Here is a 56,953-nt window from a genome sequence, read left to right on the forward strand (position 1 = left end):
CTTGCTGCGGCGCCACAGAATGTCATGCGCCGTGGTCGCCCACTCTTCGCTGCACAGGTAATCGACTTCACGGGTGTAGAGCCCGCCACCCAGGTGTTCGCCCATGTCGGCGAGGGTTTCCACGCCTTCGAGCATGCGCCAGGTGCGGCTGCCGTAGGTGGTCGACCAGCGGCGGGCGATCTCGGTCGGGACGAAGTCGAACTTGTCGCGGATCAGCGCGCTCAAGGCCTGTGGGGTGGTCATGTCTTCACCGCCGGGCAGGGTGGCGGTGGCCGTCCAGCTTCGGCGCATTTGGGTGAAGAATGGCAGCAGTTGCGCCATCGCCGACTCGGCGAGTTTGCGGTAGGTGGTCAGCTTGCCGCCGAATACCGACAGCAGCGGTGCTTCTTCACCGCCACCCGACAGTGCCAAGGTGTAATCGCGGGTCACCGCCGACGGGTTGTCCGATTCGTCGTTGCACAGCGGACGTACGCCCGAGTAGCTGTGCTGGATGTCGTCACGGCTGATCTGCTTCTTGAAGTGGGCGTTGACCACTTTCAACAGGTATTCGGTTTCGCCATCGGTGATCGCCACTTTGGCCGGATCGCCGGTGTACTCACGGTCGGTGGTACCGATCAGGGTGAAGTGGTTCAGGTACGGAATGGTGAAGACGATGCGCTGATCTTCGTTTTGCAGAATGTGCGCGTTTTCACCTTCGTACAGTTTCGGCACGATGATGTGGCTGCCCTGAATCAGACGGATGCCGTAGGGCGATTCCATCTTCAAGTCGTCACGAATGAACTTGGCGACCCATGGGCCAGCAGCGTTCACCAGCGCCTTGGCGGTGATCGAAAACAGGCTGCCGTCGGCACGCTCCAGATTCAGATGCCACAGGCCCTTGGCACGGCGGGCGCTGACGCAACGGGTCTGGGTGTGCACGTGGGCGCCTTTTTCACGGGCGGCCATGGCGTTGAGTACAACGAGCCGGGCGTCATCGACCCAGCAATCGGAGTATTCGAAGCCCTTGGTGATTTCGCTTTTCAGCGCGCTGTCGGCGCCGAATTTCAAACTTTTCGAGCCTGGCAGTTTTTCGCGCTTGCCGAGGTTGTCATACAGGAACAGACCGGCACGGATCATCCACGCCGGACGCAGGTGCGGACGGTGCGGCAACACAAAGCGCATCGGCTTGACGATGTGCGGCGCCTTGGCCAGCAGCACTTCGCGCTCGGCCAGTGCTTCGCGCACCAGACGGAATTCGTAATGTTCGAGGTAGCGCAGGCCACCGTGGATCAGCTTGCTGCTGGCTGACGAGGTGTGGCTGGCCAGGTCATCCTTTTCGCAAAGGAACACCGAGAGACCGCGACCGGCGGCATCCGCTGCGATCCCCACCCCATTGATCCCGCCGCCGATGACGGCAACGTCGTAGATCTCGGAGATAGGGGGCGTACGCAAGGTAGATGTGGACATCGGCTGGCCTCGGGCTCTTTTGATTTTCTGTTTGGAAATTGAACATAAATGTTCATTTGCGAAAATGGTAGCCCATAAACAGGCGCACAGCCAGTCGCCTTCGATTGAAAAAACTCATCGAAGGACAAGGAAAGGAAAATTTTCGAACATGAGATTCGCGTAATGACGCGAGAAGTGTGCTGTTTGAGTGATCGCTTTCGCGAGCAGGCTCGCTCCCACAGTTAAAAGCGTATTCCAAGGTGGGAGCGAGCCGGCTCCGGGCGGCGATCCGACGAAGGCGTCGGTGCAGCCAATGAATATATGAAGGGTTAAACGACTTCCAGACGAATCTTGTGCTGACTCAACAACTGCGCCAGCGCCGGCACCGGCTGCTGATCGGTGACCAGGCAATCGATCAGGCTGATCGGCCCCAAACGAATCATCGCGTTACGCCCGAACTTGCTCGAGTCCGCCGCCAGAATCACCTGCCGCGCATTGGCAATGATCGCCTGGGAAACGCGCACTTCCTGATAATCGAAGTCGAGCAGGCTGCCGTCCTCGTCGATACCACTGATGCCGACCAGGGCAAAATCGACCTTGAACTGGTTGATGAAATCTACACTCGCCTGACCCACCACACCGCCATCACGGCGCACGTTACCGCCAGTCAGCAGCACATCGAAATCATCCTTGGCACTGAGCATCGACGCTACGTGCAGGTTGTTGGTGATGATCTTCAGGTGGTTGTGATTGAGCAGGGCGCGGGCGATGGATTCGGTGGTGGTACCGATGTTGATGAACAGCGAGGCGTGATCGGGGATCTGGGCGGCGATGGCTTCACCGATGCGTTGTTTTTCATCGCGCATCTGATCGGCGCGCATCGCATAGGCGGTGTTTTCAACGCTGGAATCATAGGCGGCGCCGCCATGGTAACGGCGGAGCAAATTGGCTTCCGCGAGCTGATTGATGTCGCGGCGGATGGTTTGCGGGGTAACAACGAACAGCGTGGCCATTTCCTCGATGCTCACATAGCCGCGTTCGCGGACCAGCTCGAGGATTTGCTGCTGACGGGGAGGCAGATTCATGGGGCTTCCTTTGGGCTGCCGTGCAAAATTTGCCCATGATGCCGCAGGAATCCGCTCCCGACCAGTTAGTTGCCTTTCAGTCTCTGAAGGTTGGCTTATTCAGCGTCTTCACGCGCCCAGTCACGGGTACGGCTGACGGCTTTTTTCCAGCCTTTGTACAGCTTCTCTTTCTCGACTTCGTCCAGGCTCGGTTCGAACTCGCGCTCGATCACCGCTTTACCGCGCAGTTCTTCCAGGCTGCCCCAGAAGCCGCACGCCAGACCGGCCAGGTAAGCCGCGCCAAGTGCCGTGGTTTCGCGCATTTGCGGGCGCTCGACCTGAGTGCCGAGGATGTCGGCCTGGAACTGCATGAGGAAGTTGTTCGCCACTGCGCCGCCGTCCACGCGCAGGGCCTTGAGGCGTTCGCCGGAGTCCTGTTGCATGGCGTCGAGCACGTCGCGGGTCTGGTAGGCGATCGACTCCAGCGCGGCGCGGATGATGTGATCCACGCGCACGCCGCGAGTCAGGCCGAACAGCGCGCCACGGGCATACGGGTCCCAGTACGGAGCGCCTAAACCTGTGAAGGCCGGCACCAGGTACACGCCGTTGCTGTCCTTGACCTTGTTGGCGAAGTATTCGGTGTCGTGGGCGTCGTTGATGATTTTCAGCTCGTCACGCAGCCACTGCACGGTCGAACCGCCGTTGAACACCGCACCTTCGAGCGCGTAAGCGACTTCGCCGCGCGGGCCGCAAGCGATGGTGGTGAGCATGCCGTGCTTGGATTTCACCGCTTTGTCGCCGGTGTTCATCAGCAGGAAGCAACCGGTGCCGTAGGTGTTTTTCGCCTGGCCCGGCTCGACGCACATCTGACCGAACAGTGCCGCTTGCTGGTCGCCGGCGATACCGCCGATGGCGATGCCGCTCTTGGTGCGACCGTAGATTTCCGAGGAGGCTTTGACTTGCGGGAGCATTTCGCGCGGGATGTCGAGGATCTCGAGCATCTTCGAATCCCACTCAAGCGAATGGATGTTGAAGAGCATGGTGCGCGAGGCGTTGGTGTAGTCGGTGACGTGCACCTTGCCGCCGGTGAATTTCCAGATCAGCCAGCTATCGACGGTGCCGAACAGCAGTTCGCCGTTGCGCGCACGCTCGCGACTGCCTTCGACGTTGTCGAGGATCCACTTCAATTTGGTGCCGGAGAAATACGGGTCGGTGACCAGGCCGGTGGTGTCGCGGATGTATTCTTCGTGGCCATCACGCTTGAGTTGCTGGCAGATCTCGGTGCTGCGGCGGCACTGCCAGACGATGGCGTTGTACACAGGGCGGCCGGTGGTCTTGTCCCAGACCACGGTGGTTTCACGCTGGTTGGTGATGCCGATGGCGGCCACCTGATCGTGATGCAGGCCGGCCTGGGCCAGCGCTTCAACCATCACCGCGCTCTGGGTGGCGAAGATTTCCATCGGGTCGTGTTCAACCCAACCGGCTTGCGGATAGTGCTGAGCGAATTCGCGCTGCGCAGTGCAGACCACGTTCGCGTCGCGGTCGAAAATGATCGCGCGGGAGCTGGTCGTACCCTGATCAAGGGCAATGATGTAGTTCTTATTCTGAATGTCGGTCATGTCGATTGCCTTGGACGAAATAAGGGTGAGTGGGCCGGGGCGCAGGTTCTAACGGGCAGGAACCTGCGCCGACTGTTTCAAGAAGTTCTTGGTTTGCCGTCAATGGCCGGTTCTGCATCCTTTGTAGCAGGTGTGACGCCGGTCAGGTGACGGGCAATGAGCCCGCGATACCCGGCAGCACCGAGGCAGGCACCGACAATCGGTGCAAAAATCGGAATCAGGAAATACGGAATATCGCGGCCGCCAGTGAAGGAAATTTCACCCCAACCGGCGAAGAAAGTCATTAGCTTTGGACCGAAGTCACGTGCCGGGTTCATCGCAAAACCGGTCAGCGGGCCCATCGAGCTGCCGATTACCGCGATCAGCAAACCGATCAGCAGCGGCGCCATCGGGCCTTTCGGCAGGCCATTGTTGTCGTCGGTCAGGGCCATGATCACGCCCATCAGGATCGCGGTGATGATCATCTCGACGAGGAACGCCTGAGCGGTGGACAGCACCGGGTTCGGGAAGGTGGAGAACACCGACGCCAGTTCAAGGCTGGCTGCCGAACCACGAACCATTTGGTGAGTTTGTTCGAAATCGAAGAACAGGTTGCTGTACAGCGTGTAAACCAACAGTGCACCGCAGAAGGCGCCGGCGATTTGCGCGAGGATATAGAACGGCAGTTTGCGCTTTTCGAAGTCGGCGAAGATCGTCAGGGCGATGCTCACGGCAGGGTTCAGATGCGCACCGGAAACGCCGGCGGTGAGGTAGATCGCCATGCTGACGCCGACGCCCCAGATGATGCTGATTTCCCACAGACCGAAGCTGGCGCCGGCGACCTTGAGCGCGGCGACGCAGCCGGTGCCGAAAAAGATCAGCAGTGCAGTACCCAGAAACTCGGCCATGCATTGGCCCGAGAGCGTTGGTTGCTGTAAAGCAGTTGTCATTGAAAACCTCGATTTTTGTTGTTGTCTGGCGCTCTGCCAACAGGGCAAGGCGCGATTTTCACCAGGGCAGGATCCCCATCCTGATCCCGGTTTACTGCTGGGTGCTGCGATAACCACAATTCTTACATTATTCAGATTCGAAAAAATATAGACAAGAAACAAACCTGTCAAAGGTCGAAAGTGAACCGTCGGTCACAATAAAACTATTGGCGCGGTGAATGATCCTCGGCGAACGACGATTTTCGTCCCGCCGACCTGTCTGCAAGCCACGGGAAACGCGGCGTTGGAATAGAGCCTTTTGTGATCTGATCGCCTAGAATCCTGCGCAGGATTTTTCTGTTACTGCCGAGCCTGGAGCTGCCATGACCCCTGCGTTGAACTTGTTGAAAAAAGTTCGTGCCGAACATCGCGTGCACAGTTACGAACATGACCCGAAGGCCGCGTCCTATGGGCTGGAGGCTGCAGAAAAACTGGCACTTGCGCCGGCTCAGGTGTTCAAGACGCTGCTGGCGGCCAGTGAAAAGGGTGAATTGTTGGTGGCGGTGGTGCCGGTCGTCGGAAGTCTCGATCTCAAAGGTCTGGCGCATGCGGCTGGCGTGAAAAAAGTCGAGATGGCTGATCCGGCGGCTGCTCAGCGCTCCACCGGTTATCTGTTGGGCGGCATCAGCCCTTTGGGCCAGAAGAAGCGCTTGCGCACGTTCATCGATAACTCGGCCCAGGCTTTTGCGACTATTTATGTCAGTGCCGGTCGGCGTGGACTGGAAGTCGAGCTGGCGCCGGCGGTGCTCGCTGAGCACACCCAGGCCAGATTCGCCGACATCGGTCGCGCGTAAGAAAAGCCTGCACTGTATGAAGAAAATTGGCCGATTCTGTCACTGGCGCTGATCCGGCCCGCGCTGCATGCTCTGCCGACGGACTTAGGGAGAAGGTTATGCAGCTCGAGTTTTATCAGGTCGACGCATTCAGTGATCGACCGTTCAGTGGCAATCCCGCGATGGTCTATCGGCTCGATGCATGGCTGGCGGACGAGTTGATGCAGAAAATCGCCGCCGAACACAATCTGGCGGAAACCGCATTTCTGGTGCGTGAAGGTCAGGCCTGGCATATCCGCTGGTTCACGCCGACCACGGAAGTACCGTTGTGCGGCCACGCCACGCTGGCCAGTGCCTACGTGTTGTTCGACATTTACAAGGAAAGCACTGAACGTCTGGATTTCGTCTGCAAGTCCGGGCCGCTGAGTGTCAGTCGAGAGGATGGCCGCTTGTGGCTGGACTTCCCGTCGATGGTGCCATCAGAGATCGGCGTGACCCTGGATGTCGAGCGTGCGCTGGGTGTCGAAGCGGTGGATGTGCTGGGTTCAAATGAACTGTTCGTGGTGCTGGAGTCTGAACAAGCGGTGCTCGACTGTAAGCCGGATATGGTCGCACTGGCCAAGCTGCCGTGGCTGGGAGCGATCGTTACCGCGCGCGGCAACCAGCATGATTTCGTGTCGCGCTACTTCGCTCCGGCCATCGGCATCAATGAAGATCCGGTGACCGGTTCGACCCATTGCAGCCTGATTCCGTATTGGTCGAAGCGCCTGGGCAAATCCAGCCTGACCGCTTGCCAGCGTTCGGCGCGGGGCGGGGAGTTGTTCTGTCGGCTGGAGGGCGAGCGGGTGAAGATTGGCGGGCATGCAACGCTGGTAGCCAGCGGCACCCTGTTATTGGGATAAACCCAAAACCAACTGTGGGAGCGGGCTTGCTCGCGAAGGCGTTGTATCAGTCACCATTATCGTTGACTGACACAACGCCTTCGCAAGCAAGCCCGCTCCCACAGTACTGATCCAGGACCGATCAGAGGACTGTGTTGTAGCGGCGCACGCCGTTTTCTACTGCCGGAATCTGCGCCGCAGTGCTGCCCGAAGCCTGGAACAACACCAAATGCTCGGCTGCAACACGAATCCCCACCTCTGCGCCAACCTGATGATCAGCATGACTCGGGAATATCGACTCCAGCTGCGCACCCGTCGGCAATTGCAGGCGATACAGTGTCGATGCCCCCAGGAACGTCTTGCCCACAATCCGCGCCTTCAACGCACTGTCCGGCGCATAAACGATGTCATCCGGACGCAGCAACACATCCACCGCACCGCCAATCGGCCAGGTGTAGGCACGATTGCCGCGCAGTTCACCCAGTTCGGTCTGCACCGATTCCGGACTGTTCAGTTGGCCGCGAATGAAATAACCCTGACCGATGAAGCTGGCCACAAACGGCGTCGCCGGTTCGTGATAGAGGTTGTAGGGCGTGTCCCACTGTTCCAGTCGACCTTCCTTGAAGACGCCCACGTGATCGCTCACGGCGAAGGCTTCTTCCTGGTCGTGAGTCACCAGAATCGCACTGGTGCCACGGGCCTTGAGGATGTCACGCACTTCGTGGCTGAGCTTGCGGCGCAATTCGCCATCGAGGTTGGAGAACGGTTCATCGAGCAACAGCAGTTGCGGCTCCGGTGCCAAGGCGCGGGCGAGGGCGACGCGCTGTTGCTGGCCGCCGGACAATTCGTGCGGGAAACGCTTGCCGAGGTTCTTCAGGTTGACCAGTTCCAGCAGCTCTTCGGTCACGCGATCCTTTTGCGGGTGCTTGCGGATGCCGAAGGCGATGTTGTCCGCGACGCTCAGGTGCGGGAACAGCGCGTAGTCCTGGAACACCATGCCGATCCGGCGTTTCTCCGGCGCCAAGGTGAAACCGGCGCTGGAAATGGTCTCGCCACCCAAGGTGATTTCGCCTTCGTGCACCGGTTCGAAACCGGCAATCGCGCGCAGGGTGGTGGTCTTGCCGCAACCGGACGAGCCGAGCAGGCAGCCGATGTCACCGGCATTGAGGTGCAGATTGAGGTTCTGCACCACGCGTTGGTCTTGATAGCCGCAAGCGAGGTTGCGCAGGTTCAGCAGTAATTCATGGCTCATGCGTGGTGATATGCCGGTTCGACGAGGAACTCGAGCAGGGCCTTCTGTGCGTGGAGACGGTTTTCTGCCTGATCCCAGGCGACGGAGCGCGGGTCATCAAGCAGGTCGAGGCTGATTTCTTCGCCACGGTGCGCTGGCAGACAGTGCATGAACAGCACGTCCTCGGCGGCGAGATCGAGCAGGGCGCGGTTGACCTGAAACGGTGCGAACAACTTCAGGCGCTTGGCAGTTTCCTCTTCCTGGCCCATGGAGGTCCAGACGTCGGTACTGACCAGGTGCGCGCCACGCACGGCGTCCTGCGGATCGCGGACGATGGTCACGCGATCGCCGGCCTTGGCGACGAATTCAGGGTTCGGCTCGTAGCCTTCGGGGCAGGCGATGCGCAACTGGAAGTCGAACTGGATCGCCGCTTCTATATAGCTGTTGCACATGTTGTTGCCGTCGCCGATCCAGGCCACGGTCTTGCCCTGGATCGAGCCACGGTGTTCGAGGAACGTCTGCATGTCGGCCAGCAACTGGCACGGGTGCAGGTCATCGGACAGGCCGTTGATCACCGGTACGCGCGAGTTGGCGGCGAATTCAGTCAGGGTGCTGTGGGCAAAGGTACGGATCATCACCGCGTCGAGCATGCTCGACATGACGATGGCGCAGTCGCCGATCGGCTCGCCACGGCCCAGTTGGGTGTCGCGCGGCGAAAGGAAGATCGCCTGGCCGCCGAGCTGGATCATGCCGGCTTCGAAGGAGATCCGTGTGCGGGTCGAGGATTTCTCGAAGATCATCCCCAGCACGCGGTTTTTCAGAGGCTCGAACAGTACGCCGCGGTTACGCAGGTCCTTGAGCTCAACGCCTCGACGGATCACGCTGACCAGCTCTTCGGGCGTGCAATCCATCAGGGAGAGAAAGTGCCTTGCGCTCATCATTGACTACCTTTTGCTACAAACCGCAGATGCTCAAAGCCTTGTTTATCGGAACAACGGGCGAGACCTGCGGCGTAAGCCGCACGGGGCGACGAAATAGGGGAAGGCGCGATATTGACACTAAATGTCGCGTTTTTCCAATAGGCTACTTTTTTTGCGGGATTCTGAGGGCGGACTGAACGTATCAGTTACGCATTTGAAGCCGGGTTCAGTAGAGCAGCGAGCCTCTTTGTACACTGGCCTCGCAGGGCTTGGCAATCCGGCGTGGCGGGGATGGCGCCGGGCTGGTCGGTTTTCGACCAGAGCGCGATGCGACCACTTGGTCGGGTGCTCGGGCTGAAACATTTGCTAAAGCAAAGTGCTGGGTTATAACTACCTTTCGAGCGACGCAGGAAGCCCTCCGCATGGAATCGAAAGAACAACTGTTAATGGAATTGCTGGGCCACACGGCTCGCTCTCTGACCCATCTCACCGCCTCGGTCACCTCAATGTCGTTCGAACTGCTGCGCAGCGAAGACGAAGTGGTCAAGGCCGCCAGCCGCCAGATGATCGACCGCATGGCGACCATCAGCGCCGGCCTCGACGAGCACTGGCGCCTGATCGGCGAACTCACCGGCGTGCACGTCGCCCACGAGCAGATCGAAACCATTCAGGAAATCCAGTTGCAGGCGCCGCCGCAACTGCCGTCCAACTGATCGTGGCGGGTTATCGGGACGCCTGATAGCCGTCGATTCACAAGACGAACGTCGCTGGCGCTGCACTGGCACACGGGCCATAGTTTTGTTCCCGCAGGCATTACCGTTGCCTGCCCAGAACAAGACAGAGACTGGCCATGACCAAGACTCTCCATCACCGTGCCTGCCACCTGTGCGAAGCCATCTGCGGCCTGACCATCGAGACCACCGAAACCGATGGCGATGTGGCGATCACTTCGATCAAGGGCGATGCCCTCGACACGTTCAGCCGTGGCCACATCTGTCCCAAGGCTGTGGCTTTGCAAGACATTCAGAATGATCCGGATCGCCTGCGCCAGCCGATGCGTCGGGTTGGCAGCGAATGGCTGCCGATCGCGTGGGACGAGGCATTTGCCTTGGTGGCGGAAAAACTGGCGGCGATTCAGGAGCGTCATGGGCAGAACGCCGTGGCGGTCTATCAAGGCAACCCGAGCGTGCATAACTACGGGCTGATGACCCACAGCAATTACTTCCTCGGCTTGCTGAAGACGCGCAATCGCTTTTCGGCGACCTCGGTCGATCAGTTGCCGCATCACTTGAGCAGTTACCTGATGTACGGCCATGGCCTGTTGCTGCCGATTCCGGACATCGACCACACCCATTTCATGCTGATCCTCGGCGGCAATCCTCTGGCCTCCAACGGCAGCATCATGACCGTGCCTGACGTCGAGAAGCGCCTGAAAGCCATTCAGGCCCGGGGCGGCAAAGTCGTGGTGGTCGATCCACGGCGCAGCGAAACGGCGGCGATGGCCGATCAGCATCTGTTCGTGCGCCCCGGTGGCGATGCGGCGTTACTGTTTGGGCTGCTCAACACGCTGTTTAGCGAAGGACTGACGCGCGACAGTCACTTGCCGATCGAGGGGCTGGACGAAGTGCGCGCAGCAGTGGCGACGTTTACTGCCGAGGCGATGAGTCCGCTATGTGCCGTTCCCGCTGAACAGATACGTCAGTTGGCCCGCGACTTTGCCGCGGCGCCGAGTGCGGTTTGTTATGGGCGAATGGGCGTGTCGACGCAGGCATTCGGCACGCTTTGCCATTGGGTCGTGCAGTTGATCAATCTGGTTACCGGCAACCTCGACCGTGTGGGGGGGCACTGTGCACCGAGCCGGCGGTGGATTTGGTGGCGTCGACTTCGGGAGGGCACTTCAATAAGTGGCAGAGCCGTGTTTCCGGGCGTCCCGAGTACGGCGGCGAGTTGCCAGTTGCGGCGCTGGCCGAAGAGATGCTCACTGGCGGCGAAGGCCAGATCCGCGCGCTGATCACCGTAGCCGGCAACCCGGTGTTGTCGACCCCGAACGGGCGGCAATTGGAACAGGCGCTGGACGGTCTGGAGTTCATGGTCAGTATTGACTTGTACATCAACGAAACCACGCGTTATGCCGACCTGATCCTGCCGTCGACCTCGGCGCTGGAGAACGATCATTACGACACCACGTTCAACCTGTTCGCGGTGCGCAACGTCACTCGCTTCAATCGCGCGATCCTCGCCAAACCCGAGGGCGCTTTGCATGACTGGGAGATCTTTGTGGGCCTGGCCAAGGCCTTTGCCGAGAAGACCGGCAAGGAACTGAAGCCAACCATGCCGCCAGCGAAGATGATCGACATGGGCCTGCGCTTGGGCATGTACGGTGACGCCGCCGAGCAAAAACTGTCACTGGCAACGCTGTTCGATCATCCCCACGGCGTTGATCTGGGCGCGTTGAAACCGAATCTGGCGAAGCGTTTGAAAACACCTGATCAGCGCGTGCAAGCTGCGCCGCCGGAGATCCTTGCTGATCTCGCACGCTTCGCCGCCTTGCAGGCACCGGCTGCTGATGAATTGCTGATGATTGGCCGCCGCCATGTGCGCAGCAACAATTCGTGGATGCACAACTATCATCGACTGGTGAAGGGCAAGCCGCGTCATCAATTGCTGATGCACCCGGATGATCTCGCCAGTCGCGGCCTCAATGACGGTCAGTTGGTGCGCGTCAGTTCGCGGGTCGGACAGATCGAAGTGGAAGTGCTCGGCAGTCTGGACATGATGAAGGGCGTGGTCAGCCTGCCGCACGGTTGGGGCCATGCGCGGCCGGGTGTGCAGATGACGATTGCCAGCGGCCAGCCGGGGTCGAGTGCCAACGACTTGACCGATGAATGTCAGCTCGATGAGTTGTCCGGCAATGCGGCGCTCAATGGCGTGCCGGTGAAGGTAGCGGCGGCTTGAGCATGTCTGTCGGGGAGACCGAGCATGGCGCTCGGGATTCCGTTACAATGCGCCACCGTGCCGACCCATGAGTCGGAAAGTTCAGCCGAGGTGCTCCATGGATATCATCGAAACGATTAAAGAGCAGATTGCCAACAACACCATTCTGCTTTACATGAAAGGCTCGCCGAATGCCCCACAGTGTGGCTTCTCCGCGAAAGCTGCGCAGGCTGTGATGGCGTGTGGCGAAAAGTTTGCGTACGTGGACATCCTGCAGAACCCGGAAATCCGCGCCAACCTGCCAAAGTACGCCAACTGGCCGACTTTCCCACAACTGTGGGTCGGTGGTGAGCTGGTCGGCGGCAGCGACATCATGACTGAGATGTCGGCAGACGGTTCGCTGCAAAGCACCATCAAGGCGGCTGTTGAAGCGGCTGCTGCGAACAAGTCCGAAGCCTGACCGGCTTGTAGGGAAGCAAGCTTCTTTGCTTCCTCGCAGGTTCATTCGACAACGCTTCCCCTGTAGGAGCTGTCGAGTGAAACGAGGCTGCGATCTTTTGATCTCCAGCCAATAAAAAGCCCCGCACCTCGAAAGAGGGCGGGGCTTTTTAATGTCTTGAATCTGGCGAGTGTTAAATCACTCTTCGCCCATCTGCGACTGCAGGTAGTTCTCAAGACCGACTTTACCGATCAGGCCCAGTTGGGTTTCCAGCCAGTCGATATGTTCTTCTTCGGATTCGAGGATATCTTCGAGCAGTTCACAGCTGCCAAAGTCGCCAACGGTTTCGCAGTGGGCGATCGCGGCTTTCAGGTCGGCGTGGCCGGTCTTCTCGATGCGCAGATCGCATTCCAGCATTTCCTGGGTGTGCTCGCCGATGTGCAGCTTGCCCAGGTCCTGGACGTTCGGCAGGCCTTCAAGGAACAGGATGCGCTTGATCAGCTTGTCCGCGTGCTTCATCTCGTCGATGGATTCTTTGTATTCGTGCTTGCCCAGCTTGTTCAGGCCCCAATCTTCATACATGCGCGCATGCAGGAAGTACTGATTGATCGCGACCAGCTCATTGGCAAGGATCTTGTTGAGATGCTGGATGACTGTAATGTCGCCTTTCATGATCGGAGTCCTGCCCTGTAATAGCTGTATATAAGGCGGAGTTTGAGCTTCGTATTTATAAGTGTCAAACCTAAGTTATTGAATAATATATGAAAATTAATCGGAATAAGAATGTTTGTGTTCCGCGTCTGGAGCCTAAGCGCTTGATTTACAGGCATAAAAAAACCGGACATAAGTCCGGTTCTTTGAAATAGGGGTAATTACGCAGCAGTAAATTCTACCGGATAAGGAATCGCGGCCTGGGCGGTTTGCAGCTTGGTCAGGGTTTCGCGAACCACTTCCTTGGCAAGGCAGGCACATTTGCCGCACTGGCTGGCGACGCCGGTGGCCTGGCGGACTTCTTTATAGCTGCAGCAACCTTCATAGATCGCTTCGCGGATCTGTCCGTCGGTGACGCCAGTGCAGAGACAAACATACATAAGTGAGAACCGTCGCTGGTTGTGACTCAATTGCGATGGATCTTAATGTTAACGAGAATGATTGTCAAAGTGCTTTCGGAAAGGTTTTGCCGAGATGAGTGAGGGACTGACGAGCGGTAATGACTGGCCATCTGCCTGGCCCCGTAAATGCAGCACTGCTATCCGCTTACTTTAAAAAACCGTTAAGGACAGGCCAAAAACGCAGTGTATGATGGTCGGCCCTTGCGAAGGGGGGTCGTGTCACAGGGCTGTCGTCCGAGGATGGCAGGCTGGCCGGACCCTGAACTTCAAGTTTTTACACCAGGAGATATCAATGAGCGTACTCGTAGGCAAACAAGCCCCTGACTTCACCGTCCCGGCCGTACTCGGCAATGGCGAGATCGTTGACAGCTTCACCCTGTCCTCGGCCATCAAAGGCAAATACGGCCTGGTGTTCTTCTACCCACTGGACTTCACCTTCGTCTGCCCGTCCGAGCTGATCGCTCTGGACAACCGCATGGCCGACTTCAAGGCGCGCAACGTTGAAGTGATCGCGGTGTCGATCGACTCGCACTTCACCCACAACGCCTGGCGCAACACTCCAGTGAACAATGGCGGCATCGGTCAGGTGAAATACACCATGGCTGCCGACATGAAGCACGACATCGCCAAGGCCTACGACGTTGAGTCCGAAGGCGGCGTAGCTTTCCGTGGCGCGTTCCTGATCGACGACAAAGGCGTTGTCCGCTCGCAGATCATCAACGACCTGCCACTGGGCCGTAACATGGAAGAGCTGATCCGTCTGGTCGACGCTCTGCAATTCCACGAAGAGCACGGCGAAGTCTGCCCTGCCAACTGGAAAAAAGGCGACAAAGGCATGAACGCTTCGCCAGAAGGCGTTGCGGCCTACCTGACCGAGAACGCTGCAGCCCTGTAAGGCGCAACGTCGAGGTACAAAAAAACCGGCCCACGTGGCCGGTTTTTTTATGCGCGGTTGAAACGGCGACAATCAGTCGTTGAAATCTTCCCAGCCGCCCATCTGCTTCCAGCGATTGACGATGCCGCAGAACAGCTCAGCGGTTTTTTCGGTGTCGTAACGCGCCGAATGCGCCTCACGGCCGTCGAAATCGATGTCTGCTGCCTGACAGGCTTTCGCCAGGACGGTTTGGCCATAAGCCAGACCGGCCAGGGTCGCGGTATCGAAACTGGAGAACGGGTGGAACGGATTGCGCTTCATGTCCAGTCGCGCAACGGCAGCATTGAGGAAGCCGAGGTCGAAGCTGCTGTTGTGGCCGACCAGAATCGCACGCTTGCAGCCGTTGGCCTTAAGCGCCTTGCGGATGCCACGGAAGATGTCGGTCAGCGCCGTTTCTTCGCTGACGGCCATGCGCAGCGGGTGATCGAGCTTGATGCCGGTGAACTCCAGCGCCGCCGCTTCGATGTTGGCGCCTTCGAAAGGCTCAACGCGGAAGAAGTAGGTGTGATCCGGGTAAACGAAACCCTTTTCATCCATGGCGATGGTGGTCGCGGCAATCTCCAGCAATGCATCGGTGGCCGAGTTGAAGCCACCGGTTTCTACGTCGACGACAACCGGCAGGTAACCGCGAAAACGCGCTGCCATCGGATGACGGGAACCGCCGCCGCCACCTTGACCTTCCAGTTCGTCGTCGAAATGGTCTTCACTCACGCGTGTTCCTCCAGCAGGCGCCAGCGCAGTTTTTCACCGGCGCGCAGCGGGATAACGGTCAGCTCGCCAAATGGCAGGCTGGTTGGGGCGGTCCATTCTTCGCGAACCAGGGTGATGCGATCGGTGTTCGCCGGCAGGCCATAGAAGCGTGGGCCGTTGAGGCTGGCGAAGGCTTCGAGCTTGTCCAGCGCATTACGCTGTTCGAATGCTTCGGCATACAGTTCGATGGCGGCGTACGCGGTGTAGCAGCCGGCGCAGCCGCAAGCGGCTTCCTTGGCGTGCTGGGCGTGCGGTGCCGAATCGGTACCGAGGAAGAACTTCGCGCTGCCGCTGGTGGCGGCATCGAGCAGGGCTTCCTGGTGCGTATTGCGCTTGAGGATCGGCAGGCAATAGAAGTGCGGCCGAATCCCGCCAACCAGCATGTGGTTGCGGTTGTAGAGCAGGTGATGCGCGGTGATGGTCGCGCCAACGTTGGCCGAAGCCTCGTTGACGAACTGCACGGCATCGCCGGTGGTGATGTGTTCGAACACGACTTTCAAGGTCGGGAAACGCTCGACCACACGACGCATGTGTTCATCGATGAAAATCTTTTCGCGGTCGAAGACATCGACGTCGCCACGAGTGACTTCGCCGTGGATCAGCAGCGGCATACCGACTTCGGCCATGGCTTCCAGCGCCGGGAAAATCTTGTCGATGCTGGTAACCCCGGAGTCGGAGTTGGTGGTGGCGCCAGCCGGGTACAGCTTGGCGGCGTGCACGAAACCGCTGGCCTTGGCCTCACGAATTTCTTCGGGCTGGGTGCGGTCGGTGAGGTACAGCACCATCAGCGGCTCGAAACGACTGCCGGCCGGGCGGGCAGCGAGAATCCGCTGGCGATAGCCGTCGGCTTCAGCGGCGTTGCGCACCGGAGGTACCAGGTTGGGCATGATGATGGCGCGACCAAACGTGCGCGCAACATCGGCAACGGTATTGGTCAACACGGCACCATCGCGAAGATGAATGTGCCAGTCGTCGGGACGCAGCAGGGTCAGGCGGTCGGACATGAGGGGATTCCAGGCGGGTCAAACTGAGGCGAATGCTACCGGAAAAGACTCTTGCAGGCACTCGCTATCAAGTTTTGCAGGAACCTTCCGATATCCCGTAGGTATGCCGTAAACATAGTGTGAATCGGTCTTTGTGTTTCAGAAGCCAATGGAGCCTCCCGTGCGCCAGCGATATTTAGCCTTGCTCAGTGTGTTTGCCAGCTTTCCCGCCATGGCGCTCACGTACCAGACCCGCCTGGAGAATATTGAGTGGACGGTCGCCGGCGACAAGTTCGAATGTCGTCTGACACAGCCGATCACTGATTTCGGCTCGGGGGAGTTCGTGCGCAAGGCAGGCGAGCAGGCGGTATTTCGTCTGAACGCCTATAACGCCATGCTGGGCGGTGGGGCGGCGACGTTGCTCGCGGCAGCCGCGCCGTGGCAGCCGGGACGCGGTGACATCAATCTGGGCACCGTCAGACTGGGCAGTGGTAACGTGTTGTTCAACAGCTCTCAGTCCCAGGCCGGAGGTCTGATCAGCGGCCTGATGGATGGTCGCAGCCCGGTGGTGCGCCGTGCTTCGGGCGATGGACGCGTGTCGGAAGTGCGTTTGTTGCCGGTCAAGTTCAGCAAGGCGTTTAACGACTATCAGACCTGTGTGGCGAAATTGCTGCCGCAGAATTTTGACCAGATCAAGCAGTCGCAGATCGGTTTCCCCGGCGAGGGCGTTGATCTGGACTCCGCCGCCAAGGCCAAACTGCAAGTGATGCTCGAATTCATGAAGGCCGATCCGACGGTCAATCACATCGAACTCGACGGCCATTCCGATAACAGCGGCAATCGCCTGACCAACCGTGAATTGTCGCGCCGCCGGGCACTGGCGGTGGTCGACTTCTTCAAGGCCAATGGCATCGCCGAATCGCAGATCACAGTACGTTTTCACGGTGAACAATACCCATTGGTTCCGAACACCAATGCGGCCAACCGGGCGAAGAACCGTCGGGTTGCGGTGAAGCTTGCACGCGTGGCGCCGACCACCGCTCCAGCGCCTCAGGCGAGCACCCCTGCCAGCACCGCAGCAACTTCCTGACCCGCCGGTCATCGTCGCGCTCTCGACAGATTCTGTCGCTTTGTCGTCTTAAGCTGTCGCGCCTCTGTAAATTATCGCGTTTGGGCGGTAGACTCCTCGGCTTTCCGTAGAACCCCGTGGAGTGATGGCATGGCGGACGTAAACAAGGTCGTTCTGGCGTATTCCGGCGGCCTGGACACTTCGGTGATCCTCAAGTGGCTGCAGGATACTTATAACTGTGAAGTGGTGACGTTCACCGCTGACCTGGGTCAAGGCGAAGAGGTCGAGCCGGCTCGCGCCAAGGCGCAGGCCATGGGCGTCAAAGAAATCTACATCGACGACCTGCGCGAAGAATTCGTGCGTGACTTCGTGTTCCCGATGTTCCGCGCCAACACCGTTTACGAAGGCGAGTACCTGCTGGGTACTTCCATCGCGCGTCCGCTGATCGCCAAACGTCTGATCGAAATCGCCAACGAAACCGGCGCTGACGCCATTTCCCATGGTGCCACCGGCAAGGGCAATGACCAGGTACGTTTCGAACTGGGTGCCTACGCGCTCAAGCCAGGCGTGAAGGTGATTGCTCCATGGCGTGAGTGGGACCTGCTGTCCCGCGAGAAGCTGATGGACTACGCCGAGAAGCACGCGATTCCGATCGAGCGCCACGGCAAGAAGAAATCCCCGTACTCGATGGATGCCAACCTGCTGCACATCTCCTATGAAGGCGGCGTGCTGGAAGACACCTGGACCGAGCACGAAGAAGACATGTGGCGTTGGACCGTCTCCCCGGAGAACGCGCCTGACAAACCGCAATACCTGGAACTGACCTACCGCAACGGCGACATCGTTGCGCTGGACGGTGTCGAAATGACTCCGGCCACCGTGCTGGCGACGCTGAACAAGATCGGTGGCGAACACGGTATCGGTCGTCTGGACATCGTTGAAAACCGTTACGTCGGCATGAAGTCCCGTGGCTGCTACGAAACCCCGGGCGGCACTATCATGCTGCGCGCTCACCGCGCCATTGAGTCGATCACCCTGGATCGCGAAGTCGCTCACCTCAAAGACGAGTTGATGCCCAAATACGCCAGCCTGATCTACACCGGCTACTGGTGGAGCCCTGAGCGTCTGATGCTGCAGCAGATGATCGATGCTTCGCAGGTCAACGTGAACGGTGTGGTTCGCTTGAAACTGTATAAAGGCAACGTCATCGTCACCGGCCGCAAGTCCGACGATTCGCTGTTCGACGCCAACATCGCGACCTTCGAAGAAGACGGCGGTGCTTACAACCAGGCCGACGCGGCGGGCTTCATCAAGCTCAACGCGCTGCGCATGCGCATTGCTGCCAACAAGGGCCGCAAACTGTTCTGAGTCCTTCAGACGCGCAATAAAATGGCGACCTTGTGTAGAGCAAGGTCGCCATTGTGCAAAATCTTCTCCTTGCGGCTTCTGATAGCCGTCCCTTCTCAGCCGCTCGCGCTTTTATACCTGTTCGTTGGTCAAAAACTTTCCAATACGCAGACGTTCTGCGAGCTGGTGTTGTAAATAATACAAAACGTCAAATTTGCGCTTTTCTTCGAATGTTTATTGTTCCGCAGTATGTTTTCCTTGAGTAAAAAATCCGACACGTCATTGGAAAGAAATACGATAAGTCGAGAGTGTTGCTTGTTGCTCTGTCGGATTTTTTCCAGAACGGTGGCGAAATCGGTTTGCGTACCCATCTGGCGCGCATCAATGATGTCCAGATTGGAGGTTGATCCAGACAGTTGAATGTTGTGTCGTACAAACAACTTATTCCGGTTTGACGGTGGGTCTGAAGTGTTATCGGTACGTTGTGAGTTCTTGCTCGGTGCCGATGCCTCTTCACAGAACAGGACGGAGATCGAGACACCCGTAACGGGTCGCAAGAGCGACTCTTGCACTGCACAGTTGCGCTTATTGTCACGGTCCTTTTTTTCGAGGTTTTTCAGGAACGCCTTGTCATCGCTGAAATCAGAAGGCGAGTAGAGTGAACGGTAATTAAAGTTAAGGGTGAGAAAGAAAAGAAACAACAAGTAGAACGGAAAGCTGATCAGAAACCATAAATAAGTTTGCCGATCCTCACCATCCAGGAAGGGCAGCGAGATGGCGGCCGAGGTTTCCGAGATGAGTGCGAAGATGGCAATGATGGTCATTGGGTTAGTGATTTTTTTGGGTATCTTCAATATATTTTTTCTCATGGGTTTACTGCTTCTAAAAATGGGCAGGTGTGCTTTTTAAGTATTGTAGGTAACTAACGCTATGGGCTTCGTAACAAGGTCTTGGCAGTTAATATAAGTGCTGCCAGATCAATGTTTGATCATTGTTGGGATTTAGTGTGTGAGCGGGTTTGTTTTTGTCGAATAACAGCGGAATGTTATTGTGGATATCGCCAGCAAGTAACAGCGTCTGACCCGGATTTAGAGCGTTTATGGCCGTAGGAGCGTTGCGCAAGCGCCTATTGAAGAGGTTGCATATAGTCACAAAATCGCGCAGGGATTAAACCGATCGCCGGGGTCTGAAGGCAGTCTGTGTTTGGTGGTGGTCGGTTTTTTGTGGGAATAATCCTCAATGCTTGTAGGGAATGTCTCTCGCTGCAAGTGCTCGCTAACCTTGGCATGCCATCGATCAGTTGAGTCGGCTATTGTGCCTGTTCTAAAAATTCGAACAGCGAAACTGGACTTGCCCATGAATAAAGTGCTGATCGTGGATGATCACCCCGTCATTCGTCTTGCTGTGCGTATGCTGATGGAACGTCATGGCTACGAAGTTATTGCAGAAACGGATAATGGCGTGGATGCGTTACAACTGGCTCGCGAACAAATGCCGGATATTGTCATTCTGGATATTGGAATACCGAAACTTGATGGTCTGGAAGTTATTGCGCGTTTGGCGTCGACCGCGATGCCGATGAAGGTTCTGGTGCTGACGTCTCAGGCACCGGGTCATTTTTCAATGCGCTGCATGCAGTCCGGGGCGGCGGGATATGTGTGCAAACAACAGGATTTGACCGAGCTGCTCAGCGCCATCAAGGCGGTACTGTCCGGCTACAGTTATTTTCCCAATCAGGCCCTGCATACCGTACGTACCAGTCTGGGCAATGCCAGCGAAGCGGATATGGTGGACCGTCTTTCCGGGCGTGAAATGATGGTCTTGCAGCAATTGGCCCGGGGAAAGACCAACAAGGAAATTGCCGATGGCATGTTTCTCAGCAACAAGACGGTCAGCACCTATAAAACCCGTTTGTTACTCAAACTCAATGCACGCTCTCTGGTGGACCTGATCGAGTTGGCGCAACGTAATGGTCTGGTCTGAGCTGGTTTTGCGCTGATGGGGTCATGGGCCGATCAAACCAGCTAGCCGCAGAAAGTGAAAAGCCTCCGTTTCGGGAGGCTTTCAAGTATCAGAGATCAAAATCGTAATCGGCCAATTGCTTTTGCAGTCGGCGCTCCTCAAGCATGTTATCGATAGTGCGGCGCTTGTTTAGATTGGTTTTAGCGACTTCGACCACCGGTTCGGCATCAGGCTCTGCGGCAACGAAGTCGTCTTCTACATCCAGTGTTTCTTTGTCAGTACTCATACAAGGTTGACTCCCGGCTAATACTGCCTTTGGCGCTCCTTATATCGGTAATGCAGCGACGGGTAAAAAAGATTTTTTCAATCGATCAGTTAATAAATCCAATAGCGGGTCAATCGTCCGACGTTTTGGCCTTGTACTCGCACAAGTCTTCGATCCGACAGCTACCACAGCGTGGCTTGCGCGCCAGACACACATAACGTCCGTGAAGAATCAGCCAATGGTGGGAGTCGAGCAGAAATTGCTTGGGGACAAACTTCATCAGCTTGTTTTCTACCTCAACCACGTTTTTGCCGGGCGCAATGCCAGTGCGGTTGCTGACGCGGAAAATATGCGTGTCGACGGCCATGGTCAGTTGACGGAACGCCGTATTGAGCACCACGTTCGCGGTTTTTCGGCCTACGCCGGGCAGGGCTTCGAGCTCCTCGCGGGTCTGCGGCACCTCACCGCCATGTCGTTCGACCAGCAAACGGCAGGTCTCGATGACGTTCTTGGCCTTGCTGTTGTAGAGCCCGATGGTCTTGATGTATTCGGACAGACCTTCGACACCCAACGCATGGATCGCCGCAGGGGTATTGGCCATCGGGAACAACTTCGCCGTCGCCTTGTTGACGCCGACATCAGTCGACTGCGCCGACAGAATCACGGCGATCAGCAGTTCGAACGGCGAGGAATAAGCCAGCTCGGTTTTCGGCTCCGGATTGTCTTCATGCAGTCGGCGAAAGATCTCAAGACGTTTTGCGGCATTCATGGGCGATGCGTTTCCTTGGAAATTGAGTTCGTGCGAGTCCACGCCTGACGGGCCGCGAGCAGCAGACCCAGGACGATGAAGGCGCCGGGAACCAGAGTGACCAGATGCAGGCCCTCACTGAATAAAACAAGTCCTTGCCCGTGTTCGAAAAGTCCTCGACCGAGGCTGCCCCGGCCTGCGAGTTCACGCAGCGCGGCGAGTATCAACATCAATCCACCAAACACAAGGCCGAGCTTGAGACGACGAGGCAGCGTCTGGCTGAAGAATCCATTGTGTTCCAGCACCACACACTGCAAGGCAATCAGACCGGCATAGAGCCCGAAAGCCTGATGCCATGGCAACATCCAGCGTTGCGCGAAAATCTCGGCACAACTGGTCAAGGTCGCCGCGAGCAGAACGCTGGCCAGCCCTGCACTTGCTCCCGTCAGACGCTGCCGCAGGGGGGCATGCACAGGCCGTAAGCCACCACGACACTGGCAAACATCAAGACTGCTCCCGACGCGCCAGCCAGCGAACCGGTCGTGCCCAGCACCAGCGCGAGCATCAATGCGTTCGCCGGGTGCGTTGTCCGGTTCATTGTTCGCTCCCCAGCAGTACTGCACGATGTTCGTCGAAGTAGCGCAGGGCATCATGGATCGCATTGACCGCCGCGCGAGACGTGATGGTCGCCCCGGCTAGTTGATCAAATTGCCCTTGATCCTTTTTCAACGCCCAACCTGAAGCCGTCGGCTCGTTGCTCGATTTGCCGGTAAATGCCTGGAGCCAGGTATTCGGCCAATCGCCCAGATGCCCGCCGAGCGCCGGGGTTTCTGATTGTTTGAGGGTTTTCACTCCGAGCATTTTTCCGTTGGCATCAATCGCGATCAGCAGTTCAATGCTGCCGGCATAGCCTTCGGTCTGGCTACGCAGTAGCACTGCAATCGTTCGCCCCGCCTTGGTCGCGCGATAGCCGCCGCTCAGGTTGCTATGGCTCAAGGCCGTGTCGGCCAATGCCAGCGGCTGTGCCAGCGGTTGGTTGTCGTAAGTCTCGGGCGCGAGGACATCGAGCAGTTTGCGACTGTCGAGCAGCCGTTGCCCGGCGGCAATCTGCGGCGCATTGCTGTGTTGTACCAGATACGTCGTACCGATGCCGAGCACGGCCAACAGCAGCAGGGTGAGTGCGTTGGTCGTGCGGTTCATGGGCGCACCTGGGCCGGGCGGCCAGCGGCAAAGCGCTCCAGTGCCGGCACGCAGAGATTCATCAGCAGTACGGCAAACGCGACACCGTCCGGGTAACCGCCCCAGGTGCGGATCAGATAAGTCAGCACCCCGACTCCGACGCCAAACAACAGGCGAGCGAGTGCGCTTTTTGCGCCGGATATCGGTTCAGTGATGATGAAAAACGCGCCGAGCATGGTCGCCCCGCTCAGCAGATGAAACAGTGGCGAGCCGTGAGAATCGGAGCCAGAGCCATTCCAGAACAGCAAGCTGACCACAAACAGGCTGGCGAGCATGCCGACCGGCGCGTGCCAGGCGAACACCCGCCGTTGCAGCAGAAACAGACCACCGACGAGAAACGCCAGGTTCACCCACTCCGCACCACGCCCGCCGAATCGCCCGAACGCCGGGTTGGCGGCGAAGAGTTCGTCGATGGTCAGGCTTTTATTGATGCGCAGGCTGTCCAGCGCGGTTGCCTGAACCCAGGCGTCCGGCGCCTGACCTGGGTTGAACACCTGCTGCACGGCATCGAGCAGCGCCATGCCGTGGGCCGGCCAGTGGGTCATGGGTTGCGGGAACATGACGATGGCCATGGCAAAACCGAGCATGGCCGGGTTGAACGGGTTTTTGCCAACGCCGCCGTAAAGGTGTTTGCCAAACAACAGGCCCGAGGCCATCGCGGTCACTGTCAGCCACCACGGGCAATAAGGCGGCAGGGCGGCGGCCAGCAGTGTCGCGCTGACCAGTGCACTGCCGTCGCTCAGCGTTGGCAACAAGGGTTGTCGACGCAAGCGTGTGATGCCTGCCTCGACGATCAATGCGGTGCTGACGGCGAGGATCAGGTTGATCAACACGCCCCAACCGAAAAACCAGAACAACGCCAATAAGCCCGGCAGCATGGCGAGCAACACCATTTTCATCGCCTGTTGCAGGCGCTCGTCAGGTGTCTCAAGGGGCGACATGGTCTTGCACCTGGCGCTCGGCGTCTTGCAGGCGGGCGCGGGCCTTGTCGAGAATTTCGCTTGGCGTGTCGCCGCTACGTTCGAGTTTGCTCAGGTCGGCGCGGGCGTAGGCCAATTCGGTTTTCAACTGGCGCAGTTGGCTGTCGATAGGGCGCTTTTCCACGCGCACGAGGTCCGGCGCGGGCTGATCGCTTGAGGATTCGGCGGCGTGCAGAGCTTGCTCTGCGTCACGCAGGGCTTGTTCCAGTGTGGCGATCTGCTCCGTCGGCGCTTCGGCGGTCTGGACCTTTTTCAGTTCGGCGCGGCGCATGGCCAGCTGGATTTTCGCCCGCTTCAGATCAGCGTCCTTCGCCGGGGCTGGTGCTGACGCGAGCGGAACGGCAGGTGCGGTGCTTTCAAGGTTCGCCAACGCCTGTTCAGCCGCTTCGAATTGTTGCTGCAAAACGATCAGTTGCGACTGTTGCTCAAACGTCGGCGGATGGCCGAAGGCTTTCAGCGATTTGTGCAATTGCGCGCGGCTCATCGCCACGTCGATCTTGGCTTTTTTCAGCGCGGCGTCAGCGGTGGCGATTTTCTGCGCGCGCACGCGTTCAAGGGCAGCTTGCACCGGGTCGGTGGCCGTGACTTCGGCTTGCACGGTTTTTTTCGCCCGCGCCTCGCGCTCAGCCTGTTTCTGCTGTTCCTCCCGTTGCAGGCGGGCGTTGCGTCGCTCGAAGCGCTGGCGTGCATGATCGCGTTTGGCGGCGCGGGCGCGTTGGTCTTCGAGGCTGAAGGCGAGGCCACCGACCACTGGCAGCGTGCCGAGCGGCAGTGGATGCATTTCGATGCAGTCCACCGGGCACGGCGCCACGCACAGATCGCAACCGGTGCATTCGTCGATGATCACCGTGTGCATCAGTTTGGCGGCGCCAACGATCGCGTCGATCGGGCAGGCCTGAATGCACTTGGTGCAACCGATGCATTCGGCTTCGCGGATGTACGCCACTTGCGGCGGTGCCGTGCCGCGACTGACGTCCAGTTCCAGCACCGGCACTTTCAACAGTTCGGCCAGCGCCGCGACCGTTTCGTCGCCGCCCGGCGGGCATTTGTTGATCGGCTCGCCGTCAACGATGCCTTGCGCGTAGGGTTTGCATCCGGGGTGGCCGCACTTGCCGCATTGGGTCTGCGGCAGCAGGGCATCGATGCGTTGAATCAGACTCATGTTTTGATCAGTCCACTGAATCCGAGAAAAATCACTGCCATCAGTCCGGCGCTGATCAGATCGATCGGCAATCCGCGAAAGGGCAGGGGAATATCGTTGTCGGCGCTGCGTTCGCGCAAATCACTGAACAGGCTCAGCACCAGCCAGAAACCCAGCCCGGCACCGAAACTCAGCGCTGTCGCCTGCAACAGGCCCTGATCGTTCTGCGCATTGATCAGCGCCAGGCCGAGCACGCCGGCATTGCTCAGCAGTAACGGCCACAATCCATCGAATGGCCAGTCGGGCAGTCCGCGCGCCAGCCATTTCAGGATCGGCGCGATCAGCAGCACGCTCAGCGGCAGAAACACGAACAGGCGCAGGGCTTCAAGTTGCAGCGGCACCAACAGCCAGTGCCAGGCGGCGTAACTGAGCACGCCGACCACCGCCATCAGGCACAACGTCGCCAGACCCAGCGCATGCACTTGGCGGCGATTGCCTGCCAGCAGCGGATCGACACCCAGCGGCCAGTGCAACACGAAGTTGTTGAGCAGCGCAGCACTGAAAAGCGTAAGCACGAGTTCGGTCATTGTTCTGCCGGTGAAACGGGCGGATGTCTCATAAGGTTAGGCATTATCCGGCCGCCATGGAGGGTGGGCCAGATATGAAAAATCCCACCGGCATGCGGGGCACGTCGGTGGGATCGATTTACTGAACAGTCTTACTTGATGCGTTGACCGGGCTTGGCGCCGCTGTCCGGGCTCAACAGGTAGATTTCTTTACCGCCGGGGCCGGCCGCCATCACCATGCCTTCGGAGATGCCGAACTTCATTTTCCGTGGCTTGAGGTTGGCGATCATCATGGTCAGGCGACCGTCGAGTTTGGACGGATCCGGGTAGGCGCTCTTGATCCCGGAGAACACGTTGCGTTGCTCGTCACCGATGTCCAGGGTCAGGCGCAGAAGTTTGTCGGCGCCTTCCACGTGTTCAGCCTTGACGATCAGCGCGACGCGCAGGTCGACGGCAGCAAAGGTGTCGAAGTCGATTTCCGCCGACAGCGGATCCTTGGCCAGTTCACCGTTGCCAGCAGGGGCAGCGGCACCGGTGTCGGTCTGGCTGGCGGTCAGGTCTTCTTTGGAGGCGTCGCTCATGGCTTGTACTTTTACCGGGTCGATGCGGGTCATCAGCGGCTTGAATTCATTGAGCTGATGGTTGGCCAGCAGGGTGGTGTGGTCGTTCCAGGTCAGCGGCGCGACGTTGAGGAACGCCTCTGCATCGGCGGCCAGCAGCGGCAGCACCGGTTTGAGGAAGATCACCAGTTGGCGGAACAGGTTGATGCCGGTGGCGCAGATCGCCTGGACTTCATCCTGCTTGCCTTCCTGCTTGTTCAACGACCATGGCGCCTTGTCGGCGATCCACGCGTTGGCGCGGTCGGCCAGGGCCATGGTTTCACGCATGGCACGGGCAAAATCGCGGGCTTCATAGGCGTCGGCAATGCTTGGCGCTGCGGCCAGGAATGCTTCAGTCAGCTCTGGCGCGGCATTGTTGTCGATCAACAGACCGGCGTTGCCTTTCTGAATGAAGCCGGCGCAACGGCTGGCGATGTTGACCACTTTGCCGACCAGGTCGGAGTTGACCTTCTGCACGAAGTCTTCGAGGTTCAGGTCGAGGTCATCGACGCCACGGCCCAGCTTGGCCGCGTAGTAGTAACGCAGGTATTCCGGTGACAGGTGATCCAGGTAAGTACGGGCCTTGATGAACGTGCCGCGAGACTTGGACATTTTTTGCCCGTTGACGGTCAGGTAACCGTGCACGTTGATCCCGGTCGGCTTGCGGAAACCGGCGCCTTCGAGCATCGCCGGCCAGAACAGGGCGTGGAAGTTGACGATGTCCTTGCCGATGAAGTGGTACAGCTCGGCGGTGGAATCCTTGCCCCAGAACGCGTCGAAATCCAGCGCAGGCGTGCGGTCGCAAAGGTTCTTGAAGCTGGCCATGTAACCGATCGGCGCATCCAGCCACACGTAGAAATACTTGCCCGGCTCGCCCGGGATCTCGAAGCCGAAGTATGGCGCATCGCGGGAGATGTCCCACTGCTGCAAGCCAGCGTCCAGCCACTCGGCGATCTTGTTGGCTACGGCGTCTTGCAGGGTGCCGCTGCGGGTCCATGCCTGCAGCATTTCCTGGAAGTCCGGGAGCTTGAAGAAGAAGTGCTGGGAATCCTTGAGCACCGGGGTGGCGCCGGAGATGGCCGACTTCGGATCCTTCAGGTCGGTTGGTGCGTAGGTCGCACCGCATTTTTCGCAGTTGTCGCCGTACTGGTCTTCGGTGCCGCATTTCGGGCAGGTGCCCTTGATGAAGCGGTCGGCCAGGAACATTTTCTTTTCCGGGTCGAAATACTGGGTGATCGAGCGCTGGGCAATGTGCCCGGCGTCACGCAGCTTGAGGTAGATCTGGCTCGACAGCTCACGGTTTTCTTCGGCGTGAGTGGAGTGGAAGTTGTCGAAATCAACCAGGAACTCGGCAAAGTCGGCGCTGTGTTCAGCCTGCACGTTGGCGATCAGTTGTTCCGGGGTGATGCCTTCCTTTTCCGCGCGCAGCATGATCGCCGAACCGTGGGCGTCGTCGGCGCAGACATAGATGCATTGATTGCCGCGATGCTTCTGGAAGCGCACCCACATATCGGTCTGGATATATTCCAGCATATGGCCAAGGTGGATCGAACCGTTGGCGTAGGGCAGGGCGCTGGTGACGAGGATCTTGCGTGGTTCGGACATGTGGGGCTTCGCTACTTGATGAAACGGAGGTCGGCCACTATAAAGCGCTGGCGCATATTTTTCACCCTGTGCACCTGTTTCATTGGATGAGCAGACAGAAAAGATCGCGGCCTTCGGCAGCGCCTGCAGATGTATGCCGATCTGCTGTAGGCGCTGCCGAAGGCTGCGATCTTTTCAGGTACGATACTCGCCATCTTTTCCCAGTCTTGTTATCGGAGTTGCCCATGAGTGCCGTCACTCGCGCAGCGGTGGAAGCCGTCCTCAGCCAATACACCGACCCTTACCTGAACCAGGACCCGGTCAGCGCCGGTTGCGTGAAAAACATCGAGATCGTCGGTGACCGCGTCAATGTTCAGCTGGAAATCGGTTACGCCGCCGGTCTGTTCAAGAGCGGCTGGGCGCAACTGCTGCAATTGGCCATCGAAAACATCGACGGTGTGGTTATCGCCAAGGTTGAGGTCAACAGCGTGATCGCCGCGCACAAGGCCCAGGCGCAGATTCCGGGGCTGGCCAACGTCAAGAACGTGGTCGCCGTGGCGTCGGGCAAGGGCGGTGTCGGTAAATCGACCACCGCGGCCAACCTTGCGCTGGCCCTGGCCCGCGAAGGCGCCAAGGTCGGCATTCTCGACGCCGATATCTACGGCCCGAGCCAGGGCATCATGTTCGGCATCCCCGAGCGCACCCGCCCTGAAATCAAGGATCAGAAATGGTTCGTACCGCTCAAGGCCCACGGCGTCGAAGTCATGTCGATGGCCTTCCTGACCGACGACAACACGCCGATGGTCTGGCGTGGGCCGATGGTCTCCGGTGCGTTGCTGCAACTGGTCACGCAAACTGCTTGGGGTGATCTGGATTATCTGGTGATCGACATGCCGCCAGGCACTGGCGATATCCAGCTGACCCTGGCGCAGAAAGTCCCGGTGGCCGGTGCGGTCATCGTCACCACACCGCAGGATCTGGCTCTGCTTGACGCGCGCAAAGGCGTGGAAATGTTCCGCAAGGTCAACATTCCGGTGCTGGGCGTGGTGGAAAACATGGCCGTACACATCTGCTCGAACTGCGGCCATGCCGAGCATCTGTTCGGTGAGGGCGGTGGTGAGAAGCTGGCGACTCAATACGGCGTCGAACTGCTGGCTTCGCTGCCGTTATCGATGCTGATCCGCGAACAGGCCGATGGCGGCAAGCCGACGGTGATCGCCGAGCCGGACAGCCAGATTGCCATGGTCTATCAGGAACTGGCCCGCCACGTTGGCGCGCGGATTGTGTTGCAGGAAGCGGCAACGCCGGCGATGCCGAACATCACCATCAGCGACGATTGAAAACTATCTGTAAAGCGCAAGACAAAACTGTGGGAGCGAGCCTGCTCGCGAATGCGGTGGATCAGACAACCAATGGGTTGAATGACACACCGCATTCGCGAGCAGGCTCGCTCCCACATTGTTTTGTGTGGTGAGACTTAGATCCGCAACCCGCCATCCATCTCCAGAATCCGCCCGGTGTAGTAGTCGTTCTCGAAGATATACGCCGCTGAATGGGCGATTTCTTCAGGCTTGCCCATACGCTTGAGCGGAATCCCCGCGGTCATTTTCTCCAGCGCTTCGGGCTTCATGCCCAGGGTCATTTCGGTTTCGATGAAGCCCGGGGCAATACCCGCCACGCGAATGCCATAGCGCGCCAGCTCCTTGGCCCAGGTCACGGTGGCCGCCGCTACGCCAGCCTTGGCGGCGGAGTAGTTGGTCTGGCCAACGTTGCCCGCACGCGAGATCGACGAGATGTTGATGATCGCACCGCTGTTCTTCAGCTCGACCATTTTTGCTGCCACTTCACGGGTGCACAGGAACACGCCGGTCAGGTTGACGTCGATCACTGCTTGCCACTGGGCCAGGCTCATCTTGGTCATTTCGCCGTCCTTGACCTTGAGCAGCAGCCCATCGCGCAGGATCCCGGCGTTATTGATCAAACCATGGATCGCGCCGAAATCTTCGGCGACCTGGGCAACCATGTGCTCGACCTGCTCTTCATTGGCGACGTTGCACAGATAACTGCGCGCCTCGACACCCTTGGCTTTGCAGGTAGCCACTGCGTCGTCGAGTTTTTCCTGGTTAAGATCGACCAGCGCCAGCTTCGCGCCTTTGCCGGCGAAATACTCGGCCATCGAGCGGCCCAAACCCTGGCAACCGCCAGTGATAATGATTACTTTGTCGTTGAGTTGCATGCGCATGCCCCGATAGCAGGTCAGAGTGGTTTTCCCTTAAGAGAGCCTCTCAATCTGCGCCCGACGTGGTCTGGCTGCACATGAGAAATGCCCCGATGGTGGCCGGAACTTATCCCGGGCACCTGTCCGTTTTTTCGACGGATTCTATTTAAGGAGTCATAAATTGAGCGTTGAAGTGGCGAAGAATGCCCGAGAATTGCTTCTCAAGGAATACCGGGGAGTGCTGTCGACCCACTCCAAGTCGATGCCCGGTTTTCCCTTTGGCTCAGTCGTGCCTTATTGCCTGGACGAGCAGGGCCGGCCGTTGATCCTGATCAGCCGCATCGCCCAGCACACCCACAACCTGCAGAAAGACCCGAAGTGTTCGATGCTGGTGGGTGAGCGCGAAGCCGATGACGTGCAGGCCGTTGGTCGCCTGACCTATCTGGCTGAGGCGCAAAAGCTCCAAGACCCCGCCGCCATCGAAGCGGCCGCCGAGCGTTACTACCGCTACTTCCCGGACTCCCAGAACTACCACAAGGCCCATGACTTCGATTTCTGGGTGCTCAATCCGGTGCGCCATCGCTACATCGGCGGTTTCGGCGCCATTCATTGGATCGACCAACTGACCTTGGCCAATCCGTTCGCCGGCAAGGCTGAAATCAGCATGGTCGAACACATGAACAGCGACCACGCCAAAGCCATCGCGCACTACGTAGAACTGGCCGGTCTGCCGAAAACCGTGCCGGCGCAACTGGCCGGGATCGACACCGAAGGCATGCACCTGCGCATCGGTCAGGCGTTGTACTGGTTACCGTTTCAAGCACCATGTCATACGCCGATACAAGTGCGCGAAGCCTTGGTTTCTCTGGCTCACGCAGAGGTTTGGCCAAAAAATGCAGTGGCCGACGCTTGAATTCACGAAAGGGCGACGTCATCTAAGGCTTACTGCAAGGCATTTCTTGCGTTGAGGAATCTTTGATGCGCCCTTTTTTGTTGCTCTTTCTGCTGTTTCCGGTGCTGGAGCTGTTCGTATTCGTCAAAGTGGCAGGGGCTATCGGGTTTTTTCCGGCCCTGCTGCTGATCATTCTCGGCTCGATGTTCGGTGTGTTCGTGCTGCGCGTCGCCGGTCTGGCCACGGCCCTGCGTGCCCGTGAAAGCCTGAACCGCGGCGAACTGCCCGCGCAAACCATGCTCGAAGGCCTGATGCTGGCACTGGCCGGTGGTCTGTTGATCCTGCCGGGCTTCATCAGCGACGTGGTGGGTCTGGTGATGCTGCTGCCATTCACCCGGCGTCTGCTGGCCAATAAAATGCGCCAGCGTGCCGAAGATCAGGCCATGCGCCAGCGTGCGTTCGCCGACGACCTGCAACCTCGCGGCGGTCCAGCACCGCGCCAGCCTATCGGCCGAGAGGGTGATGTGATCGAAGGTGAGTTCGAACACCGCGACACCAAGTAACCTGTATATCGACACGGCACCTTCGGGTGCCGTGCTCGTTTATGGGCTGTTTTTGTGAAGAGTATTCGCGAAAAATTTTTAGCCCCGCCCTTGTAATAAGCTTATGCGCCCCTATGTAACGGTCACCGAAAGGTTTCCGACATTCGAGTCGGACAGACTTCCGCGGTTCGCTCGACGAATCGCAACCGGCGCAGGCCGGATTTGTTAAACCCGCCGGGACTACACCGGCCGATGAAAACCACAATTAGGAGAGATCGACAATGAAGCTTCGTCCTCTGCATGACCGCGTCGTTATCCGTCGCAGCGAAGAAGAAAAGAAAACCGCTGGCGGTATCGTCCTGCCAGGTTCGGCTGCTGAAAAAGCCAACCACGGTGTGATCGTCGCTGCAGGCCCAGGCAAGACTCTGGAAAACGGTGAAGTGCGTGCGCTGGCCGTTAAAGTCGGCGACAAGGTTGTGTTCGGTCCTTACTCCGGCAGCAACACTGTGAAAGTCGACGGCGAAGACCTGCTGGTAATGGCTGAGAACGAGATTCTCGCTGTACTGGAAGGCTGATTTCCCGCTCATTTTCCCGCTACTACAAAGTATTTAAGGAATATCGATCATGGCTGCTAAAGAAGTTAAATTCGGCGATTCCGCCCGCAAAAAAATGCTCACCGGTGTAAACGTCCTGGCTGACGCAGTAAAAGCGACCCTGGGCCCGAAAGGCCGTAACGTGATCATCGAGAAGAGCTTCGGCGCTCCGACCATCACCAAGGACGGCGTTTCCGTCGCCAAAGAAATCGAACTCGAAGACCGTTTCGAAAACATGGGCGCGCAGCTGGTCAAAGACGTTGCCTCCCGTGCCAACGATGACGCCGGTGACGGTACTACCACCGCGACCGTTCTGGCTCAGTCGATCGTCAACGAAGGCCTGAAAGCCGTCGCTGCCGGCATGAACCCGATGGACCTCAAGCGCGGCATCGACAAGGCGACCATCGCCATTGTCAAAGAGCTGAAAAACCTGTCCAAGCCATGCGCTGACACCAAGGCCATCGCTCAGGTCGGCACCATCTCGGCCAACTCCGACAGCTCCATCGGCGACATCATTGCCGAAGCCATGGAAAAAGTCGGTAAAGAAGGCGTGATCACCGTTGAAGAAGGCACTGGCCTGGAAAACGAACTGTCGGTTGTAGAAGGCATGCAGTTCGACCGTGGCTACCTGTCCCCGTACTTCGTCAACAAGCCGGAAACCATGGTTGCCGAGCTGGACAGCCCGCTGATCCTGCTGGTCGACAAAAAGATCTCCAACATCCGCGAAATGCTGCCAGTACTGGAAGCCGTTGCCAAAGCCGGCCGTCCACTGCTGATCGTATCGGAAGACGTTGAAGGCGAAGCCCTGGCGACTCTGGTCGTGAACAACATGCGTGGCATCGTCAAGGTTGCAGCCGTCAAGGCTCCAGGCTTCGGCGACCGTCGCAAGGCCATGCTGCAGGACATCGCCGTTCTGACCGGCGGTACCGTTATCTCCGAAGAGATCGGCCTGAGCCTGGAAAGCGCCACCCTGGAAAACCTGGGCAGCGCCAAGCGCGTGACCATCTCCAAGGAAAACACCATCATCGTTGACGGTGCTGGCGTAGAAGCCGACATCCAGGCGCGTATCGCTCAGATCCGTGCTCAGGTTGGCGAAACTTCGTCCGATTACGACCGTGAAAAACTGCAAGAGCGTCTGGCCAAGCTGTCCGGCGGCGTTGCAGTGATCAAGGTTGGCGCGGGTTCCGAAGTTGAAATGAAAGAGAAGAAAGCCCGCGTTGAAGACGCCCTGCACGCAACCCGCGCAGCCGTTGAAGAAGGCGTGGTACCTGGTGGTGGCGTTGCGCTGATCCGTGCTCTGGAAGCCATCCTCGACCTGAAAGGCGAAAACGCTGATCAGGACGTCGGTATCGCTGTTCTGCGTCGTGCTGTTGAAGCACCGATGCGTCAGATCGCTGCCAACAGCGGTGACGAGCCAAGCGTTGTGGTCAACGAAGTCAAGAACGGCAAAGGTAACTTCGGTTACAACGCTGCGACTGGCGAGTACGGCGACATGATCGAAATGGGCATCCTGGACCCAACCAAGGTGACCCGCTCGGCTCTGCAAGCTGCATCGTCGATCGGCGGTCTGATCCTGACCACCGAAGCGGCCATTGCCGACGCACCGAAGAAAGACGGTGGCGCTGGTGGTGGCATGCCAGACATGGGCGGCATGGGTGGCATGGGCGGCATGATGTAAGCCAGCCTTACCCCCGTAACGCAAAAACCCCGCTGGCGAAAGCCAGCGGGGTTTTTTATTGCCCGAATTTCAGCTTCGCACCAAACCCTGTGGGAGCGAGCCTGCTCGCGAAGGCGTCGAATCAGTCAACATGAATGCTGAATAACACACCGCATTCGCGAGCAGGCTCGCTCCCACATTTGGATCTGTGTTTCAGACGCTGACCGGTTGTGCCTTCACCGCCGCTTCAGCCCTTGCCGCCGGGCGATACAGCACCCAGTAATACGAGCCCAGACAAATCAGCCAGCAGAAAATCGCCGTCCACACGTTGTGCGAAAAGAAGTGCGCGCCCTGCATCATGCGGCTGATCGAAAACACCGAGCCCAACGCAAAGGCAAAGATGAACGCCTGCCTGGCCAGACGTGGACGCCGATCTCGCAGCACAAAGAACAACGCAAACAAGGTGAACCCCGTCGCCGCATGGCCACCAGGCCAGCAACGGCCGGGCTTGTCGGTAGGTGGGCGATGGTCCAGCAGTTTGCTGTAGGTTTCGTGGCCGCCGAATTGTTCCAGGCTCCACGGACACTGCACGGCAGTCATTGCTTTTACCGGGGTCACGAACGAAGTGGCCAGCGCCAGCGACAGCACCAGGCAGCCCAGTTCACGCTTGAACGGTTGCAGCCGGCCGATGAAAAACGAACCGATGAAGCCGAGAACCGCAAACACCGAGAACGCGATCACCACCTCTTTTGCGCGGTCGTGAAGGATGTCTTCAAGGAAGAAACTGTGCCGGCCAATGAAGTCGCCCGCGATAGGGTCGTAAAACAGCCGGGCCAGATCCATGTCCAGATCGGTCAACTCCAGCAGCACCAGAATGAACGCGGCGAAGGCGGGAATGCCCAGGCACAACCAGAAATTCAGCGGCCTTGAAACGGGGCGGGCAGAGGTCGACACCATGGCAATTCCTTGGGCGTTAAGTGGGTTCGATGAGCGCAATTGCGCGGAGTCTGCGTGTGATGGCGTTGCTGATTTGTTAACCGAAAGTGAAAAAAACGTTGGCTGGCGCAATCCACATCTTTATTGATAAACAACCCGACACACGCCTAGCCCTGAGCCACACTTGGCCGTAAGCTGCGCGGGCCATGACGGCCGTTACTGTGTACGGAAGAGGTGCCCATGCGAATTTTATTGGTTGAAGACAACCGCGATATCCTGGCCAATCTGGCCGATTACCTGGGTCTCAAGGGCTACACCGTCGATTGCGCCCAGGACGGTCTGTCAGGCCTGCATCTGGCGGCCACCGAGCATTACGACCTGATCGTCCTCGACATCATGCTGCCCGGTATTGATGGCTACACGCTGTGCAAGCGCTTGCGCGAAGACGCCCGGCGCGACACCCCGGTGATCATGCTCACCGCGCGCGATCAACTCGACGACCGCTTGCAGGGCTTCAAGTCCGGCGCGGACGATTACCTGGTCAAACCGTTCGCCTTGTCCGAACTGGCCGCGCGCGTCGAGGCGGTGATGCGCCGAACCCAGGGCGGCGGGCGCCGCACGTTGCAAGTCGCTGATCTGAGCTATGACCTCGACACCCTGGAAGTGACGCGTGAAGGCAAGTTCCTCAAACTCAACCCGGTCGGCCTGAAGCTGCTGGCAGTGTTGATGCAAAAGAGCCCACACGTGCTGCGCCGGGAAATTCTCGAAGAAGCGCTATGGGGCGATGACTGTCCGGACAGCGACAGCCTGCGCAGCCATGTCCACCAATTGCGTCAGGTGATCGACAAACCGTTCGCCAAGCCATTGCTGCACACCGTGCACGGCGTGGGTTACCGCTTGGCCGAGGGCCGTGATGGAGTTTAAGCAAAGCCTTTCCCAGCGGATCATCATTGCTTTTGCGCTGATGAGCGCACTGGTGGCCGGCGCGTTCGCCATGGGCATTGTCGCGACGGTGCATCTGGTAGAGGAGAAATTGATTTCAGCGGGGCTGGGCGGCGATTTGCAGCGCCTGTTGCTGATGGACAACGTCTCGGACTGGAGCCATCGCCCCGAGCCGGACCAGTTGTTCTATTTCAGCGGCGGGCCGGGCGATTTCGAGCTGCCCAAGGATCTGCGCCATCTCGACGCGGGTTTCCACGAAGTGTTCCGCGAGCAGCTGTCGTACCACGCGATGGTTGAAGTCGTCGATGGTCGGCGCTACGTCCTGCTGCAGGACCAAAGTGATTTTGAAGAACGTGAGCGTGTGCTGTTTGCCGTGGTGCTGGTGGGCTTCGTGCTCAGCCTGGCCTTGGCGGTGTTCCTCGGCTGGGTGCTCGCGCGCAAAGTGATGGCGCCGGTCGTACGTCTGGCGCGTCAGGTTCGCCACCGCGATCAGTTGCTGGGGCTGGCGCCCCCGTTGGCGCCGGACTACGCGGCTGACGAGGTCGGCGAACTTGCGGTAGCGTTCGACGCCACGCTAGGCCGCTTGCGCCAGGCGCTGACCCGCGAGCGGCTGTTCACCAGCGATGTCAGCCACGAATTGCGCACACCGCTGATGGTGCTGGCCAGCTCTTGCGAGTTGCTGCTGGAGAACCCGGCGATCGATCAGCGCGGTCGCTCCCAGGTAGAACGCATTGCTCGCGCCAGTGAGGAAATGCGCGAACTGGTGCAGACCTTCCTGATGCTTGCCCGGGCTCAACGCGAGGACGCCGAGTCGGCACCGCAACAGAATCTTGCCCAAGTGGCTGACAGCTTGCTGTGCGTATGGCGTGAGCCGATCGAAAGCAAAGGGCTGACGTTGCAATTCGAACCCGGTCACCCGCCGGACACGCGCTACAACGCCACTTTGCTGACGGCGGTGATGGGCAACCTGCTGCGTAATGCCTGCCATTACACCGAACACGGTTTTATCCGCCTGACGCTCACTGCCAACGGATTCAGGGTCGAGGACTCCGGCGTGGGCATTCCGGAGGAGAAACGCGAGGCGATGTTCGAGCCGTTCGTGCGTGGTAGCGAGAAGCGCGGTGAAGGCTTGGGGCTGGGATTGTCGCTGGTACAGCGCATCTGCGAAAACCAGGGCTGGAATGTCAGCCTGAGCACGATGGAGCCCAATGGCTGCCGCTTCGAGGTAGATCTGGGGAAAATCTGACGCAGATAGTGGCTCGATGCTACTCCCGTCAACCTGTCTAAATCCTGTATAACTCTGAAATACTTTGCTGGTTTACCGGACGAAATTTTCACAACTGGATGACCTGAAGATGACACGCCGTTACTTAAGGTGGTGACATCAGCAATTCAGGAGTCCTGGTGATGGCCGGTCCGATCAAACTCGATTTTTCCGAAAAGTATGATGACACCCACGCGCAAAAATATTTGCGCAAGCACCAGGACGGTCTCGGTCGTCGGTTGTCCCATTGGCGTGACGAACAGTTGGCCCGCAAGGCGCTGACGCTGGCGGGCGAGCCCGGCCTGGTACTGGATTTGCCCTGCGGTGCCGGACGCTTCTGGCCATTGCTGGCGGAAAAGCCCAATCGGGTGATTATTGGTGCGGACAACTCCGAGTCGATGATCAAGACCGCGATGCAGGCGCAACCAGCTGACGTGGTGAAGCGGGTACAACCCTTGCACACCTCCGCGTTCGACATTGCCTTGCCGGATAACGCCGTCGACAGCATTTTCTGCATGCGCCTGCTTCATCACATCGGTGAAGCCGAGCATCGCCGGGCCATTCTGCGTGAGTTTGAACGCGTCACTCGCGACAGCGTCATTATTTCGCTGTGGGTGGATGGCAACTTCAAGGCGTGGAAACGCAAGCGCGCCGAGCAGAAGCGTGGCCAGGAAGGTTACCAGAATCGATTTGTGTTGCCGGCAGCTACCGTTGAGAAGGAATTCGAAGCGGCAGGTTTTCGTATCCAGGAACAACTGGACTTTATTCCGCTCTATGCCATGTGGCGGGTTTACGTATTACGCAAGAGGTAACAGGATGGCGGTTGAATTTGCGGCAGAAAATGAAGTCGCTCCCCAGGAACGCTTCGACTACTACTGGAACCAACGCGGCGAGTGTGTGGAAGAACCCAATGTGCGCCGTGGCGGCGAAAGTGGTGTTCAGCGGGTTGTGGGGCGCGATGGTCAACTGCTGTATGCCAAGCGCCAGACCGGACATATCTACCGCAGCTGGTTGCACCCCTTCGGGCGGCCAACGGTACTGCGTGAACTGGACGCGCTGACTGGCGTAAGCCGCCTCGGCGTACGGGTGCCGGAAATCGTTTTTTGCGGTGCCCAGCCTGATCCGCAGCACAAATGGCGTGCTCTGCTGGTGACCAAATCGCTGGACGGTTTTCAGGAGCTCGAACATTGGGAGGCCGGCGGCGGCCGCGCACAGTATGGCGAAGCTGTTTACGAGCGGGTCCTCCAAGATCTCGCGTTGAACCTGGCACGCATGCACAGGGGGCGCTGGCAGCACAGCTGCATTTATATCAAGCACGTTTTCGTACGGGTGACCGGTGAAGGTCAGTCAGTCAAGGTCGAAGTGGCCTTGATCGATCTGGAGAAATGCCGCCAGCGTCTGACCGCTCATCGCGCAGCTTCCCATGACATGAAGCAATTGCGTCGCCATTCGTCGTTCAGCGACGCGGACTGGAAGAAGCTCGTCTACTTTTATGAGACGGCGTTTGGCAGCGCTATCAAAGGTTTATAGCGATGAAACTCGAAATTGCACGAGGTTTGTTTTTGGTTGGGGCCTTGGCAGTTGCTTCACTGGCGGTGGCTGCCTGGGAGCAGCCCCGCATGCAGGTGGTTGGCGCGTCTGTAGACGATGCTCACTGCGCTGTCCCGCGGGTGGCAAAAGCTTCCGTGGCGACCAAACCCGATCATGATCTGTTGTTGTTCATGTTCGGACTTTCTCAAGGGATGAGGCCGCAGAGTTGAACCGATTGAAGCTCACATAAAAGGCCTCGCCAATGCGAGGCCTTTTTTACGTGCGGATTTTATGGATATACGCCAACCAATGTGGGAGCGAGCCTGCTCGCGAATACGGTGTTTCAGTCACATGTGTGTCGACTGACACTCCTTCGCGAGCAGGCTCGCTCCCACCAGGGAATGTATGTGCTACTTGGGATCGGGTTTGGCCAGCAGGGTGTAAACGCACGGCAGAACAAACAGGGTAAACAACGTGCCGATCGACATCCCCGTCGCAATCACCATCCCTATATCGAACCGGCTGACGGCCCCCGCACCGGTCGCCAGAATCAACGGCACCATGCCGAACACCATCGCCGCCGTGGTCATCAGCACTGGCCGTAAACGAATCGCCGCTGCTTGCTCTACGGCTTCACGCGCCGTCAGGCCTTTGTCCTTGCGCAACTGGTTGGCGAACTCGACGATCAGGATCCCGTGCTTGCTGATCAGTCCGATCAGTGTCACCAACCCGACCTGGGTATAGATGTTCATGCTCGACCAGCCGAGGAACAGCGGAATCAGCGCCCCGCAAATGGACAGCGGCACTGTCACCAGAATCACCAGCGGGTCGCGGAAGCTTTCAAACTGCGCCGCCAGCACCAGGAAAATGATCGCCAGCGCCAATGCAAACGTTACCCACAAGGCACTGCCTTCCTGCACGAACTGCCGCGATGCACCGCCATAATCGAAGGCAAACCCGGCGGGGGCTTCTTCCCGCGCAATCTGCAATACGGTGTCAATCGCTTCGCCCATGCTCACCAGCGGGACCCCGGAGATCTTCGCCGCGTTGAGTTGCTGGAACTGATTGAGTTGTCTTGGTCGCGCGCGGTCGCTGATCTTGATCAGCGTCGACAGCGGCAGCAACTCGCCCTGGGTGTTTTTCACGTAGTAATTGTTCAGCCAGTCCGGGTTGTCACGGTACGGCCGCTCGACCTGAGCGATGACCTTGTAGCTGCGACCGTCGATGGTGAAGCGGTTGATTTCCGCCTCGCCGAGCAGCGTCGCCAGGGTGCCGCCCAGATCCAGCATCGAAACGCCCATCTGTGCCGCTTTGGCGCGGTCGATATCGACCACCACTTCCGGTTTGTCGAAGGCCAGATCAAGGTCGACGAAAGCGAACTTGCCCGATTCCATGGCGCGCTTCTTGATCCGGTCGGCCACTTGCAGCAGCAGTTCATAGTCGTTGGCGGTGTTGATCACGAATTCGAACGGCAAGCCTTCACCGGTGCCGGGCAGGGAGGGCAGGTTGAAACCGAAGACCTGCAGGCCAGGGATGCCTTCCAGTTTGCCTTGCACCTCGGGAAGGATTTGCATCTGGGTGCGGCTGCGCTCGTTCCAGGGCTTGAGCAGAAAGCCGCCGATGCCCGCTTGTACGCCGTTGTAGCCGTTGATCTGGAACGAGGAGTAGTACTCCGGGAATTCCTTGAAGATCTTGATGAATTCATCGGTGTAGGTGTTCAGATAATCGAGGTTGGTTGGCTGCGGCGCGCTGGCCATCATGAAAATGATGCCTTGGTCTTCGTCCGGTGCCAGTTCCGATTTGGTGAACTTGAGAAACACCGGAATCAGACACAGCACGATCAGGGCGAACACCAACACCACCGGCCGGGTATTCAGCGTCCCGTGGAGCATGCTCTGATAGCGGCGCTTGAGGCCGTCGAAGATACGGTCGAGGCGGTGCGCCAGGCCGCTGGGGTTTTCCTCGTGGCGCAGCAAAAAGGCGCACATCATCGGCGACAGGGTCAGGGCAACAACGCCAGAAATCACCACGGCACCGGCCAGCGTCAGGGCGAACTCCTTGAACAGCGCCCCGGTCAGCCCGGTGAGGAAGCCGATCGGCGCATACACCGCTGCCAGGGTGATGGTCATCGACACCACCGGCAGGGCGATTTCCCGCGCGCCTTCCAGCGCCGCATCGAACGGCGTCTTGCCTTCCTCGATGTGCCGGTGGATGTTTTCCACCACGACAATTGCATCGTCGACCACCAGACCGATGGCCAGCACCATCGCCAGCAGCGTCAGCAGGTTCATCGAATAGCCCATCATCTGCATGAAGAACATCACGCCGATCATCGACAGCGGAATGGTTACCACCGGGATCACCACCGAACGCAGCGCGCCGAGGAACAGGAACACCACGACGATGACGATCAGCACCGCTTCGAAAAGGGTTTTCACCACTTCGTCGATGGAGGCCTGGATGAACAGAGTGGCGTCGTAGGCGATCTCGCTCTTGAGGTTGGGCGGCAGTTGCGCCTCAAGCTCCGGCATGATCTTGCGCACTTCTTTGATCACGTCCAGCGGGTTGGCCCCCGGCGACGACTTGATACCGATGTACACCGACGGCGTACCGCCAAACGAGCTGACCGAGTCGTAGTTTTCCGCGCCCATTTCGACCCGCGCGACATCGCTGAGCAGCACACGGCTGTCGCCACTGACCTTGAGCGGAATCGCCGCGAAGGCCTCGGCGGATTTCAACTCAGTGTTGGCGTTGATGCTGGTGACCACGTACTCGCCTTTCACTTCGCCTGCGGCGGAGAGAAAGTTGTACTGGCGCACGGCGCTGGTCACGTCGGCGGCGCTGAGGCCGAAACCGGCGAGTTTTACCGGGTCGAGCCACAGGCGCATGGCGAACACCTGATTGCCGAGAATCTCCGCTTCGGCCATGCCCGGCAGGGTCGCCAGTTTTGGCTGAATGACTCGCGACAAATAATCGGTGATCTGCGGATTGCTCAAGTCCTTGCTGAAGAAACTGATGTACATCAGTGCCGAGGCGTCGGCAGACTCTTTGCTCAGCACCGGGTCTTCGGCGTCTTGCGGTAGTTTGTTCTTCACCTCGTTGGCCTTGGCCAGCAGCTCGGTAAACAGGCGGTCGGTGTTCGAGCCGATGCGCGCGTAGATCGAAATCGTCGAGAAATTCTGCCGACTGACCGAGGTCATGTAGTCGATGCCCTCGGCGCTGGCCAGGCTCTGTTGCATCGGCTGGGTGATGTAGCCCTGAATGGTTTCGGCGTTGGCCCCGGGGTACGCGGTGGTCACCGTGATCAGGGCGTTTTCCATTTGCGGGTATTGGCGCAGCGGCAACTTGCTCCAGGCCTGAAAACCCAGCAGCACAATCAGCAGGCTGACCACGGTGGCGAGCACCGGGCGGCGGATGAACGGATCGGTAAAAGCCATGGGGTTTCCTTGATCAGTCGGCGCGGCGCGGACTGTTCTGCTCGCCGAGGGTCTTGTCGTCGCTGATGGCAATGTGGGCGCCGTTGTCCAGTTTGATCTGGCCGGCCGTCACCACTTGTTCGCCGCTCTGCACGCCCTTGTTGATCATTACCAGGCCATCGCGGCGCTCACCGGTTTCGATGAAGCGCCGCTCGGCGATCAGCACCGGTTGGCCCTTGTCGTCTTTCTCGACGCTGCCGTCCTCGGCTTTCTTCTGCCCGACCACGTAGATCGAATTGCCGTAGAGGGTGTAGGTGATCGCGCTCTCCGGTACCACGACGTACTTCTGCGGATCCGGCAGCAGCACTTCGAGGCTGGCGAACATGCCGGGCAGCAATTTGCCGTCGGGGTTGGCCAGCGTCGCGCGGACCAGAATGTTGCGTGTGGTGCTTTCGACGAGCGGGTTGATCGCGCTGATCTTGCCCGGAAAAATCTGGCCGGGATAAGCGGCGGCCGAGATATTCACCGGTTGGCCGACAGCCAGTTTCGGTACCGATTGCTCGGGCACATAGAAGTCGGCGTAGAGGCTGCTGAGATCCTGCAATGTGGCGATTTTGCTGCCGCTGGCGAGGTAGTCGCCGATATCGACCTGACGGATGCCGATGGTGCCGCTGAACGGCGCGAGGATGCGTTTTTTCGCCAGCGAGGCATTGAGCTGATTGACCGTGGCTTTGTTCTTTTGCAGAACGGCGGAGAGGCGGTCGTATTCACCTTTGGAAATCGCGCGGCTGTCGACCAGTTGGCTGCCACGCCCGAAGTCCAGTTGCGCCAGGCCAAGATCAGCTTTGGCGGTTTCCAGCAGGGCTGTTTCGACGGCGCTGTCGAGTTGCAGCAGCGGTTGACCGGCCTTGACCTTCTGCCCTGATTCAAACTTGAGCTCGGTGACGGTGCCGGCGACTTCCAGGCTCAGCTCGACCCCTTGCAGCGCCTTGAGCGTGCCGACGGTGGGCAAGCGCATCTGCCACGGCTGCTCGCTGGCATTAGCCACGGCGACGCTGATCGGCGGTTTCGGCTTGGAGAAGCCCTGGATCATGGTGTAGATCGAAAAGGCTTTATAACCGCCCAGCACCAGGACGATCAGCAACACAACCCCCAACATGATCAGCATGCGGCGACGCAGCATATTTCCAGTTCCTTGGATAAATCAGGCGAGACAGGCGGGAACATTACTCCGAGTGCAGGGGGGATTCCAACTGGCAGTTTTTACAGGTGATGTAAAAGATCGCAGCCTGTGGCAGCTCCTACAGGGAGTTGCATTCCAATGTAGGAACTGCCGCAGGCTGCGATCTTTTAAGGGCGTTTCACGCCATCAGATGAAGATGGTTGTCCCAGAGCCCTGCGGGCAATTCCAGCGGCTTGGCCAGCAGTTCATCCTGACGGCAATCGTAGTAACGGCAACGCCCCTGACCCGAGGTCACGACAAAGCCATCCTTCACCGCGCCGACACCGGCGCAATCGGGCAGCGGTGCGTCGAGGCGTACTTCGCCGCTGTCCAGATCCCAGATGAAGAAGCGGTTGCCACGCGGCGCCGTCAGCGCCACCAGACGCAAGTCGCTGTGTACCGCAACGCTGGCGGTGTAGTGACCCATCGATTGCAACTGATGCTCCGGCACCGGGAACGCCACGAATGGCTGGCCCGGACGCTTGATCGCCAGCAGTTCCGAGCGCTCGTGCGAGGCCCCCATGAATTGCTGACCGGCGACGATGGTGCCGTCGCTGGCAATCCCCAGGTGGCGCACGCTGTTCATCTGCTGGGCGAGGGTTTCCTTGCTCAGCAAGGTACCGTCGCGCTGCATCAGTACCAGGCTTGGTTCCATGGCGTTGAGGTTCATGTCGACGCGGCTTTCCGCCTCGGTACGAATCCCGCCGTTGGCCACTACCAGCGTCTCGCCATCCGGCATCCATGACACCTGATGCGGGCCGAGGCCGTGGGTGGAAATTTCGCCGCTGTGCACCAGCCGCTCGCCTTCGAACTTGTACACCCCGAGCAGGCCACGACCGGGATCAGTGGTGTCGTTTTCGGTGGCGTACAGGTATTCGCCGTCCTTGTGCACCACGGCGTGGCCGTAGAAATGCCGGTTCGGCTGCGACGTCACGGTTTGCAACAACGCCCCGTCGCGCAGGTCGATCAGATAGCTTTCGGTACCCGGCCGGCGGGCGACGAACAGCGCAATCGACAGCGTCGGGTGGTTGATGATGTCGTGGCAACGCTGGCCGACTTGCGTGGCGAACACCCGCGTGCCATCCAGCCGATAGCCGACGGCGTAATGCTTGCCATCGGTGTCATCGCGAGCCGAGAGCAACAGCGGGCTCTGATCCTTGCGCTTGAACAGCGTCCAGCCGCCCAGTGTCACTGCTCCCAGCAGCAAACTACCTAAAGTCAGAGCCTGGCGTCGCAGCATGGCACTTGCCCTCATCAGTCACCGTCGTTGGCGTTGAAGCCCAGTTGGATGCCCAGCGCCTTGGCCAGTTCGCCTTCGTGCAGGCGATGGACGACGTTGAGGCTGTCGTAGATATCGTTGAGTTGCTGACGACCGGCGTCATCTTCGAGCATTTCACCAAGCGAACGCTGGGTGCTGTCGAACAGTTTCAGCGAAGCGGCGTAGGCAGCGTCGATCTTGTCCGCCAGCGGTTTTTGCTCAGCCGGCAGCAGGCCGCGCAGGCCTTTGTTGTCGACGCCTTCCCAAACGGTTTTGGCGGCGGCGAGGCTCGCTTCCAGCGCGGTCAGCGACGACTGGCTACGCCATGCATCGGCCTGGAACGGCTGTGGCACGCCTTTGCTCTGGCGGCCCATCGGCGTGCCGAGTTTTTTCTTCAGGGTGTCGAGTGCCGTGACCTGTACACGCAGCAGATCGGCGATCGCTTCGTGGGAGTCGGCGTAGCGCTGGTTGGGGAACTTGCTCATTTGCGCGAGCATGCCGTCGGTGTTGTTCCAGCTTTGCAGAATCTCTTCGGCCAGTTGCTTCTGGCGTTCGCCGATGGCGATCAGCAGTGGGCAGTACTTGGCTTTCTGTTCTTCGTTGGCAACGTCAGGCTTGGCATCGAACAGGATGTACTCGTAAGCCGACAGGCCCTGAACCACCACGCTCGATTTGGCCAGTGCGGCGGCATCGATCTGCGGCTGGGCGACGACCAGTTGCTCGACCTGACGGCCGACGAGGTTTTTCTTGTCCGGCCAGAACTGTACCTGCCACGAACGGTTGCCCTCGGCCAGCGGGCCGATCAGCAGCGGTTGCAACTCGGCCCAGGCTTTCTGCGCGTGCAGGAAGTCGGCGCGAGCGGTTTCCAGGGTTTCTTTGCCCTGGCAGTAGGCGAGGGCGCTGACCGCCAGTTGCTTGTCGGCTTCAACCCAACGGGTGTACGTCGGCAGGATCACCGATTTGGCGATGGCGGCCGAAGTAACGGCTTGCGGATCCTGCGGCGAGCAAGCGCCGAGGGCGAGCGCGGCAAGGCTGGTGAACAGTAGCTTGGGACGGAACATGTCGGGCTCCCGATTCTTTTAAGTGTTTAAAGTGAATTCAGAAACGCCAGCAGCGCAGCACGCTGCTCGGCATTGAACGATAAAACCTGTTGCTGCGCCGCTTTTGCTTCACCGCCGTGCCAGAGCACCGCTTCGAGCAGATTGCGTGCGCGGCCGTCGTGCAAAAACTGCGTGTGGCCACTGACCGCTTGCGTCAGGCCGACGCCCCACAACGGCGGCGTGCGCCAGTCGCGGCCGGAGGCCTGGAACTCGGTGCGGTTGTCGGCCAGACCGTCGCCCATGTCATGCAGCAGCAGATCGCTGTACGGGCGAATCACTTGATTGGCCAGTTCAGGTTCGGCCGCGTTGGCGGCGGTGGTGTATTTCGGTGTGTGACACGACTGGCAGCCGGCCTGGAAAAACAGATTCTTGCCGGCCAGCACTTGTTCATCGTTGACGCCGCGCCGCGCGGGGACGGCGAGGTTGCGGCTGTAGAACAGCACCAGACGCAGGATGTTATCGCTGACTTCAGGTTCGCCGTCCGGGCCATTGCCGTTCGGTGCCTGCTTGCAGGCGGTTTGCGCGTCGGTGCAGTCATCGAAGGGTCTCAGGCTGGTGGTGAGGCCCATATCACCCGAAAACGCGTGAACATTCTGTTGATTGAGGTTCGGCTGCCCGGCCTTCCAGCCGAAGCGACCGATCACGGTTTTCTGCAACTCATCGTCCCAGACCCGGTTAGGCCGGCCGTTGATGCCGTTTTTCTCTTTGGCCTGCACGGCGGCGTTGGCGAGGATCGCTTCTTCGGGGATCGCTTCGAGCAGGCCCAGGCCGATCATCGGTGGAGCGACCCGCGCGGAGAAGCGCGTGTCCGGGTGCATCGGGCCGTAGCCGAGCTGGGTGATCTGCAACACCGGTTTGCGCAGCTCGACTTCGGTGCCGTCCTTGAAACGAACGGGCACTGGCGTGTAGTCGACCCTCACTTTGCCTTCCGGAGCAACGCCGGGCACCGCCATGTCCTGAAACTGGCCGCCGTAGACCGGCTCCGGCACCACACCGACCTGCTCGATCAGCTTGGCGTACTGCGGCGCATCGGGGATCGACAGGCGCACCAGCATCGATACCGCGTTGGTCGCGCCGGTTTCTGGCGGATGACCGCGGCCGTCCTTGATGTGGCAGTTCTGGCAAGCGTTGGTATTGAACAGCGGCCCGAGGCCGTCGCGGGCGGTGGTGGTCGACGGGGCGATCACCCACGGGCTGCGAAAGAAGCTGTTACCGACACTGAAATCCACCCGACGCGATGGCGGCAGGTTGGCCGAAGGCAGGGAAAACGCGTTCTGATCGGTCTTGCGCACGGTCGCCGCACCACCCGAACGCGCTTCACCGGGCTCGGCCTGGGTGAAACGCGGGGCGTCATCGCAGGCACTCAGGCCCAGGGCCAGCAACAGTGCGGACAAGCGAAGAGGCAGCGAAGGCATCAGACATCCTGCTAGAGGTGCGAAAACAAAGGCGCAAAGTCTAACAGGGCGAGGGAGTTTGAATAAGAGGAATTATCGTTTGCTTGATATGGCGCAACCTCTAAACCCCAAGCAAACCCTGTGGGAGCGAGCCTGCTCGCGAAAGCGGTGTCGGACGCGCTGAAAATGTGGCGGCAGATACAGCCTTCGCGAGCAGGCTCGCTCCCACAGGGTTATGTGTAGAGCAGGCATGAAAAAGGCGACCCGAAGGTCGCCTTCTTTAACTCAGACGCGTTGATCAGAACTCGTGATCAGCGTTGTCCGGGTTCAGGTCGCTGATGCCCAGCTTGCCGGCAGCGGCTTCGATCGAACCGGTCTGCTTGACCAGCGATGCGATAGCGTCGCGAACGACCTGGTTGCCAGCGGTGTTACCGGCGGCGATCAGTTGGTCGTAGTGCTCACCCTTGTTGGCGTGGTCAACCATGACCTGGATCTTGGCTTCGGTAGCGGCCAGATCGGCTTTCAGTGCGGTGTCGGCAGCCGGGTCGGCCTTGGCCACCAGCGACGACAGGCTGGCGCCAGTCATCTTGGTGCCGTCAACACGGGTGTACTCGCCCAGGTAAACGTTACGAATGCCTTTGGCGTCGTAGAAGTGCGAGTAGTGGGTGTTGTCGCTGAAGCAATCATGTTCGTCTTCCGGGGAGTTGGCTTCCAGGGAAACCTTCATGCGCTCGCCCGCCAGTTCACCCAGGGACAGGCTACCCATGCCGAAGAGCATTTTGCGCAGACCGGTTTCGCCCGGCTCGGCTTCCAGGGTGGCGCGGTAGTTGTCCGCCACGTTCGGCTTCCAGTTGCCGACCATTTCTTCCAGATCGCTGACCAGCAGTTGGGTCACGGCTTTCAGGTAAGCGCGACGACGATCGTTGTGACCGCCAGTGGCGCCGGCGCCTTCCAGGTAGTCCGAAGCAGGACGGTTGCCAGCGCCAGGGCCGGTGCCGTTCAGATCCTGGCCCCACAGCAGGAATTCGATGGCGTGGTAGCCAGTGGCAACGTTGGCTTCGGAACCGCCCAGCTCATTGAGGCTGGCGAGTTTTTCCGGCGTGATGTCCTTGACGTCGACCTTGTCTTCGCCGACCTGTACTTCGGTGTTGGCGATGATGTTGGCGGTAGCGCCCGGGTTACCCAGTGCGTGTTCGTAGGATTTGTCGACGTAGTCGATCAGACCCTCGTCCAGTGGCCAGGCGTTAACCTGACCTTCCCAGTCGTCGATGATGGTGTTGCCGAAGCGGAACACTTCGCTCTGCAGGTAAGGCACGCGAGCAGCGACCCAGGCAGCCTTGGCGGCTTTGAGGGTGTCGGCGTTCGGCTTGGCGAGGAAAGCATCGACCGCGGTTTGCAGGGTTTTCGCAGTGGATTCGGCATCGCTGTAAACGGCGAAGACCATGTCGGCGTAGTGCGCGACCACTGCCTTGGCAGCGGCTTCGTCGACTTTACCGGCAGCGGCAGGCGCAGCTGCTGGAGCGGCGGCGGTGGCGGCTGGAGTCGGCGTGGCCGGGGCGGCAGCTTTGTCTTTGCCTTCGCCGCAACCGGCGAGGGAAATAGCGATGGCCAGCAGACTGGCGGTAGCCAGAGGCATACGAATCATGGCGAACATCCTGCTTCGGTAGTTGAGTGGACTCGCGCTGGGGGCGCAAAACTGCGACATAATGCAAATCTTTCGCATTATGTGTAAAGGGTAGTGCTTGGAAATATTTCTTATTCGCGCATCAAGATCAAAAGATCGTCCCATCGCGGCCCGAGCCTGCGGCAGCTCCTACAGGAGAACGCATTGCAAATGTAGGAGCTGTCGAGTGAAACGAGGCTGCGATCTTTTGATCTTCTAGAGAATGGCCGCGTTACTGCGTTGCGCCTGTTTGAGGTAGGCGCTCAGTTCCCGCGCCGGCAGCGGTTTGCTGTAGTGGTAGCCCTGACCTTCATGGCAGCCTTCGGAGATGATGTAGCTCTCCTGTTCAGCGGTTTCCACGCCCTCGGCAATCACTTGCATGCCGAGGCTCTTGCCCAGTTGAATGATCGCGCGAACGATGGTCGCATCGTCGTCGTCATCCAGCAGATCCTGGACGAAGCTCTTGTCGATCTTGATCTTGTCCAGCGGCAGGCTCTTCAGATAACTGAGCGATGAATAACCGGTGCCGAAGTCGTCAATGGCAATCAACGCGCCGGAGCGACGCAGGCTCAGCAAATGCTGGGCGGCGGTGCTGATGTCTTCCATCAGGCCGGTTTCGGTGACTTCCAGTTCCAGACTGCGCGGCGGCAGGCGGTACATCTGCAACAGGTTGTTGACCACCCGCGGCAACTCGGCGTGGTGCAGTTGCACGGTGGACAGATTGACCGCCATGCGCAGATCGGCGAAGCCCTGATCGTGCCACTCGCGCAACTGCTTGCAGGCCTGATCGAGTACCCATTCGCCGATGGCGATGATCGTGCCGTTCTGCTCGGCCAGCGGAATGAACAGGTCGGGCGGCACCAGACCGTGCTCCGGATGCTGCCAGCGAATCAACGCCTCGACGCCGACCACGCGGTGATCGCGATAGCTGATCTGTGGTTGATAGACGAGGTAGAACTGATCGCGGATCAGTGCGTCACGCAGGTCTTTTTCCAGTTCACGACGACGGCGCATCTCGCTGTCGACGCTGGCGATGTAGAACTGATACCGGTTGCGCGAGCGGGTCTTGGCCAGGGTCATGGTCTGCTCGGCCTTCTGCAACAGCTTCTCGGTGCTGTCGCCGTCCTCCGGGAACAGGGTGATGCCGATGGTCGCGCGCAGGCGGATTTCCTGATGATCGAGGGCAAACGCCGCTTCCAGGTCATCGAGAATGCTTTGCGCCAGTTCGGCGGCTTCGTAAGGCTGTTCGATATCCGCCTGCACCAGCGCGAACTGGTCGCCACCCAGACGGGCGAGGGCGCCGAGGCGGCCGCTGTGGGCACGCAGTCGATCGGCCAGGGCCAGCAATAACTGGTCGCCGGTCTGATAACTGAACTGCTCGTTGATGCCTTTGAAATCGTCCAGCCCTACACACAACACCGCGACCCGGCGCTGCAATTTGCCGGCGTCGACCAGAATCTTGTCCAGTTGCTGCTGCAATTGCTGGCGGTTCGGCAGGCCGGTGAGGAAATCGTACTGAGCCATGCGCAGCAGGCTGTTTTCCGCTTCGTGGCGCAGATGGGTATTGCGCTCGATGGATTCGAGCAACTGGTTGGCGGTATTGATCCACAGACCCAGTTCGTTTTTCTCGTGGCCCTTGAGCTGCGGAATCTTGTGTTCGCTGGGGCGATCCGGGTTGATTTCGGTCAGATGCTCGATGATCCGCGACAGCGGTTTAGTCAGCAGCCAGTGGTAAACCAGATACAACACCAGGCCCATGGCCAAGGCGCGCAGCACGCCGGAAATGAAAATGATCACCGAGCTGACGATAAAGCTCTCGCCATAGGTGGCGGTGTCGAGGGTGATGCTCAGGTCGCCGTAATACTCGCTGTACGGGCCGCGTCCTACCAATTGCGTGGTGAACGTGCGCTCCTGGCCGAGAATCAGGTCGGTCAGCCAGCGGCTGTTGGAATGCTGCAACTCGCGGGACTTTTGCGCGAGCATCACTTCATTGGGATGGCCGATGGACGCCTGGCGCACGGCGTCGTCCTGAAACAGGCCTTCGATCACCTGCATGCCCATCTCCCGATCCAGGCTATAGACGGCCTGAGTGGAAGGGTCACGGAACATGTCGAGAATACGCTGGGCGTCGCCGGCAACCGCCTGGCGTGTTTTATAGGCATCGAACACGATCTGCGCGCAGCTCAAGACCACGCCAACGATCAATGCCGACAGGAGCACGACCCGGAGCAACTTCACCGACAAGCTGTTCTTGAGTTCCAGCTTCAAAGGGGGATTCCTTGTTCCGTGCGTAGCGTCAAGTTGCCATGAGTATTGGCAATCCCGTGATGGCAGTCAAAGGGACAATCAGGCTCAGGAGGATTCACCTCTGGCCTTGGCCAAAATGCTGCTGTTTGGAGTATTAGCCCTATTTGTACTATGTCGGTAGTTCAGGCACTCAACTTGAGCGGTTTGGGATAAAATTCCTCTGTTTGATGCTGGTTTTCCATCGATCGGCAGCAAGAGGCGGGCGCGAGCTTTCATCACAAGAACAGCGCCTACAGGAATCACAGGCATAAAAAACCCGGCAATAGCCCTAATGCTGTTCACTTAAGCGGAGCAGCCTTACGCTCCACCGGAAACCGGGTTTTTGAAATCTTCACCGTCCTTGGCCTCGAAGGCCTTGGGCGGTGATCCAGAAATAGCCCGCCAACGCCTTTTCTAAGTTCCGCCAACCGTCTACCCGTCGCTGAAACAGGATTGGCCGCTGCCATCACGATCAACTGCACGGCGATGTACTGGCAAGCCGGCTTGAAACGGATGTCCGACGGCGCTCGACCAAACGCGACTGCTGCCTGACTTGCCTCCCGACGAATCACGTTGTAAGCCAGCAACAACCCCCACACTTCCTGGTAGATCAGATCGACCTTTTTGCTGCGCAAGGTCATTGCGTTTTGCTGCATTGAGCTTTTGATATCCCTGAAGCCCAATTCGATTTCCCAGCGCTCCTGATAAAGCTTGGCAACAGACTTGGTGCTGTAGATCTTGGCCGGCAACGACGTCATGACTGTTTTTACTTTGCCTTGAATTTCATAACTGACTTCACGCGCCTCCCAGTGTGTAGGAAGAGTCGGATTTCGCTTTCTGGCTTGCGGCGACACGTTCATACGCACCAAACGATCATGCTCGTTGTAACGGGCTACCTCCTCGCAAACCAATCCCTTTTTTGCCGGAATCAGCCAATGACGGTGACTGCCGTCGCCGCTCAGGCTGAGCATGAGATCGGCGCTCCAGAACCCTTTATCGAACAGCGTCACGGAGTGGTCGGGGATCTGCTGCAAAAACTCATCGGCCAGACGCATTTCGCTGCGTCGGTAAGGGCTAAGCTGTGCATCCAGGATCAGGTGTGAACGCACATTCATCAGCGCCACCAGGCGCAGCATGGGAAAGGGAGTCTGGCGGTCGGTCGAGGTGTTTCCAGAACCGAAATGGTCTCGCAACTCCGGCGTATCCGGCGTGCGCAGAAGCGCACCATCGACTGCAAATACTTGCAGATCCTGCCAGGCATCATCGGGATAGCGCTGCGCGCCCCATTGAGTACCCGTTTTGCGAAACAACCACTCAACCGGGTCGGCCCCCAGCCGCTTGCGGGCTTCGGTTACACCGCTACGGGCCAATAGATGGTCAGAAGCCAGACCTTGGGCGCAGATGTTCAAACGTCGGGCAACCTCATGAACCGGCTCGTCACGAAACAGTGCCATGCCGAGCACCAGCCAGAGCACTTGGTCGGCAGGCAAGCGACGCCGTCGGATAGTGGCCTGGCTGGACAGATCCAGCGCAGACGCGACCCACTCGATGGGAATATTTTGAGTGAATGTGCTCAAGTCACAGAAGTTGAAAAGGTCGCCGAGGTCGAGCAAGTCCTGTTGAACAGACATAAAAAATCCGATGCCAGAGATCTGACATCGGATTTTCGAAGAAGCCCGGCGAGGATTCAAATGCTTAAGTGAACAGCATTACGGCAATAGCCGGGTTTTTTGACTGGCGCGCAGCTTAAGCGGTGAAGGTTTTGCCTTCGAACTGCTCAGCAACGAACTTCCAGTTGACCAGGTTCCAGAACGCTTCGACGTACTTCGGACGAACGTTGCGGTAGTCGATGTAGTAGGCGTGTTCCCACACATCGCAGGTCAGCAGCGGGGTGTCGCCGCTGGTCAGCGGGTTGCCGGCGCCGATGGTGCTGGCCAGGGCCAGGGAGCCGTCAGCCTTTTTCACCAGCCAGCCCCAACCGGAACCGAAGGTACCGATCGAGGTTTTGCTGAACTCTTCCTTGAACTTGTCGAACGAACCGAACGCAGCGTTGATGGCATCAGCCAGTGCGCCGGTTGGTTGACCGCCGGCGTTTGGCGCCAGGCAGTTCCAGTAGAAAGTGTGGTTCCAGACCTGAGCGGCGTTGTTGAAGATGCCGCCCGAGGAAGTCTTGACGATTTCTTCCAGGGTCTTGCCTTCGAACTCGGTGCCTGGCACCAGGTTGTTCAGGTTCACGACGTAGGTGTTGTGGTGCTTGTCGTGGTGAAATTCCAGGGTTTCCTTGGAAATGTGCGGCTGCAGGGCATCGTGTGCGTAAGGCAGCGGCGGCAATTCGAAAGCCATGATGATTCTCCTAATCAGGTCTGTTGCGGTGAGCGCAAGGCCGATCACGGGCGGCCAGAAATGCACCGGCGAGTTTTTACTCTTTGCGGCGCAGGGTTCGGATCATAGCACCGGGGTCACGGCTTAACCACGCAACAACTGTGTGGGATAGAGGTTCAAGGGGATGCCCTCACTCAATGACGGATCGTCATTGAGTGAGGGCATCCCCTTGGCCTTTGGAATAAATCAGCCAGCGATAATCAATTGCCCGGCCACTGTGAACATCATCACTGCCACCAACAGATCGAGAATCCGCCACGTACTCGGCCGAGCGAGCCACGGCGCCAGCCATGCGGCACCCAGCGCCAGGGTGAAAAACCATAGCAACGACGCACTTGCCGCGCCCACCACATAGGCCCCAGGCACCGATTGCTGGGCGCCCAGCGAGCCGATCAGCAGCACGGTGTCCAGATACACATGCGGGTTGAGCAATGTCACCGCCAACGCACTGAGCATCACCGCGCGCAGCGAACGCACTGTCTGGTTTTCAGCCTGATTCAGACTCTGTTTCGAAAACGCCCGACGCAGGGCCTGGGTGCCGTACCAGATCAGGAAAGTCGCACCGCCCCAACGGGCGATCGCCAACAGGGTCGGGTTCTGCGCCAGGAGCGTCGCCAGACCGAATACACCGGCAGCGACCAGCAGAGCATCACACACCACACACAATGTCGCCACGGGCAGGTGATGCTCCCGGCGCAGGCTTTGCGCCAGGACAAATGCGTTTTGCGTGCCGATCGCCATGATCAGTCCGAACGCCACCAGCAGGCCGTTTACATAGCTTTGCCACATAAGGTTTTACTCCGCGTTGGCTGCAAGATCGCGCAGCACTTGCATGGCGCGTTCGGCGTCGGCCTGGCCGACGAATAAATGATCGTGGTAGTAACCGGCGATCACGTTGCAACTGATCCCGGCCTTGCCTAATGCCGTGGCGAACGCAGCGGTCAGGCCGACGGCTTGCAGCGCCGAGTGCACATTCAAAGTGATCCACGCGGCGACGTAGTCGAAATTGAAACCGGCGTCTTCAGCCTGGCTACGTTGCAGAATGACGGTCAGCCCCTCCTGTTCGCGAAAGCTGCCGACAATCTCCAGACCGCTCGGCAACTGCCCGTCACGCAGGGTGCAGAACACGTATTCGCCGGCGTTGAGTTGTGGACTCATGCTGCGCAGGAGAGTCGAGAGTGAAGTTTCGCCAGCCATTGAAAAGTCCTTGAGAAGAAAGCTTGTGAAAGAGTGCTTGCTGGCTATTCTCCGGTCGGTAGCTGTATAAGAAAAACCAATAGTGCTGATCGCTCATTAGGAAAACTGATGTTCGACTACAAATTGCTTTCCGCTCTGGCCGCCGTGGTCGAGCAAGCCGGGTTCGAACGCGCGGCCCAGGTGCTGGGCCTGTCGCAGTCGGCGATTTCGCAGCGGATCAAACTGCTCGAGGCGCGGGTCGGCCAACCGGTGCTGGTGCGCGGCACGCCGCCGTCGCCCACCGAGATTGGCCGACGGCTGCTCAATCATGTGCAACAAGTGCGTCTGCTCGAACGGGATTTGCAAACGCTGGTGCCCGCGCTGGACGAAGAGGGCTTGCCGGAGCGACTGCGCATCGCACTCAACGCCGACAGTCTCGCCACTTGGTGGGCGCCAGCGGTGGGAGATTTCTGCGCCGAACAGCATTTGCTGCTGGATATGGTCGTCGAAGACCAGACCGTCGGCCTCAAACGCATGCGCGCCGGTGAAGTGGCGGCGTGCCTGTGCGCCAGTGAACGGCCAGTGGCTGGCGCGCGTAGCGTGTTGCTTGGGGCGATGCGTTATCGTGCGCTGGCCAGTCCTGCATTTATCGCGCGGCATTTCCCTGATGGTGTGCGCGCCGAAAAGCTACCGCGCACCCCGGCGCTGGTGTTCGGCCCCGACGACTTCCTCCAGCATCGCTATCTCGCAGCGCTCGGTGTGGATGGCGGATTCGAGCACCACTTGTGTCCGTCCTCCGAAGGTTTTATTCGCCTGACCGAGGCCGGACTCGGTTGGGGGCTGGTCCCGGAACTGCAAGTGCGCGAGCAATTGCAAAGCGGCGTGTTGCGCGAACTGTTGCCAGATAAACCGATCGACGTGCCGTTGTACTGGCATCATTGGCGCAATGGCGGCCAGTTGCTCGGCTTGCTGACCGAGCAACTGGTGCGCTCTTCGCCACAATGGTTGGTGCCGTTGAACTGACGGCAAGCGTCAAGTCACACGAATCAGGCAAAACGAAAGACAGCGGAGCTCTACATGAAAATTCTGGTCACCGGCGCAAGCGGCTTCATTGGCGGACGCTTTGCGCGTTTCGCTCTGGAGCAGGGCCTGGACGTGCGGGTCAATGGTCGCCGGGCCGAGAGCGTCGAACATCTGGTACGCCGCGGCGCCGAGTTTGTCCCCGGCGATCTGACCGACCCGGAACGGGTGCGTGACCTCTGTGGTGACGTCGAAGCCGTGGTGCATTGCGCCGGTGCCGTCGGTCTGTGGGGGCGTTATCAGGACTTTCATCAGGGTAACGTGCAGGTTACCGAAAACGTCGTCGAGGCCTGCCTGAAGCAGCGGGTTCGACGGCTGGTGCATTTGTCGTCGCCGTCGATTTATTTCGATGGCCGCGACCACTTCAACCTGACCGAAGAGCAAGTGCCCAAGCGCTTCAAGCATCACTACGCCGCGACCAAATACCTGGCCGAACAAAAGGTCTTTGGTGCGCAGGAATTCGGCCTCGAAACCATCGCCCTGCGCCCGCGTTTCGTCACCGGTGCCGGCGACATGAGCATCTTTCCGCGCCTGTTGAACATGCAGCGCAAGGGGCGTCTGGCGATCATCGGCAACGGTTTGAACAAGGTCGATTTCACCAGTGTGCACAACCTCAACGAAGCCATGCTCAGCAGTCTGCTGGCCGCCGGTTCCGCGTTGGGCAAGGCCTACAACATCAGTAATGGTGCGCCGGTGCCGTTGTGGGATGTGGTCAATTACGTGATGCGCAAAATGGAAGTGCCACAGGTCACCCAATACCGTTCCTATGGACTGGCCTACAGCGTTGCGGCACTCAACGAGGGCGCGTGCAAACTCTGGCCAGGACGCCCGGAGCCGACCCTGTCGCGGCTGGGCATGCAGGTCATGAAGAAAAATTTCACCCTCGACATCAGTCGCGCACGGCATTATCTGGAATACGATCCGAAAGTCAGCCTGTGGACGGCCCTCGACGAGTTCTGCGGTTGGTGGAAAGCCCAGGACATTCGCTGAAACTCGTTGAAACGAATCGGCCGGCCGGCAATGAACCGCACCGCCGGTTGAGGGTCAATCCCTGCGGCTGTGGGGTTTATACTTCGCGTCAATCTGCCATCACCGCGATTCACAAAGGTTGCCTCAATGTCCATGCGTAATGATGCCCACGACGATTTCGATGATGTACCGAGCCTGCGTGCCGACACCTTCGACGACGATGACATTCCGACCACTGCCCGCACCTCCGTGCACTCGCGCACAGCGCCCGTAGTCAAGGTCAAAGCGGCCAGCACCGGGCCGCTGTGGGCGTTGGTTGGCGCGCTGTTTTTTGCTTTCATCGGTCTGGCCTGGTGGAGCTTTCAGCAGATTTCGCTGATGGAGCAGCAACTGGTCGCGACCCAGGAAAGTTTCGCGCGTATCAGTGAGGAAGCGGCGGGGCGTCTGCAGGACATTTCCGGCAAGGTCGTCGCCAGCCAGAGCAATGTCACCAGTGACAGTGAAGCCTTGAAGCTGCAAATCAAACAGCTCGAAGGCAAGTTGCTCGATCAGGGAAAACAGCAGCAGGGCGTGGCCGGTCAGGCCAGCGACCTGGACAAGCGTCTGGCGCAAATGACCGCGCAGACTACCGAACAGCAGAACGCCAATAGTCAGTTGCAGGCGCAGGTCAAAGCCCTGAGTGCAGAACTGGCGTCGCTCAAAAGCGCGCCGGCCGATACCAGCAAGGTCGATGCCCAGCTCAAGGCGTTCGATGCGCAGTTCAAAAGCCTCGGCGCTGATATCGCGGCACTGAAGAAGCAGGGTAATCCGGGCGCGGCAATTGATCGTCTGGAGCAGGAAATCATTGTCCTCAAAAGCGAACAGGACAACCGCCCGGCCACCCCGCAGGGGGGTAGCAAC

Annotated in this window: 52 protein-coding genes and 2 pseudogenes (2 of these 54 only partly in view); 22 read left to right on the top strand and 32 right to left on the bottom strand. The window is 59.1% G+C overall.

Going from position 1 to position 56,953, the window contains the following annotated elements; genetic code table 11:
- The 4 genes from glpD to ATI02_RS01045 all read right to left on the bottom strand — a co-directional run.
- Positions 1–1,446, bottom strand: partial view of a glycerol-3-phosphate dehydrogenase gene (gene glpD / locus ATI02_RS01030; RefSeq protein ID WP_100845202.1) — the 5' portion only. Its footprint begins 90 nt before the window's first position; only the first 1,446 of its 1,536 coding nucleotides appear in the window; it begins with the start codon at positions 1,444–1,446; its stop codon lies off the left edge, out of view.
- Positions 1,447–1,754: 308 nt separating this feature from the next.
- Positions 1,755–2,510 (bottom strand): DeoR/GlpR family transcriptional regulator, encoded by a 756-nt coding sequence (locus ATI02_RS01035; RefSeq protein ID WP_007916700.1) that lies wholly within the window; start codon positions 2,508–2,510, stop codon positions 1,755–1,757.
- Between the two features lie 95 nt (positions 2,511–2,605).
- Complete coding sequence (glpK, locus tag ATI02_RS01040; RefSeq protein ID WP_095190461.1) at positions 2,606–4,108, bottom strand: glycerol kinase GlpK; 1,503 nt, start codon at positions 4,106–4,108, stop codon at positions 2,606–2,608.
- Positions 4,109–4,185: 77 nt separating this feature from the next.
- Positions 4,186–5,037, bottom strand: coding sequence for an MIP/aquaporin family protein (locus ATI02_RS01045; protein ID WP_095190460.1), 852 nt, complete (start codon positions 5,035–5,037; stop codon positions 4,186–4,188).
- Between the two features lie 362 nt (positions 5,038–5,399).
- Between ATI02_RS01045 and ybaK the strand changes: the two genes are divergently transcribed.
- Positions 5,400–5,870 carry a Cys-tRNA(Pro) deacylase gene (ybaK, locus tag ATI02_RS01050; protein WP_100845203.1) on the top strand — a complete coding sequence of 157 codons (471 nt, stop codon included), beginning with the start codon at positions 5,400–5,402 and terminating at the stop codon, positions 5,868–5,870.
- 98 nt (positions 5,871–5,968) lie between these two features.
- The gene (locus tag ATI02_RS01055) at positions 5,969–6,751 is read left to right on the top strand and encodes a PhzF family protein (RefSeq protein ID WP_100845204.1); all 783 of its coding nucleotides are present in this window, start codon (positions 5,969–5,971) and stop codon (positions 6,749–6,751) included.
- A gap of 121 nt (positions 6,752–6,872) precedes the next feature.
- On the opposite strand, the gene ATI02_RS01065 is transcribed toward ATI02_RS01055, so the two are convergent.
- Positions 6,873–7,982, bottom strand: a complete 1,110-nt coding sequence (locus ATI02_RS01065) for an ABC transporter ATP-binding protein (protein WP_095190457.1) — start codon at positions 7,980–7,982, stop codon at positions 6,873–6,875.
- A complete protein-coding gene (gene argF, locus ATI02_RS01070; protein ID WP_100845205.1) occupies positions 7,979–8,899 on the bottom strand; it encodes an ornithine carbamoyltransferase in 921 nt (306 codons plus the stop codon). Before argF ends, ATI02_RS01065 begins: the two co-directional genes overlap by 4 nt.
- 404 nt (positions 8,900–9,303) lie before the next feature.
- Between argF and ATI02_RS01075 the strand changes: the two genes are divergently transcribed.
- The 3 genes and pseudogenes from ATI02_RS01075 (at position 9,304) to grxD (ending at position 12,275) form a co-directional block, all read left to right on the top strand.
- Entirely contained in the window at positions 9,304–9,594 is a 291-nt protein-coding gene (locus ATI02_RS01075) for a PlzR type 4 pili assembly inhibitor (RefSeq protein WP_095190455.1), read from the top strand.
- A 137-nt stretch (positions 9,595–9,731) separates the two neighbouring features.
- Positions 9,732–11,836, top strand: a pseudogene (locus tag ATI02_RS33045) (molybdopterin oxidoreductase family protein).
- A gap of 97 nt (positions 11,837–11,933) precedes the next feature.
- Positions 11,934–12,275, top strand: a complete 342-nt coding sequence (gene grxD / locus ATI02_RS01085) for a Grx4 family monothiol glutaredoxin (RefSeq protein ID WP_042560740.1) — start codon at positions 11,934–11,936, stop codon at positions 12,273–12,275.
- A gap of 177 nt (positions 12,276–12,452) precedes the next feature.
- On the opposite strand, the gene bfr is transcribed toward grxD, so the two are convergent.
- Both bfr and ATI02_RS01095 read right to left on the bottom strand, forming a co-directional pair.
- The gene (gene bfr / locus ATI02_RS01090) at positions 12,453–12,926 is read right to left on the bottom strand and encodes a bacterioferritin (RefSeq protein WP_100845206.1); all 474 of its coding nucleotides are present in this window, start codon (positions 12,924–12,926) and stop codon (positions 12,453–12,455) included.
- 200 nt (positions 12,927–13,126) lie between these two features.
- On the bottom strand, positions 13,127–13,345 hold the full coding sequence (locus tag ATI02_RS01095) for a bacterioferritin-associated ferredoxin (protein WP_003227725.1): 219 nt from the start codon (positions 13,343–13,345) through the stop codon (positions 13,127–13,129).
- Positions 13,346–13,658: 313 nt separating this feature from the next.
- Between ATI02_RS01095 and ATI02_RS01100 the strand changes: the two genes are divergently transcribed.
- A complete protein-coding gene (locus ATI02_RS01100; protein ID WP_003227723.1) occupies positions 13,659–14,261 on the top strand; it encodes a peroxiredoxin in 603 nt (200 codons plus the stop codon).
- Between the two features lie 72 nt (positions 14,262–14,333).
- On the opposite strand, the gene rnt is transcribed toward ATI02_RS01100, so the two are convergent.
- Positions 14,334–15,011 carry a ribonuclease T gene (rnt, locus tag ATI02_RS01105; protein WP_100845207.1) on the bottom strand — a complete coding sequence of 226 codons (678 nt, stop codon included), beginning with the start codon at positions 15,009–15,011 and terminating at the stop codon, positions 14,334–14,336.
- Complete coding sequence (pyrC, locus tag ATI02_RS01110) at positions 15,008–16,054, bottom strand: dihydroorotase (RefSeq protein ID WP_095190451.1); 1,047 nt, start codon at positions 16,052–16,054, stop codon at positions 15,008–15,010. Before pyrC ends, rnt begins: the two co-directional genes overlap by 4 nt.
- 160 nt (positions 16,055–16,214) lie before the next feature.
- Between pyrC and ATI02_RS01115 the strand changes: the two genes are divergently transcribed.
- Together ATI02_RS01115 and ATI02_RS01120 are read left to right on the top strand one after the other, a co-directional pair.
- Entirely contained in the window at positions 16,215–17,123 is a 909-nt protein-coding gene (locus tag ATI02_RS01115) for a flagellar protein MotY (protein ID WP_100845208.1), read from the top strand.
- Positions 17,124–17,252: 129 nt separating this feature from the next.
- Entirely contained in the window at positions 17,253–18,470 is a 1,218-nt protein-coding gene (locus ATI02_RS01120) for an argininosuccinate synthase (protein ID WP_095190449.1), read from the top strand.
- Positions 18,471–18,598: 128 nt separating this feature from the next.
- Here ATI02_RS01120 and ATI02_RS01125 read toward each other — a convergent pair whose 3' ends face one another.
- A complete protein-coding gene (locus ATI02_RS01125) occupies positions 18,599–19,306 on the bottom strand; it encodes a hypothetical protein (protein ID WP_095190487.1) in 708 nt (235 codons plus the stop codon).
- A 499-nt stretch (positions 19,307–19,805) separates the two neighbouring features.
- On the opposite strand from ATI02_RS01125, the gene ATI02_RS01130 reads away from it, so the two are divergent.
- A complete protein-coding gene (locus tag ATI02_RS01130; RefSeq protein WP_064391960.1) occupies positions 19,806–20,432 on the top strand; it encodes a response regulator transcription factor in 627 nt (208 codons plus the stop codon).
- 88 nt (positions 20,433–20,520) lie between these two features.
- On the opposite strand, the gene ATI02_RS32230 is transcribed toward ATI02_RS01130, so the two are convergent.
- From ATI02_RS32230 to metG, 8 genes and pseudogenes are all read right to left on the bottom strand, one after another.
- Positions 20,521–20,697, bottom strand: coding sequence for a PA3496 family putative envelope integrity protein (locus ATI02_RS32230; RefSeq protein ID WP_167394862.1), 177 nt, complete (start codon positions 20,695–20,697; stop codon positions 20,521–20,523).
- Between the two features lie 109 nt (positions 20,698–20,806).
- Complete coding sequence (nth, locus tag ATI02_RS01135; protein WP_095190447.1) at positions 20,807–21,445, bottom strand: endonuclease III; 639 nt, start codon at positions 21,443–21,445, stop codon at positions 20,807–20,809.
- Positions 21,442–22,022 (bottom strand): annotated as a pseudogene (locus ATI02_RS01140) (Rnf-Nqr domain containing protein). Before ATI02_RS01140 ends, nth begins: the two are co-directional and overlap by 4 nt.
- Positions 22,019–22,624 (bottom strand): RnfABCDGE type electron transport complex subunit G, encoded by a 606-nt coding sequence (locus ATI02_RS01145; protein WP_100845209.1) that lies wholly within the window; start codon positions 22,622–22,624, stop codon positions 22,019–22,021. Before ATI02_RS01145 ends, ATI02_RS01140 begins: the two are co-directional and overlap by 4 nt.
- Positions 22,621–23,604 carry an RnfABCDGE type electron transport complex subunit D gene (locus tag ATI02_RS01150; RefSeq protein WP_100845210.1) on the bottom strand — a complete coding sequence of 328 codons (984 nt, stop codon included), beginning with the start codon at positions 23,602–23,604 and terminating at the stop codon, positions 22,621–22,623. Before ATI02_RS01150 ends, ATI02_RS01145 begins: the two co-directional genes overlap by 4 nt.
- Entirely contained in the window at positions 23,591–24,805 is a 1,215-nt protein-coding gene (rsxB, locus tag ATI02_RS01155) for an electron transport complex subunit RsxB (protein ID WP_100845211.1), read from the bottom strand. Before rsxB ends, ATI02_RS01150 begins: the two co-directional genes overlap by 14 nt.
- A complete protein-coding gene (locus ATI02_RS01160) occupies positions 24,802–25,371 on the bottom strand; it encodes an electron transport complex protein RnfA (RefSeq protein ID WP_100845212.1) in 570 nt (189 codons plus the stop codon). Before ATI02_RS01160 ends, rsxB begins: the two co-directional genes overlap by 4 nt.
- A 131-nt stretch (positions 25,372–25,502) precedes the next feature.
- Entirely contained in the window at positions 25,503–27,554 is a 2,052-nt protein-coding gene (metG, locus tag ATI02_RS01165; protein WP_100845213.1) for a methionine--tRNA ligase, read from the bottom strand.
- 224 nt (positions 27,555–27,778) lie between these two features.
- On the opposite strand from metG, the gene apbC reads away from it, so the two are divergent.
- Entirely contained in the window at positions 27,779–28,873 is a 1,095-nt protein-coding gene (gene apbC, locus ATI02_RS01175; RefSeq protein ID WP_095190440.1) for an iron-sulfur cluster carrier protein ApbC, read from the top strand.
- 137 nt (positions 28,874–29,010) lie between these two features.
- On the opposite strand, the gene ATI02_RS01180 is transcribed toward apbC, so the two are convergent.
- On the bottom strand, positions 29,011–29,769 hold the full coding sequence (locus ATI02_RS01180; protein ID WP_100848413.1) for an SDR family oxidoreductase: 759 nt from the start codon (positions 29,767–29,769) through the stop codon (positions 29,011–29,013).
- Positions 29,770–29,932: 163 nt separating this feature from the next.
- Here ATI02_RS01180 and ATI02_RS01185 point away from each other — a divergent pair, with 163 nt between their 5' ends.
- The 4 genes from ATI02_RS01185 (at position 29,933) to groL (ending at position 33,456) form a co-directional block, all read left to right on the top strand.
- Positions 29,933–30,664, top strand: a complete 732-nt coding sequence (locus ATI02_RS01185; RefSeq protein WP_095190439.1) for a HugZ family pyridoxamine 5'-phosphate oxidase — start codon at positions 29,933–29,935, stop codon at positions 30,662–30,664.
- A gap of 65 nt (positions 30,665–30,729) precedes the next feature.
- Positions 30,730–31,206, top strand: coding sequence for an FxsA family protein (locus ATI02_RS01190; protein ID WP_100845215.1), 477 nt, complete (start codon positions 30,730–30,732; stop codon positions 31,204–31,206).
- Between the two features lie 260 nt (positions 31,207–31,466).
- Positions 31,467–31,760, top strand: coding sequence for a co-chaperone GroES (locus ATI02_RS01195; RefSeq protein WP_003227685.1), 294 nt, complete (start codon positions 31,467–31,469; stop codon positions 31,758–31,760).
- 49 nt (positions 31,761–31,809) lie between these two features.
- Positions 31,810–33,456: a chaperonin GroEL gene (gene groL / locus ATI02_RS01200; protein WP_100845216.1), complete on the top strand. Its 1,647-nt coding sequence runs from the start codon at positions 31,810–31,812 to the stop codon at positions 33,454–33,456.
- 192 nt (positions 33,457–33,648) lie between these two features.
- Here groL and ATI02_RS01205 read toward each other — a convergent pair whose 3' ends face one another.
- Complete coding sequence (locus ATI02_RS01205; protein ID WP_100845217.1) at positions 33,649–34,392, bottom strand: phosphatase PAP2 family protein; 744 nt, start codon at positions 34,390–34,392, stop codon at positions 33,649–33,651.
- 219 nt (positions 34,393–34,611) lie between these two features.
- Here ATI02_RS01205 and colR point away from each other — a divergent pair, with 219 nt between their 5' ends.
- From colR to ATI02_RS01230, 5 genes are all read left to right on the top strand, one after another.
- A complete protein-coding gene (gene colR, locus ATI02_RS01210) occupies positions 34,612–35,295 on the top strand; it encodes a two-component system response regulator ColR (protein ID WP_095190435.1) in 684 nt (227 codons plus the stop codon).
- Positions 35,285–36,559 (top strand): sensor histidine kinase, encoded by a 1,275-nt coding sequence (locus tag ATI02_RS01215; RefSeq protein WP_095190434.1) that lies wholly within the window; start codon positions 35,285–35,287, stop codon positions 36,557–36,559. The genes colR and ATI02_RS01215 overlap by 11 nt, the downstream gene beginning before the upstream one ends.
- Positions 36,560–36,720: 161 nt before the next feature.
- Positions 36,721–37,389 (top strand): class I SAM-dependent methyltransferase, encoded by a 669-nt coding sequence (locus ATI02_RS01220; protein WP_095190433.1) that lies wholly within the window; start codon positions 36,721–36,723, stop codon positions 37,387–37,389.
- 4 nt (positions 37,390–37,393) lie between these two features.
- A complete protein-coding gene (locus ATI02_RS01225; protein ID WP_100845218.1) occupies positions 37,394–38,107 on the top strand; it encodes a lipopolysaccharide kinase InaA family protein in 714 nt (237 codons plus the stop codon).
- Positions 38,108–38,109: 2 nt separating this feature from the next.
- Positions 38,110–38,337, top strand: coding sequence for a hypothetical protein (locus ATI02_RS01230; protein ID WP_034153490.1), 228 nt, complete (start codon positions 38,110–38,112; stop codon positions 38,335–38,337).
- A 180-nt stretch (positions 38,338–38,517) separates the two neighbouring features.
- On the opposite strand, the gene ATI02_RS01235 is transcribed toward ATI02_RS01230, so the two are convergent.
- The 11 genes from ATI02_RS01235 to ATI02_RS01285 form a co-directional block, all read right to left on the bottom strand.
- Positions 38,518–41,544, bottom strand: coding sequence for a multidrug efflux RND transporter permease subunit (locus tag ATI02_RS01235; RefSeq protein WP_100845219.1), 3,027 nt, complete (start codon positions 41,542–41,544; stop codon positions 38,518–38,520).
- Between the two features lie 13 nt (positions 41,545–41,557).
- A complete protein-coding gene (locus tag ATI02_RS01240; RefSeq protein WP_100845220.1) occupies positions 41,558–42,706 on the bottom strand; it encodes an efflux RND transporter periplasmic adaptor subunit in 1,149 nt (382 codons plus the stop codon).
- Positions 42,707–42,884: 178 nt separating this feature from the next.
- Positions 42,885–43,985: a DUF1513 domain-containing protein gene (locus ATI02_RS01245; RefSeq protein WP_100845221.1), complete on the bottom strand. Its 1,101-nt coding sequence runs from the start codon at positions 43,983–43,985 to the stop codon at positions 42,885–42,887.
- A 14-nt stretch (positions 43,986–43,999) separates the two neighbouring features.
- Complete coding sequence (locus ATI02_RS01250; RefSeq protein ID WP_095191952.1) at positions 44,000–45,064, bottom strand: imelysin family protein; 1,065 nt, start codon at positions 45,062–45,064, stop codon at positions 44,000–44,002.
- Positions 45,065–45,090: 26 nt separating this feature from the next.
- The gene (locus ATI02_RS01255; RefSeq protein WP_100845222.1) at positions 45,091–46,518 is read right to left on the bottom strand and encodes a di-heme oxidoreductase family protein; all 1,428 of its coding nucleotides are present in this window, start codon (positions 46,516–46,518) and stop codon (positions 45,091–45,093) included.
- 277 nt (positions 46,519–46,795) lie between these two features.
- Complete coding sequence (locus tag ATI02_RS01260) at positions 46,796–48,142, bottom strand: imelysin family protein (protein WP_100845223.1); 1,347 nt, start codon at positions 48,140–48,142, stop codon at positions 46,796–46,798.
- A 234-nt stretch (positions 48,143–48,376) separates the two neighbouring features.
- Positions 48,377–50,428 carry a putative bifunctional diguanylate cyclase/phosphodiesterase gene (locus ATI02_RS01265; protein WP_100845224.1) on the bottom strand — a complete coding sequence of 684 codons (2,052 nt, stop codon included), beginning with the start codon at positions 50,426–50,428 and terminating at the stop codon, positions 48,377–48,379.
- Between the two features lie 317 nt (positions 50,429–50,745).
- Positions 50,746–52,077 (bottom strand): IS4 family transposase, encoded by a 1,332-nt coding sequence (locus ATI02_RS01270; protein ID WP_100845225.1) that lies wholly within the window; start codon positions 52,075–52,077, stop codon positions 50,746–50,748.
- Positions 52,078–52,192: 115 nt separating this feature from the next.
- Positions 52,193–52,789 (bottom strand): superoxide dismutase, encoded by a 597-nt coding sequence (locus ATI02_RS01275; RefSeq protein ID WP_016779807.1) that lies wholly within the window; start codon positions 52,787–52,789, stop codon positions 52,193–52,195.
- Between the two features lie 225 nt (positions 52,790–53,014).
- Complete coding sequence (locus ATI02_RS01280; protein WP_095191552.1) at positions 53,015–53,617, bottom strand: LysE/ArgO family amino acid transporter; 603 nt, start codon at positions 53,615–53,617, stop codon at positions 53,015–53,017.
- A gap of 6 nt (positions 53,618–53,623) precedes the next feature.
- Positions 53,624–54,025 (bottom strand): ACT domain-containing protein, encoded by a 402-nt coding sequence (locus ATI02_RS01285; protein ID WP_095191551.1) that lies wholly within the window; start codon positions 54,023–54,025, stop codon positions 53,624–53,626.
- A 108-nt stretch (positions 54,026–54,133) separates the two neighbouring features.
- Between ATI02_RS01285 and ATI02_RS01290 the strand changes: the two genes are divergently transcribed.
- From ATI02_RS01290 to ATI02_RS01300, 3 genes are all read left to right on the top strand, one after another.
- A complete protein-coding gene (locus ATI02_RS01290) occupies positions 54,134–55,027 on the top strand; it encodes a LysR family transcriptional regulator ArgP (RefSeq protein ID WP_095191550.1) in 894 nt (297 codons plus the stop codon).
- 54 nt (positions 55,028–55,081) lie between these two features.
- Positions 55,082–56,074 (top strand): NAD-dependent epimerase/dehydratase family protein, encoded by a 993-nt coding sequence (locus ATI02_RS01295; RefSeq protein ID WP_095191549.1) that lies wholly within the window; start codon positions 55,082–55,084, stop codon positions 56,072–56,074.
- 126 nt (positions 56,075–56,200) lie between these two features.
- Positions 56,201–56,953: the 5' portion of an ATPase gene (locus ATI02_RS01300; RefSeq protein WP_095191548.1), read on the top strand. It continues 102 nt past the right edge of the window; only the first 753 of its 855 coding nucleotides appear in the window; the start codon lies at positions 56,201–56,203; the stop codon falls past the right edge of the window.

Origin of the sequence: Pseudomonas baetica (genome assembly GCF_002813455.1) — a bacterium.
Lineage (GTDB): Bacteria > Pseudomonadota > Gammaproteobacteria > Pseudomonadales > Pseudomonadaceae > Aquipseudomonas > Aquipseudomonas baetica.

Coding starts and splice junctions, on each gene's coding strand:
- ATI02_RS01215 (WP_095190434.1), top strand. CDS start 35,285: ATGGAGTTTAAGCAAAGCCTTTCCCAGCGGATCATCATTGCTTTTGCG.
- ATI02_RS01180 (WP_100848413.1), bottom strand. CDS start 29,769: ATGCAACTCAACGACAAAGTAATCATTATCACTGGCGGTTGCCAGGGT.
- ybaK (WP_100845203.1), top strand. CDS start 5,400: ATGACCCCTGCGTTGAACTTGTTGAAAAAAGTTCGTGCCGAACATCGC.
- ATI02_RS01045 (WP_095190460.1), bottom strand. CDS start 5,037: ATGACAACTGCTTTACAGCAACCAACGCTCTCGGGCCAATGCATGGCC.
- ATI02_RS01120 (WP_095190449.1), top strand. CDS start 17,253: ATGGCGGACGTAAACAAGGTCGTTCTGGCGTATTCCGGCGGCCTGGAC.
- ATI02_RS01160 (WP_100845212.1), bottom strand. CDS start 25,371: ATGACCGAACTCGTGCTTACGCTTTTCAGTGCTGCGCTGCTCAACAAC.
- ATI02_RS01195 (WP_003227685.1), top strand. CDS start 31,467: ATGAAGCTTCGTCCTCTGCATGACCGCGTCGTTATCCGTCGCAGCGAA.
- ATI02_RS01065 (WP_095190457.1), bottom strand. CDS start 7,982: ATGAGCCATGAATTACTGCTGAACCTGCGCAACCTCGCTTGCGGCTAT.
- ATI02_RS32230 (WP_167394862.1), bottom strand. CDS start 20,697: ATGAGTACTGACAAAGAAACACTGGATGTAGAAGACGACTTCGTTGCC.
- metG (WP_100845213.1), bottom strand. CDS start 27,554: ATGTCCGAACCACGCAAGATCCTCGTCACCAGCGCCCTGCCCTACGCC.
- ATI02_RS01150 (WP_100845210.1), bottom strand. CDS start 23,604: ATGTCGCCCCTTGAGACACCTGACGAGCGCCTGCAACAGGCGATGAAA.
- ATI02_RS01075 (WP_095190455.1), top strand. CDS start 9,304: ATGGAATCGAAAGAACAACTGTTAATGGAATTGCTGGGCCACACGGCT.
- argF (WP_100845205.1), bottom strand. CDS start 8,899: ATGAGCGCAAGGCACTTTCTCTCCCTGATGGATTGCACGCCCGAAGAG.
- ATI02_RS01100 (WP_003227723.1), top strand. CDS start 13,659: ATGAGCGTACTCGTAGGCAAACAAGCCCCTGACTTCACCGTCCCGGCC.
- ATI02_RS01145 (WP_100845209.1), bottom strand. CDS start 22,624: ATGAACCGCACGACCAACGCACTCACCCTGCTGCTGTTGGCCGTGCTC.
- ATI02_RS01250 (WP_095191952.1), bottom strand. CDS start 45,064: ATGTTCCGTCCCAAGCTACTGTTCACCAGCCTTGCCGCGCTCGCCCTC.
- ATI02_RS01095 (WP_003227725.1), bottom strand. CDS start 13,345: ATGTATGTTTGTCTCTGCACTGGCGTCACCGACGGACAGATCCGCGAA.
- ATI02_RS01255 (WP_100845222.1), bottom strand. CDS start 46,518: ATGCCTTCGCTGCCTCTTCGCTTGTCCGCACTGTTGCTGGCCCTGGGC.
- bfr (WP_100845206.1), bottom strand. CDS start 12,926: ATGAAAGGCGACATTACAGTCATCCAGCATCTCAACAAGATCCTTGCC.
- ATI02_RS01055 (WP_100845204.1), top strand. CDS start 5,969: ATGCAGCTCGAGTTTTATCAGGTCGACGCATTCAGTGATCGACCGTTC.
- rsxB (WP_100845211.1), bottom strand. CDS start 24,805: ATGAGTCTGATTCAACGCATCGATGCCCTGCTGCCGCAGACCCAATGC.
- ATI02_RS01290 (WP_095191550.1), top strand. CDS start 54,134: ATGTTCGACTACAAATTGCTTTCCGCTCTGGCCGCCGTGGTCGAGCAA.
- ATI02_RS01235 (WP_100845219.1), bottom strand. CDS start 41,544: ATGGCTTTTACCGATCCGTTCATCCGCCGCCCGGTGCTCGCCACCGTG.
- ATI02_RS01225 (WP_100845218.1), top strand. CDS start 37,394: ATGGCGGTTGAATTTGCGGCAGAAAATGAAGTCGCTCCCCAGGAACGC.
- ATI02_RS01280 (WP_095191552.1), bottom strand. CDS start 53,617: ATGTGGCAAAGCTATGTAAACGGCCTGCTGGTGGCGTTCGGACTGATC.
- ATI02_RS01190 (WP_100845215.1), top strand. CDS start 30,730: ATGCGCCCTTTTTTGTTGCTCTTTCTGCTGTTTCCGGTGCTGGAGCTG.
- glpK (WP_095190461.1), bottom strand. CDS start 4,108: ATGACCGACATTCAGAATAAGAACTACATCATTGCCCTTGATCAGGGT.
- ATI02_RS01035 (WP_007916700.1), bottom strand. CDS start 2,510: ATGAATCTGCCTCCCCGTCAGCAGCAAATCCTCGAGCTGGTCCGCGAA.
- groL (WP_100845216.1), top strand. CDS start 31,810: ATGGCTGCTAAAGAAGTTAAATTCGGCGATTCCGCCCGCAAAAAAATG.
- ATI02_RS01240 (WP_100845220.1), bottom strand. CDS start 42,706: ATGCTGCGTCGCCGCATGCTGATCATGTTGGGGGTTGTGTTGCTGATC.
- ATI02_RS01220 (WP_095190433.1), top strand. CDS start 36,721: ATGGCCGGTCCGATCAAACTCGATTTTTCCGAAAAGTATGATGACACC.
- ATI02_RS01285 (WP_095191551.1), bottom strand. CDS start 54,025: ATGGCTGGCGAAACTTCACTCTCGACTCTCCTGCGCAGCATGAGTCCA.
- grxD (WP_042560740.1), top strand. CDS start 11,934: ATGGATATCATCGAAACGATTAAAGAGCAGATTGCCAACAACACCATT.
- ATI02_RS01130 (WP_064391960.1), top strand. CDS start 19,806: ATGAATAAAGTGCTGATCGTGGATGATCACCCCGTCATTCGTCTTGCT.
- ATI02_RS01270 (WP_100845225.1), bottom strand. CDS start 52,077: ATGTCTGTTCAACAGGACTTGCTCGACCTCGGCGACCTTTTCAACTTC.
- ATI02_RS01230 (WP_034153490.1), top strand. CDS start 38,110: ATGAAACTCGAAATTGCACGAGGTTTGTTTTTGGTTGGGGCCTTGGCA.
- apbC (WP_095190440.1), top strand. CDS start 27,779: ATGAGTGCCGTCACTCGCGCAGCGGTGGAAGCCGTCCTCAGCCAATAC.
- pyrC (WP_095190451.1), bottom strand. CDS start 16,054: ATGTCCGACCGCCTGACCCTGCTGCGTCCCGACGACTGGCACATTCAT.
- ATI02_RS01260 (WP_100845223.1), bottom strand. CDS start 48,142: ATGATTCGTATGCCTCTGGCTACCGCCAGTCTGCTGGCCATCGCTATT.
- ATI02_RS01275 (WP_016779807.1), bottom strand. CDS start 52,789: ATGGCTTTCGAATTGCCGCCGCTGCCTTACGCACACGATGCCCTGCAG.
- colR (WP_095190435.1), top strand. CDS start 34,612: ATGCGAATTTTATTGGTTGAAGACAACCGCGATATCCTGGCCAATCTG.
- nth (WP_095190447.1), bottom strand. CDS start 21,445: ATGAATGCCGCAAAACGTCTTGAGATCTTTCGCCGACTGCATGAAGAC.
- ATI02_RS01245 (WP_100845221.1), bottom strand. CDS start 43,985: ATGCTGCGACGCCAGGCTCTGACTTTAGGTAGTTTGCTGCTGGGAGCA.
- ATI02_RS01205 (WP_100845217.1), bottom strand. CDS start 34,392: ATGGTGTCGACCTCTGCCCGCCCCGTTTCAAGGCCGCTGAATTTCTGG.
- ATI02_RS01295 (WP_095191549.1), top strand. CDS start 55,082: ATGAAAATTCTGGTCACCGGCGCAAGCGGCTTCATTGGCGGACGCTTT.